This window comes from Streptomyces sp. NPDC052016 (assembly GCF_044548445.1).
Classification (GTDB): Bacteria; Actinomycetota; Actinomycetes; order Streptomycetales; family Streptomycetaceae; genus Streptomyces.
On record NZ_JBIUBX010000006.1, the window covers coordinates 55,406 to 112,354 of the forward strand.

Genomic DNA, 56,949 nt, shown 5'->3' on the forward strand with positions numbered 1-56,949 from the left:
GGGACCTGTTCCTGAAGTTCAGCCTGGACGTGCGCATCACCAACGACATCCGCCGGCTGTGGCGCCACGACCTGCTGAAACTCCGCCGGACCGACGCGGCCGTCACCCGGGCCTTCGCCGCGGCGGGCGGCCCGGCCGCCTGGCTGAGCGACCGCGGCTACCGCACCGCCGCCTTCGCCTTCGAGGAACTGGCCGTCCTCGTCCGCGACGGTCTGCGTGGCCACCTCCTGCCCGGCGCGACCCCGCTGCTCGCCGCGAGCCTCGTGGACGGCCTGCCCGGCAGTCCGCTGGCCTCGGTCACCGACCCGGCCGGCTGGTGGGAGGCGTACCTCGCCGCCGTCGTACCCCCCGCGCTGGCCGCCTTCGCCGACCACGGCGTCGTCCTCGAGGCCCACCTGCAGAACACGCTGGTCGCCGTCGACGCCGGCGGGACGCCCGTGCAGGGCCTCTTCCGGGACGCCGAGGGCGTCAAGCTCCTGGCGGACGTGGACCGCGCCGCGGGCTGGGAACGGCTCGTGTACTGCCTGGTCGTCAACCACCTCACCGAGGTCGCCGCAGCCCTGGCCGAAGGCCGTCCCGGCCTGGACCCCTGGCCCGCCGTCCGCCGCGAGCTGGCCCGCCACGACCTCCCCGAGGTCCGGGCCCTGCTGACCGCGCCCACCCTGCCCGGCAAGACGAACCTCCTGCTGCGCTGGACGGACGCGGACGGCGCCGACGCCCGCTACCGGCCGCTCCCCAACCCGCTGGCCGGTACGTGACCCGAACGCGTGGGCGCGGGCGCGGTCGCCCTCCGGAGGCGTTCGCTCAGCGTGGCCGCGAAATCCTCCGCCCGGGCCAGCTGCGTGCGCAGATCCGCCACCCGCTGCTGCGCGGTCTCCTCGAAGCCGCGCACCCGCAGGAGGAGTTCCTCCCGCTCCTGAGCGGCCACCTCGCCGGCGTCGAGGCGGTCGACGGCGGCCAGCAGCTCACGCATCTGGTCCAGGGTGAAGCCGAGGGGCTTCATCCGCCGGATGACCATCAGTCGGTCGACGTCGGCCTCCGTGTAGAGGCGGAAGCCGCCCTGGGAGCGGGCGGAGGGGACGACGAGGCCCGCCTCCTCGTAGTGCCGGATGGTGCGCAGGGACAGCTCGGTCCGTGCGGCGACCTCGCCGATCTGCATGTGCCTGGCGTCGTCCACGTCCCTGCTCCCGGCCCGTCTCGTTCCCGGCGGCCCCGCGTCCCGGCGGCCCGTCCATCCCTACCCTAACGTTAAGGTAGAGTTGCATGCGGTGAGGGTCGGCCTGCGCCGCCCTGCGCCAGTGCGGTGCGGGCGTCGGAACCCGCCCGCTGCCGTGTCGGGGCCGACGCCGCCCCCGGCGAAGAATCCCGAGCTCTTGCAGGAGAGACGCGTGCGCGAGTCCATGGTGCCCGGCGCCGCCGCCTGTCCGCCGTGACCCTTCGCCCCTGACCGGAGCCCCGGCGCAGCCGTGTGCGTGCCGCCCGGCTCCGGCCCCTCGACTTCCGGACCCGCCCCAGCGGGCCGACCGCGGAATGCCGGCTCGGCGTTTCCGCGCCGCTTTCCGCGCGCCCCTTCCCGTGCCAGGGGTGTGCCCCAGTACGACAGGTAGATGCCCTCTTGTCCTCTTCCGCACTGTCCCCCTCCGCTCGGCTGCGCGGCCTGCGCCCCGACTGGCTGACCGATCCCAAGGTGTGGCGCACCGAGGTCCTGGCCGGGCTGGTCGTCGCTCTCGCGCTGATCCCCGAGGCGATCTCCTTCTCGATCATCGCCGGGGTCGACCCGGCGATCGGCCTGTTCGCCTCCTTCACCATGGCCGTGACCATCGCGGTCGTCGGCGGCCGACGGGCGATGATCTCGGCGGCGACCGGCGCCGTCGCCCTGGTCATCGCCCCGCTCAACCGCGAGCACGGCCTGGGCCACCTGGTCGCCGCGGTGATCCTCGCCGGCGTCTTCCAGATCGCCCTCGGCGCACTGGGCGTGGCGAAGCTGATGCGGTTCATCCCCCGCTCGGTGATGGTCGGCTTCGTCAACTCCCTCGCCCTCCTCATCTTCATGGCGCAGGTCCCCGAGATGCGGGACGTGCCGTGGGCCGTCTACCCGCTGATCATCGCGGGGCTCGCCCTGATGGTGGGCTTCCCGAGGATCACGACCGTGGTCCCCGCGCCGCTGGTGTCCATCGTCGTCCTCACCGTCGTCACGGTCGCCGCCGGGATCGCCGTGCCCACGGTGGGGGACAAGGGCGCCCTGCCCTCCTCGCTGCCCGTGCCCGGCCTGCCCGACGTGCCGTTCACCTGGGACACGCTCACCACGATCGCGCCGTACGCGTTCGCCATGGCGCTGGTCGGGCTGATGGAGTCGCTGATGACCGCCAAGCTGGTCGACGACATCACCGACACCCGCTCCAGCAAGACGCGCGAGTCGATCGGCCAGGGCGTCGCCAACATCGTCACCGGCTTCTTCGGCGGCATGGGCGGCTGCGCCATGATCGGCCAGACGATGATCAACGTGAAGGTGTCGGGCGCGCGCACCCGACTGTCCACCTTCCTCGCGGGGGCGTTGCTGATGGTGCTGTGCATCGTCTTCGGCCCGGTCGTCTCCGACATCCCCATGGCCGCCCTGGTCGCGGTGATGGTCATGGTGTCGTTCGCCACGTTCGACTGGCACTCCATCGCCCCGAAGACCCTCAGGCGGATGCCGGCCGGGGAGATCACCGTCATGGTGATCACCGTCGCGTGCGTGGTCGCCACCCACAACCTCGCCATCGGCGTCGTCGTCGGTTCGATCACCGCCATGGTGGTCTTCGCGAAACGCGTCGCCCACCTCGCCGAGGTCACCGCCGTCACCGACCCGGACGGCACCGGCGTGGTGTACCGGGTCACCGGCGAGCTGTTCTTCGCCTCCTCCAACGACCTCGTCGGCCGGTTCCACTACGCCACCGACCCCGACAAGGTCGTCATCGACCTCTCGGCCGCCCACGTCTGGGACGCGTCCTCCGTGGCCGCCCTCGACGCCATCGAGACCAAGTACGCCCAGCGCGGCAAGACCGTGGAGATCACCGGCCTGAACGAGCATTCCGCGCACCTCCACGGCCGGCTCAGCGGCGAACTCGCCGGAAGCCACTGACGACGCCCTGCCCGCCCCGTCCCGGCTGCCCGACGGCCGCCGACGAGCGTGACGCGCGGGCGGGACGCCGGTCCGCGACCCCGCACCGGCCCGGTCCAGGGGGCGGCGCCGGCGACCGGGGCGAGGAGCGCGCGGACGGACGCACCGGGCCCGGGGCGCCGCCCCCACCCCCGTCGGGGGCGGCGCCCCGGGCCGGCCCGGACGCTCCTGAGACCGTCCGGGCGTCCCACGCCACCGGCCGGTCAGCCGGTGACCTCGATCCTCCCGTCGGCCTCGGCGGGAGCGGCGGCCGCGGGCCGGGCAGCGCAGGGCCCGCCGGGTGACCCCCTTCAGCAGGTCGGCGAGGTCGACCCCGGTGGTGGAGCTGGGGAGCTCGACCCGGACCACTTCGGCGCCAGGAGAGCGGGCGCCCGGGGACGACCCGGTGCGTCAGCGCTGTGCCGACAGGCGCTGCAGGACGGGGAGCCGGTCCTCGAGCGCTTCGGGTACAGCGACGACGACGCCTTCGCCGGCTCGACGGGGCGCACGGAGCCCGCCGTGGGTGACAGCACCTGGTCCACCCACACCTCGGCGCCGCGCCCGACAGCCGCCGGGCTCTTCGCGGCGAGCTTCACCGGTTGTCCCGCCAGGCGCACCAGTACCTCGCCGCAGCCGTCCGCGGGGATCGCGGTCACCACGGATCCCGGGGCGCCGACCAGGTCGTCGCCCCGGGGAGCCGCCCCGGAACGGTCGTGCGTCAGCGCACGACCGAGCCGGTAGGCGAGCCCGCCCGTGGCGACTCCGGCGGGCACGCGGACCGCGACGGCGCCGACCGCGCCCAGCCCGGTGGTGCCCATGACGATCGCGCCCGAGAAGCCGAGCATCGAGACGAACCCGGCGACGACCGGGAGGGACAGCAGCCCGTCGAGGACGCCGTCCAGCGCTTCCACGCCGTCGAGGAAACCCTCGATCACCCCGTCGAGGACGAGGGACGGCGTGAGGAGGACGACCCCCGCGATGCCGAGACCCAGGAACCAGGCCATCCGCGCTCACCGCCTCCCCGTGCCGTCACCCCGTCGGTGAACGCATGCTCACATGCGGGTCCCGGCGACGGCATTGCCACGTTCCGGCAGTTCTCCCGTGTGTTCGATGCCGGGCCCGTACGCGCGCGATTCCCCGGGGCGCCGTCGAGGCCGTGGTCGGCCGGTTCGACACCGGGCGTCCCGGCCCCGGCACCGGCGCCGCACCGGCCGGGCCTGTCACGAGGGACGCCTGCCTCCTCGCTGCGCGGCGCCGCCGGCCGCCGTGGGGGCACCGCGGGTGGGGACGGGCCCGGCGAGCCGGGTGAGGACCGGGCCGGCGACCGCCAGGATGAAGACGTAGGCGGTGACCAGGGGCACGAGGCCGCCGTGCAGGGTGCCGACCAGGCTGATGATGACGAGGGAGAACTCGCCGCGCGCGACGAGCGCGGTTCCGGCCCTGAGCCGGCCGCGGCGTCCGACCTTGTCCCGGGAGGCGGCGTAGTGGCCGGTGACCAGTTTCGTCACCGTCGTGACCACGGCCAGCGCGAGGGCGGCCGGCAGGAGCGGCACGAGGTCGTCCGGGTCGACGGTCAGGCCGATGGCGAGGAAGAACACCGCGGCGAACAGGTCCCGCAGGGGGCTGAGCACGGCTCGGGCCCGGTCGGCGGTCTCGCCGGTGAGGGTCAGCCCGACCAGGAAGGCGCCGACCGCCGCCGAGGCGTGGATGAGTTCGGCGAGCGCGGCGACGATCAGGGTCAGGCCGAGCACCCTCAGCATGAGCTGTTCGGCGTCGGGGTGGGCGAGCAGCCGGCCGAGGTGGTGGCCCCACCGGTAGGACGCGGTGAACGCGGCGAGGACCGCGCCGATGGCGATCAGCACACCGAGGACGGCCTGCCACCAGGGGCCGCCCGAGGCGAGGACGGCCAGCAGAGGCAGGTAGGCCGCCATGGCGAAGTCCTCCATGACCAGCACGGACAGGACGGCCGGGGTCTCGCGGTTGCCCAGACGGCGCAGGTCGGCCAGGAGCCGCGCGACGATGCCCGAGGAGGAGATGTACGTGGCGCCGGCCAGGGCCAGGATGCCGATGCCGTCCAGGCCGAGGAGCCAGGCGGCCACCGCGCCGGGCACGGCGTTCAGCACCAGGTCGATCACGGCGGAGGGCACGTGCCGGCGCAGGCTGCTGGTGAACTCGGTGAGGGAGAACTGCAGACCCAGGGTGAGCAGGAGCAGGACGACGCCGATGCCCGCTCCGATCTCCACGAACTCTCCGGCCGCGGGGACCGGCGCGATGCCTCCCTCGCCGATGGCCAGACCGGCGAGCAGGTAGAGCGGGACGGGGGACAGCGTGAAGCGCCTCGCCGCGGCACCGAGCACGCTGAGGGCGGCCAGGATGATCCCGAGCTCCAGCAGCAGGGTGACGGGCGTGCGCACGCTCAGCCCCGGACGATCTGTTCCACGCCGGCGATTCCCTCGTCCGTTCCGATAACGACCAGTACGTCACCGGCCCGGAGCACCTGGTCCGGCGTCGGTGACGCGATCACGTCCTCGCCGCGGACGATCGCCACGATGGAGGCGCCCGTCCGGCTGCGCGCCCGGGTCCGGCCGAGGGGCTTGTTCGCGAACGGGCTTCGGGGGCGCACCTCGACCTGCCCGGACACCAGCCCGGGCACCTCCTTGGTGAGGTCGGCGAACCGTTCGGCGATGCGCGGCGCGCCCAGGATCTCGGCGACCGTGTCGGCTTCCTGGCTGTCGAGCCGGACCACGGGCCGGGCCTCGTCGGGGTCGCCGCCCACGTAGACGACCAGTTCGAAATAGCCCGTCCGTGCGGCGACGATGCCGACCAGGTCGCCCTCATGGTTGGTGAACTCGTACCGCAGCCCGATCCCGGGCAGGAGAACCTCGGTGACGTCCATCCGCTCATCATCGCCGGGGCCCGCTGCCGGAAGGGTGTGTGAAGATCAGGCGTGTCGGCGGACGCCCGCCGCGGGCCAGGCACGCGACACGACCACACCGGCCGCATCCGCCGAGCCCGCTGAGCCCGCCGTGTCGCGCACGCCGGCACCAGGACACGGGGAACACGGCGCGTGAGCGGGGACACCGGCCGGGCCCGGAGGTCCGCCCGTCACCGCAGGCCGCGCACCCGCGACGACGTGGGATCGAAGAGGGGGGACATGACTGTCCAGCACACATCCGAGGCGTACCTGGACGGCTTCGAGCGGATCCTGGCGGACGCCGCCGCCACGGGCCGCCGGCTGACCCGCGACGAGATCGAGTCCCGGCGGGCCCTGGGCGCACGGGCCGCCGAGGCCGGGCACGGCTGGCGCCCCCTGATCCGCGCGCACCTCGCGGCCGGCCGCGCCTGCCGGCCCGGACAAGCGGACCCGGACAGCGTCCTGTCCGTCATCGAGCAGGCCGTGGACGCCTTCGCCGACGGTTACGAACGCGCCCAGCGACTCGTCGTCCGCAAGGAGGAGGCGGCCCGCCGCGAGTTCATCGACGACCTGCTCCAGGGGCGCGGCGACCCGGGCCGACTCGCCGCCCGCTCCGAACGCTTCGGGCTGCGCCTGTCCCGCGCCCACGCGGTCGCCGTCGCGGCGGGACCCGACAAGTACGACGAGACCGATCCCGTACCCCGGCAGGTGGCGGGCGCCCTGTTCGCACGCTTCGAGAACCGCCGCATCCTGTTCACCACCAAGGACGGTCGGATGGTGTGCATCGCCCCCGGCGACCAGGACGACGTCCTCACCCACTTCGCCAAGCACGCCTACGCCGCCACCGGCGGCAGCCAGGTCGCCATCGGCCGGCCCCGGCCCGGCACGATCGGCATCGGACACAGCTACGAGGAAGCCCTCAACGCCCTCGACGTGGCCCGGCGCATGGGCCTGGACGACCCGCTGCTGCGCGCCGCCGACCTGCTGGTCTTCCCCGTCCTGGCGCGCGACCGGCAGGCCCTGGTCGACCTGGTCCACAGCACCCTGGGGCCACTGGAACAGGCACGCGGCGGGGCACGGCCGCTGCTCGACACCCTCACCGCCTACTTCGACACCGGCTGCGTGGCCGCCGCGACCGCCCGGCGCCTGTCGCTGAGCGTGCGCGCGCTGACCTACCGGCTGGAGCGCGTCCACACCCTGACCGGCCACGACCCGGCCGATCCGGCCCAGCGCTACATCCTGCAGACCGCGGCCATCGGCGCCCGTCTGCTGGAGTGGCCCACCAGACCCCTGCACTCCACCGACGCCTCCCCGTAGAGCCGTCCCCCCGACCGACGAGGAGGGCCCGAGCCGCCGCGCTTATGCTCACTGCATGCCGGAAAACCGGGAGCAAGGGGCGCACCGTCGTGGACGGGCCGCCCAGGAGGCGGGGGGACCGACGCGCCGGTCGAGGTCCTCCCACTGCGTGCGTCGGGAGTTGAGCGTGGACTGCAGGACCGCGGCGTCGGACGGGCCGGGAACATGCTGACCGAGGTCACCGCGACCCGCTACGTCGCCCCCCTGCGATCCGGCGGCTCCGTCCCCGCGGTGGTCGAGGCCGACGACCTCGGGACGTACGTCGTGAAGTTCACCGCCTCCGCGCAGGGCCGCAAGGCGCTGGTCGCCGAGGTGATCGTGGGCGAACTGGCGCGTGCCCTGGGCCTGCGCTTCCCCGAGCTGGTCCTGGTGCACTTCGACCCCGCGATCGCCGAGCGGGAACCGCACCAGGAGGTGCGCGAGCTGCACCGGGCCAGCGCGGGCGTCAACCTCGGCATGGACTACCTGCCGGGCGCGAAGGACTTCACCCCCGAGGTCGCCTCGTCGTTCGCCGTGGACCCGTCGGAGGCGGGCCGCATCGTCTGGCTCGACGCCCTCACCGCGAACGTGGACCGTACGGTGCACAGCTCCAACCTGATGGTCTGGCCGACGTCCGGGACCGTGCCGCCGCGCCTGTGGCTGATCGACCACGGCGCCGCCCTCGTCTTCCACCACCGCTGGGACGGCTCCGACCCCGCGAAGGCCTACGACTTCCGCCACCACGCCCTCGGCCACTCCACGCCCGACGTGCGGGCGGCCGACGCGGAACTGGCGCCGAAGGTGACCGGGGAGCTGCTGCGGGAGATCGTCGCGGAGGTGCCGGACGCCTGGCTCGCGGACGATCCCGCCTTCGCCACGCCCGACGAGGCCCGGACGGCGTACGTGGACCACCTCCACGCGCGCGTGCGGGCCTCCGCGGCCTGGCTGCCGACCGACTTCCCCTCCCGGGAGGAACTCGCCGCCGAGGAGGCCCTCCGGGCGGCACGTACCCAGCAGGGCCGCCCGGACTGGCTCAAGCGGGTCCCCGACCTGCACGGCAAGCCGGCGGCGGAACAGGATTGGTCGGTGCACCTGGGATGACGGACACACAGCGGGTCGAGATCGAGTACTGCACCCAGTGCCGCTGGCTGCCCCGGGCGGCCTGGCTGGCCCAGGAACTGCTCACGACCTTCGAGGCCGAGCTGACGGAGCTGGCGCTGCGGCCGGGCAGGGGCGGGGTCTTCGTGGTGCGCGTGAACGACGAGGTGGTGTGGGACCGCCGCGAGCAGGGCTTCCCGGAGCCCACGGCCGTCAAGCAGGCCGTACGCGACCGAGTGGCCCCGGGGAAGTCCCTGGGCCACTCGGACAGGTGAGCGCCGCCGCCCCTCAGCCTTCGAGCTGCTGGTACGCGGGCAGCGTCAGGAAGTCGGCGTAGTCCTCGTCGAGCGCGACCTCAAGGAGCAGGTCGTGGGCCTGCTGCCAGTGCCCGGCGGCGAACGCCTCCTCGCCCAGCTCCGCGCGGATGCGGCGCAGTTCCTCGGCGGCGACCTCGCGGGCCAGCTCCGGGGTGGCCCGCACGGTCTTCCCGTCGCGTTCGAACTCGACGCCCGCGTTGATCCACTGCCAGATCTGCGAGCGGGAGATCTCGGCCGTGGCCGCGTCCTCCATCAGGTTGAAGATGGCGACCGCGCCGAGTCCGCGCAGCCAGGCCTCGATGTACCGGATGCCGACCTGGACGGCGTTGACCAGACCGTCGTACGTCGGCTTCGCGTCGAGGGAGTCGATCGCGATCAGGTCGGCCGCGCTGACGTCGACGTCCTCGCGCAGGCGGTCCTTCTGGTGGGGCTTGTCGCCGAGCACCTTGTCGAAGGACTCCATGGCGATCGGCACCAGGTCGGGGTGGGCGACCCAGGAGCCGTCGAACCCGTCGTTCGCCTCGCGGTCCTTGTCGGCGCGGACCTTCTCGAAGGCGACCTTGTTGACCTCGGCGTCGCGCCGGGACGGGATGAAGGCCGCCATGCCGCCGATGGCGTGCGCGCCCCTCTTGTGGCAGGTGCGCACGAGGAGTTCGGTGTACGCCCGCATGAACGGCGCGGTCATCGTGACCGCGTTGCGGTCGGGGAGGACGAACCGGGCGCCGCCGTCACGGAAGTTCTTGACGATGGAGAACAGGTAGTCCCAGCGGCCGGCGTTCAATCCGGAGGCGTGGTCGCGCAGTTCGTAGAGGATCTCCTCCATCTCGTACGCGGCCGTGATCGTCTCGATGAGCACGGTGGCGCGGACGGTGCCCTGCGGGATGCCGACGTGGTCCTGGGCGAACACGAAGACGTCGTTCCACAGGCGGGCCTCGAGGTGCGACTCGGTCTTCGGCAGGTAGAAGTACGGGCCCTTGCCGAGGTCGAGGAGGCGCTGGGCGTTGTGGAAGAAGTAGAGCCCGAAGTCGACGAAGGCGCCGGGGACCTGACGGCCGTCGCCGTCGACGAGGTGACGCTCGTTCAGGTGCCAGCCGCGGGGGCGCATGACGACGGTCGCCAGCTCCTCGTTCGGGCGCAGGGCGTACGACTTGCCGGTGCGCTCGTCCGTGAAGTCGATGTTCCGGGTGTACGCGTCGATCAGATTGAGCTGACCGAGGACCACGTTCTCCCAGGTGGGCGCTGAGGCGTCCTCGAAGTCGGCGAGCCAGACCCGGGCGCCCGAGTTGAGCGCGTTGATGGTCATCTTGCGGTCGGTGGGGCCGGTGATCTCCACCCGGCGGTCGTCGAGTGCCGCGGGGGAGGGGGCCACCTTCCAGGAGTCGTCCGCGCGGACGGCGGCGGTCTCCGGGAGGAAGTCGAGCGTGGAGGTGCGGGCGATCTCGGCGCGGCGCTCCGCGCGGCGGGCGAGGAGTTCGTCACGGCGCGGCGTGAACCGGCGGTGCAGCTCGGCCACGAAGGCGAGGGCCGCGTCGGTGAGGACCTCCTCCTGCCGGGGCAGGGGCTCGGCGTCGACGATGGCCAGCGGGGACGGCGCTGGTGCGGACATGAGCTGTCACTTCCTTCAGCGAGCGTGGCACCGGGTGCCAGGTAACCCGGGCGGGTGCGGCGAGCGCCCGGGGAGCGGCCGAGCGCCGTCCGGGTGCTGTCGAATGCTTCTGATCAGTGGATACTAGTTTCCTCATTGTGGAAGTTCAATGGTTTGTTGATGTCGAGATTCTCCGGGTCGAGGCAAGATGGCTCTGCGTGCCACCTCGTTCACTCCAGGTGCGCCAGGTCCTCGGCGGTGTCGATGTCGAACGGCTGCGCCACGTCCCCGCACTCGACGAGCGTGATCGCCTCGACGTGCGCCTTCAGATAGGCGCGTGCCCCCCGGTCGCCGGTCGCAGTCGCCGCGACGCCGGCCCAGTGCGCGGCGCCGAGGAGGACGGGGTGCCCGCGCAGCCCTCGGTAGGTGGCGGACGCCAGCGACGACTCGTCCCCGTACGCGCCGAGCACCCGTGCCATCGCCTCCGCCCCGATGCCCGGCTGGTCGACCAGCGAGACCAGCGCGGCCCTCGCCCCCGTCCCGGCGAGCGAGTCCAGCCCGGCCCGCAGCGAGGAACCCATGCCGCGCTCCCACTCCGGGTTGGTGACCAGCACGCACCCGTCGAGCCGCGCCCGTTCCCGTACGGTGTCGGCGGCGGCCCCCAGGACCACGTGCACGCGCGCGCAGCCGGCCGCGCGCAGCACCTGCACCGCGTACTCCACGAGCGGCCGCCCCCGATGCGTCAGCAGTGCCTTGGGGCGTCCGCCGAGGCGCCGCCCCCCTCCCGCCGCGAGGAGCACCCCGGCGACCTCGTCCACCTTGTGCGTCATATGTTCTGCATACCTGCTGCCTGTCCGACGCGGCGACGGCCGCGCGGTGTCGCGGGGCTGAATTTCGGTCCGTGCGGTGGCGCCCCCGCCGCCGGTGGCGTTTACTGACCCGCGCGTCCCCCGGCGCCCGACCAGCGCCACGGGGATGCCGGGTGGGGACACGATGCGCTTGCGCACCAGGACGTGCCAGGGGGGAGAGCTGTGTTGCGGAGCTTGGGGCAGAGGCCAGTGACCGGCAGCGACGAGGATCCGAGGGTGGCGGAACTGCGGACCGCGGTGTCCCGGCTGCGCCGCGAACTCGCCGCGCATCCGGCCGAGTTCCCTGACCGGGTCATCGCCGAGGAGGAACTCGCCGCCCTCGCCGCGATGGCCGCCCACGGAATCCCGGAGATCCCCCGGCTGCGCCGCTCCCTGCTGCTGATCGCGGGCGCGATCGGCTCGGTGAGCGCGCTGGCCAAGGGCCTGTCGGACGTACGGAACGCGGTGGAGCTGTTCGGGGAGGCGCCGCGGGGGTGAGCCGGGGCTGCCGCTCCGGGCCGTCGGCTGCCCTCGGGTCTGTCGTCCGGAGCAGGTCGCGGGGAAGCGACGTGCTGTTCGGCGCCGCGTCCGCCGCGTGATCCGAACGGCAGGCCCTCAGAGCGCCGGGCCCGGATTCGCCAGCGCCGTGGACAGTTCCGCCGCGACCTGCTGGAGCACCGGCACGATTCTCTCGGTCGCCGTCTCCGTGACGCGGCCGGCCGGGCCGGAGATCGAGATGGCGGCGGCCGTGGGGGAGTCGGGGACGGGGACCGCCAGGCAGCGGACGCCGATCTCCTGCTCGTTGTCGTCGACCGCGTAGCCCTGGCCGCGCACGTCCTTCAGAGCCGCCAGGAAGCCGTCCGGGGTGGTGATCGTCTTCTCGGTGGCGGCGGGCATGCCCGTGCGCTGCAGCAGGGCGCGCACCTCCTCGTCCGGGAAGCCGGCGAGCAGGGCCTTGCCGACGCCCGTGGAGTGCGGCAGCACCCGCCGGCCGACCTCGGTGAACATGCGCATCGAGTGCTTGGACGGCACCTGCGCCACGTACACGATCTCGTCGCCGTCCAGCAGGGCCATGTTCGCCGTCTCGCCGGTCTCCTCGACCAGGCGGGCCAGGTAGGGGCGGGCCCAGGTGCCCAGCAGCCGGGAGGCGGACTCGCCGAGGCGGATCAGGCGCGGGCCGAGCGCGTACCGGCGGTTGGGCTGCTGGCGGACGTACCCGCAGGCCACCAGGGTGCGCATCAGGCGGTGGATGGTGGGGAGTGGAAGCCCACTGCTCGCGGAGAGCTCGCTCAGGCCGACCTCGCCGCCCGCGTCCGCCATCCGCTCGAGCAGGTCGAAGGCGCGCTCGAGGGACTGGACCCCTCCGCCGGCGGACTTGGCGGAGTCGTTGGTGCTGGCGCTGGACGTCGGCACGGCGCGTTCCTTTCGGGACTGGCGGGAAGAGCTGAAGCCTACCCGGCGGTCGTTTGACTCCTCGCTTGTGCGTCACTACGTTCTGCTTCTCGGAAGTCTAATTCCGCTTTACGGAAACGTCCAGATCGGCGCCGGCGGGTGCACTGTGGAGACGTGAGCCCTTGACGGCGCGCGGCCGAGGGATGAAGACTCCTTCAACAGAACGTTGAATTCCGTTGCGTGGAAGTTGCGCGGGGGTACATCACGCCTCCCGTGAGCAGAACGGCGGCAGAGAGGGGTCCGGGTGTCCGACGCTGAACTGGTGCTGCGCTCGACGCGCGTCATCACACCGGAAGGGACGCGGGCCGCCTCGGTCGCCGTGGCCGCCGGCACGATCACGGCCGTCCTGCCGCACGACGCCCACGTACCGCCGGGCGCCCGCCTGGAGGACCTCGGCGACGACGTCCTGCTCCCGGGCCTGGTCGACACCCACGTGCACGTCAACGACCCCGGCCGCACCGAGTGGGAGGGCTTCTGGACCGCCACGCGCGCGGCGGCGGCCGGCGGCATCACCACCCTCGTCGACATGCCCCTCAACTCCCTCCCGCCGACCACCACGGTCGACCACCTCCGCACCAAGCGGGAGGTGGCCGCCGACAAGGCGCACATCGACGTCGGCTTCTGGGGCGGCGCCCTGCCCGACAACGTCAAGGACCTGCGCCCGCTGCACGACGCCGGCGTCTTCGGCTTCAAGGCCTTCCTCTCCCCGTCGGGCGTGGACGAGTTCCCGCACCTGGACCAGGACCGGCTGGCGCGGTCCCTCGCCGAGATCGCCGGGTTCGGCGGCCTGCTGATCGTGCACGCCGAGGACCCGCACCACCTCGACGCCGCCCCGCAGCAGGGCGGCCCCCGGTACGCCGACTTCCTCGCCAGCCGCCCCCGCGACGCCGAGGACACCGCCGTCGCGAACCTGATCGCCCAGGCGAAACGCCTGCACGCGCGCGTGCACGTGCTGCACCTGTCCTCCAGCGACGCGCTGCCGCTGATCGCCGCCGCGAAGGCGGAGGGGGTGCGCATCACGGTCGAGACCTGCCCGCACTACCTCACCCTCACCGCCGAGGAAGTCCCGGACGGCGCCAGCGAGTTCAAGTGCTGCCCGCCCATCCGCGAGGCCGCCAACCAGGACCTGCTCTGGCAGGCACTGGCGGACGGCACCATCGACTGCGTGGTCACCGACCACTCCCCGTCCACGGCCGACCTCAAGACCGGCGACTTCGCCACCGCCTGGGGCGGCATCTCCGGACTCCAGCTCAGCCTGCCGGCCGTGTGGACCGAGGCGCGCAGGCGCGGCCACGGACTGGAGGACGTGGTCCGCTGGATGTCCACGCGCACGGCGGCCCTCGTGGGCCTCGACCGCAAGGGCGCCATCGAGGCCGGCCGCGACGCCGACTTCGCCGTCCTCGCCCCCGACGACACCTTCACCGTCGACCCGGCGGCCCTCCAGCACCGCAACCGCGTCACCGCGTACGCCGGCAGGACGCTGTACGGCGTCGTGAAGTCCACCTGGCTGCGCGGCGAACGCATCGTCGCGGACGGCGAGTTCACCGACCCGAAGGGCCGGCTGCTCACGCGCCCCCACTGACCACCCGCGCCGCACCCGCAGCGGCCCGACTCCCGAAAGGAAGACCTGATCACCGTGACGGCGACAACCGGCTTCACCGGCGACGCGAACCCCTACGGCGGCGGCGACCCCTACGCGGACTACCGCACCGCCGACTTCCCCTTCACCCAGCACGCCAACCTCGCCGACCGGCAGCTCGGCGCCGGAGTGATCGCCGCCAACGACGAGTTCTTCGCCCAGCGGGAGAACCTGCTCGTGCCCGGGCGCGCGGAGTTCGACCCCGAGCACTTCGGCCACAAGGGCAAGATCATGGACGGCTGGGAGACGCGTCGGCGCCGCGGCGCCTCGGCCGACCACCCCTGGCCCACGGCCGACGACCACGACTGGGCGCTGGTCCGGCTCGGCGCGCCCGGCGTGATCCGCGGCATCGTCGTCGACACGGCCCACTTCCGTGGCAACTACCCGCAGGCGGTGTCCGTCGAGGGCACCTCGGTCCCGGGCTCCCCCTCCCCCGAGGAACTGCTGGGGGACGACGTGAAGTGGACGACGCTCGTCCCCCGCACACCGGTCGGCGGGCACGCGGCGAACGGCTTCCCGGTGGCGGTCGAGCAGCGCTTCACCCATCTGCGGGTCAACCAGCACCCCGACGGCGGCATAGCCCGCCTGCGCGTGTACGGCGAAGTCGTCCCCGACCCCGCCTGGCTCTCCGCCCTCGGCACCTTCGACGTCGTCGCCCTGGAGAACGGCGGCCAGGTCGAGGACGCCTCCGACCTCTTCTACTCGCCCGCCACCAACACCATCCAGCCCGGCCGCTCCCGCAAGATGGACGACGGCTGGGAGACGCGCCGCCGGCGCGACCAGGGTCACGACTGGATCCGCTACCGGCTGGCCGCCCAGGCCCACATCCGCGCCCTGGAGATCGACACGGCGTACCTGAAGGGCAACAGCGCCGGATGGGCGTCGGTGTCGGTGAGGGACACCGACGGCAGCGGCGCCGGCGAGTGGCGCGAGATCCTCCCGCGGACCCGCCTCCAACCCGACACCAACCACCGCTTCGTCCTGCCCGAGCCGGCGGTGGGGACGCACGCGCGCGTGGACATCTTCCCCGACGGCGGCATCTCCCGGCTGCGCCTGTTCGGCTCACTGACGGAACAGGGCGCGAGCCGCCTGGCGGCGCGACACCAGGAACTGGGCGGCTGACCCGCACCCTCCCTCGCCCCGCCGCTCCTTCCCGTCCCGCCGCAGGCGCTCCGCCCCTGCGCCGGGGGCGGGGCCGGCGCCCCCTGGACGTGGATCGTTCGTCCGTCCGCTCAGGGCCGCGAGGGCGCCGACCCGGAGCACCCTGGCACCGGACCGGCGCCCTCGCGCCGCGAAGCGGTGTGCGACTCGGCGAACTGCCGCGGGTTCGGCCCCGTGCACGGAGCCGTCCAGGACGGCTCCGACACGGTCGGCCCAGGGCAGCGATCAAAGAGTCTCGCTGCCTGCCCGTTGCGGTCGCATATCGCCGACGACCCGGTGCCGCCCCGGGTCGGGGACGGAGAGGGCGGCGGGGGCGAGGGACGTCTCACGGCGTCACGCCGCGTGGCCCCCGTCCACCGCGACCTCGGCACCCGTGACGTACGCGGCGCCCGCCAGATGCGCGACCGTCGCCGCGACCTCCTCGGCCGCCCCGAACCGCCCCACCGCGGTCATCGCCGCCTGGCCGGCCGCGTACGGCCCGTCCGCCGGGTTCATGTCCGTGTCGATCGGGCCGGGATGGACGATGTTGGCCGTGATCCCGCGCGGCCCGAGTTCCCGGGCCAGCGCCTTGGTCAGTCCCACCAGCGCCGACTTGCTCATCGCGTAGAGCGTCCCGCCCGGCCCCGGCACCCGCTGCGCCATGCAGGAGCCGATGGTGATGATCCGGCCCCCGTCCCGCAGGTGACCGGCCGCGGCCTGCGAGGCGAGGAACACCCCGCGCACGTTCACCGCGAGGACCCGGTCCACCTCGGCGAGCGACAGCTCCCGCAGAGGCCCGAGCACCCCGACGCCCGCGTTGTTCACCAGCACGTCCAGCCCGCCCATCGCCTCCGCCGCGAGCCTCACCGCCTCCGCCGCCTCGCCGGCGTCCGCGCAGTCCGCGCGCAGGGCCACCGCGCGGCGCCCGAGGGCCTCCACGCTCCGTACGACGCCCTCAGCCGCCTCCTTGCCGTTCACGTACGTCAGCGCGACGTCCGCGCCCTCCCGCGCCAGCCGTAGCGCCGTCGCCGCGCCGATGCCGCGGCTACCGCCGGTCACGAGGGCCACCTTGCCGTCGAGGGTCCCGTTCACCGTCGTGGTTCCGTTCGAAATCGTCATGGGCCCATCCCACCGCCGGCCGGACGCGAGCGCTGGCGGCGAACGGACATCCACGTCACGGGCGGGGTGCTCTGGCCGAACCCGCACCGGCCGGACTGCCCCGACCGAACCGCCAGGCCGAAACACGCCGGACGCGCCGATGAGTTGCGGGGCCGGGCGGGGTCTGCCCTGATGACAGTGGATCCCACCCCGAGCAGCAGCAAGGAGGGCACCCGCCATGGGCAAGCTCGTCCTCACCAGCTTCGTCACCCTCGACGGCGTCTACCAGGCACCCGGCGGTCCCCACGAGGACACCAGGGACGGCTTCAAGCAGGGCGGCTGGAGCGTCCCGTACGGCGACGACGACTTCGGCCGGTTCGTCAACGAGGTCTTCGAGCGCGTCGGCGCCTTCCTCCTCGGCCGCCGCACCTACGACATCTTCGCCGCGTACTGGCCGAAGGTGACCGACCCGGCCGATCCCGTCGCCTCCAAGCTGAACGGGCTGCCGAAATACGTGGCCACCTCGACGGCCCTCGCCGACCCCGTCTGGGCCGGCACCACCGCGATCCACGGCGACCTCGCCAAGGAGGTCACCGCCCTCAAGGAGCGGACCGACGGCGAGCTCCAGGTCCACGGCAGCGGCGCCCTGGCCCACACCCTCCTCGCGCTGGACCTCGTCGACACCCTTCACCTGTTGACGTTCCCGGTCGTGCTCGGCGCCGGCCGCCGCCTGTTCGCCGAGGGCACCCTGCCCACCGCGTTCCGGCACACCGGCGGACGCATCACCGCCGCGGGCGTCTCCATCCAGACGTACGCACTGGACGGCCGCCCCCGCTACGGTTCGTACGAACTTCCGGACAACGGCCAGGTGCGGTGACCCGCAGCGTTGTTCGTGGGGCCGATGGGTGGCCGGACTGCGAGTGCGGTGTGGCAGCGGTGGTGGTCGCAGGGGTGCGGGAGGACAAGAGCGCCACCGTCCACCTCGCGGTACTTCGCCTTGGGCCGTCCTCATCCGGTCCGCGAGGTGATCCCGCACGGATCAGCGGCGCGTGAGGCGGGTGAGGGTGATGCCGTTGGGGAAGGCCGTGCGCTCGGAGACGTCGAAGACGGTGGGGTCGAAGGCGCCGTTGACGGCCGGGACCCCGGCGCCGGCGACCACCGGACAGCTCTTGAAGAGCAGTTCGTCGATCTCGGGCAGGAGGGCGCCCGCGAGCCTCCCGCCGCCGCAGAGCCAGACGTCCAGGTCTGTGCCGTCCTCCCGCTTGAGGTCGCGGACGAGGGCGAGTGGGTCGCCCGGTACAACGGTGACAGCCGGATCGACATCGGTCTCGAGCGTGCTGGAGACCACGTACTGGCGCAGATGCGCGTACGGACTGCCGATCCCCTGCTCGAGGGCGGGCCGATAGGTGCCGTGACCCATGACGACGGTGTCGAAGCGCCGAGCAGGTGCGTCGGCGACGCCGGCGGCGGTGCGGTAGGCGGTCGGAACGGTCTCCGGGTACAGCGTGTTCATCCAGGAGGAGTAGGCGGCGGCCTGCTGCGCGTCCCCCTGGGGGAAGAAGTCGAACTCGCCGCCGGGGCCGGCGATGCGGCCGTCGAGGGCGACGCCGACGTAGGACCACGAGTACACGGTCACGACGCCGGGCTCCTCCACGCGCGGCGCGCGCCGTATCGTCACCGGTCAGCAGTACGAGGAGGACTACTACACCGCCGACCACTACGCGAGCTTCGACCTGATCGACCACGACTGCTGAGCCGCCCGGCTCCGGTCACCTGACCCGAGGTCCGGCGAGCGCTCAGCCGGGCTTGCGGCTCTCCGCGGCGGCGAACAGGGCGAACGAGAGCACCAGGAGCGCGATGCTCGCGTAGACCTCGTAGCCGTCGAGGAAGTCGAGCCGTTGCACGAGCCCCCAGTCCCAGTCGGTGAACTCGTGCACCAGGCCGGCGACGCCCTGCACCAGGGCGAGGAAACCGAGTACCTCCAGCAGTTGCTTCATGCCCAGGACCCTCGCCCCGCGGTCCCCCCACACGCATCGGCCGCGGGGCGAGACCTCTCCGGCGGAAGGCTCGCCCGCGTCCGACCGCCCCGCACCGGAAGTCGCCGCCCGGTCGGTCCGCGGCAGGACAGGCCCCGACCTTCGGCAGGGCCACCGTCGACTTCCGTAGGCCTTTGGCAGATCGGGCAGACCTTATGGCGAACTCGGCACGCCTGATGGCGACTTCGGCAGGCCTGCAAGTGACTTCGGTAGGCCTTCCCGCGACTTCGGTAGGCGGTCCTGCCGCTTTGGTCGCCGATCCCGTCGGGACAGAGGTGGCGCGGGTCCCCGCTGCGTAGATTTGTCGGCCATGAGGGGCGACGAGCAGACGATGGCGACGGTGCCGGCCTTCCCTGGGCGCCGGTGGCTGCTGCCGTCCGCCGTGGCCGTCGAGCTGGACCCGGACGCCGGGCAGGCCGGGCGCCGTCGTCCGCGGCGCACCGTACGCGACTGGATCGTCGACTTCTCCTGCTTCCTGCTGGCCGTCGCCATCGGCCTGGCGGTGGCGGACACGCTCTCCGACGACCAGGAGCTCCCGCACGCCGTAGTCGTGGCCGACCAGCTTCTGGGCGCGCTGTCGTGTGCCGCGGTCTGGCTGCGCCGCCGCATGCCCCTCGCCCTGGCCGCCGCGACCGTCCCCCTCGGCTTTCTCTCCACCACCTCGGCCGGCGCGGGCACGGTCGCCCTGTTCACCCTCGCCGTGCACCGGCCCTTCCGGTACGTCGCGTGGGTCGGAGGCATCCAGCTCGTGCTGATCCCGGTGCTGATGTGGGTGCGCCCGGATCCCGACCTGGAGTACGGGCCGGCGCTGGTGTGGACCGTGCTGCTCACCGTCACGATCATCGTCTGGGGCCTGTTCGTCCGGTCGAAGCGGCAGCTCATGCTCAGCCTGCGGGACCGGGCCCGGCGCGCGGAGACGGAGGCGCGGCTGCGTGCCGAGCAGGCGCAGCGGCTGGCCCGCGAGGCCATCGCCCGGGAGATGCACGACGTGCTCGCCCACCGGCTGACCCTGCTCAGCGTGCACGCGGGCGGGCTGGAGTTCCGGCCGGACGCGCCCCGCGAGGAGATCGCACGGGCGGCCGGAGTCATCCGGGAGAGCGCCCACGAGGCCCTCCAGGACCTGCGGGAGATCATCGGCGTCCTGCGGGCCGGGCAGCCCGACGAGCCGGGCCGGCCCCAGCCGACCCTGGCCGCCCTGGACGCGCTGGTCGCCGAGTCCCGCGAGGCCGGCATGAAGGTCATGCTCGACCAGCGGGTCACGGACCCGGCCGCGGTCCCCGCCTCCGTCGGCCGCACGGCGTACCGCATCGCCCAGGAGTGCCTCACCAACGTCCGCAAGCACGCGCCGGGCGCGGAGGCCGCGGTCACCGTCGCCGGCGGCCCCGGCGAGGGCCTCGCCGTGACCGTCCGCAACCCGGCGCCGGAGGGCGACGTACCACTGGTCCCGGGCTCCGGTCAGGGCCTGATCGGCCTCACCGAACGCGCGACGCTGACCGGCGGCCGCCTGCTGTACGGGCCACGGGAGGACGGCGGGTTCGAGGTCCGTGCGTGGCTGCCGTGGCCCGCCTAGGACGAGCCGTCCGGACGACAACCGGGGTGGCGACATGCGCGGGGAACCCGCCGCTGACCCGTCGCGCGGGGACCGGAATCCGCCGTGCCGCGAATCCGCCGCGATGGGCACCCGCCGTGCCGCGAACCCGCCGCGACCGGCTACGGCTATCCGCCGCGACGCCCGGGCGGTTCGACGGCGCGAAGCGGTCGCGGCTCGGACACGCGGGGGCCGGTGCGGCCCGGAAGCCGGTGGCGCAGACCGTGTCCTCGCCGAGGCAGCCGGGGAGTTACGGGCGCCGTGTGGGCAACTCACCGGCTCCGCACGTGATTTCGTAAGCCCCATGACTGCGATCAGACTGCTCCTCGTCGACGACGACCCGCTGGTGCGCGCCGGGCTGTCCTTCATGATGGGCGGCGCCGACGACATCGAGATCGTCGGTGAGGCCGCCGACGGCGGCGAGGTCGAGGCGGTCGTCGACCGCACCCGCCCGGACGTGGTCCTGATGGACATCCGGATGCCGTCGGTGGACGGTCTGACCGCCACCGAGCGGCTGCGCGCCCGCGAGGACGCCCCGCAGGTCGTGGTCCTCACCACCTTCCACGCCGACGAGCAGGTGCTGCGGGCGCTGCGCGCGGGCGCCGCGGGCTTCGTCCTCAAGGACACTCCGCCCGCCGAGATCCTCGACGCGGTGCGCCGGGTCGCGGCCGGCGACCCCGTCCTGTCGCCCACCGTCACCCGCCAGTTGATGGCCCACGCGGCGGGCTCCGCCGCCGACACCCGGCGTACGCGCGCGCGTGCCCGGATCGCCGCCCTGGGGGAGCGCGAACGCGAGGTCGCCGTCGCCGTGGGCCGCGGCCTGTCCAACGCGGAGATCGCCGCCGGACTGTTCATGAGCGTCGCCACCGTCAAGACCCACGTCTCCCGCGTCCTGGCCAAACTGGACCTCAACAACCGGGTGCAGATCGCGCTGCTGGCGTACGACGCGGGACTTCTCGACGAGGACGCGGGGGACGGGCACTAGCGGGGCCACGCGCGCGTTGACTGTGTGACGGGAGGGGGAGCGAGATGACCGAAGTGATCGACCTGGGGGCGTTCGGCGACGAGTTCCGGCGTGACCCGCACGTGGTGTACGCGCGCCTGCGGGAGCGTGGCCCGGTGCACCTGGTGCGCCCGCCCGGCTCCGACGAGACCTACGCGACCTGGCTGGTCGTGGGGTACGAGGAGGCGCGCGCCGCGCTCGCCGACCCCCGGCTGGTCAAGGACGGTGAGCGGATCGGCGCGGTGTTCCTGGACGAGCAGGTGATCGGCAAGCACATGCTGATCAGCGATCCGCCGCAGCACACGCGGCTGCGCTCGCTCGTCTCGCGCGCGTTCACCATGCGCCGCGTGGAGGCGTTGCGCCCGCGCGTGCAGCAGATCACCGACGACCTGCTCGACGCGATGCTGCCGCGCGGCCGCGCCGACCTCGTGGAGTCCTTCGCCTACCCGCTGCCCATCACGGTCATCTGCGAGCTGCTCGGTGTCCCGGAGATCGACCGCGCGGTCTTCCGCGAGATGTCGACGGAGGTGGTCGCCCCCACCGGCGCGGACCACGGCCACGACGCGTTCGTGCGGCTGGGCGCCTACCTCGCCGAGCTGATCGAGGACAAGCGGTGCGCCGGGCCGGGCGGTGATCTGCTCAGCGACCTGATCCGCACCACCGCCGAGGACGGCGACCGGCTCTCCGCCGAGGAACTGCGCGGCATGGCGTTCCTCCTGCTCATCGCCGGCCACGAGACCACGGTCAACCTCGTCACCAACGCCGTCCACGCTCTGCTCACCCACCCGGACCAGCTCGCGGCGGTGCGCGCCGACCCGGCCCTCCTCGACGGCGTGGTGGAGGAGACCCTGCGCTGGGAGGGCCCGGTGGAGAACGCCACCTACCGCTTCGCCGTCGAGCCCCTGGAGATCGCGGGTGTGACGATCGAGAAGGGCGATCCGGTGCTGATCGGCCTCGCGTCCGCCGACCGCGACGCGCTGCGCTACCCGGACCCCGACCACTACGACGTCCGCCGCGACCCGCGCGGTCACCTCGCCTTCGGCCACGGCATCCACTTCTGCCTGGGCGCGCCCCTGGCACGCCTGGAGGCCCGCACGGCCCTTCGCTCCCTCCTGGACCGCGCTCCCGGTCTGACCCCGGACGGCCCGCCGGGCGAGTGGCTGCCAGGCATGCTGATGCGCGGGATGCGCAGTCTGCCGGTGCGCTGGTGAGACGGCCGGGGGCGGCTCACACCGAGCGGTGGACCTCGTACCCGCCCGGTGCCGACGACGCTCCCTGTGCGGCCGGCTCCGCCCCCGGGATCTCCGCCAGCGCCACCGCCCGCCGCTCCCGCCGGGACACCTCGCAGGCCTCCGCGATCCGCAGCGCCTGGAGGACCTCGCGCCCGTCGCAGGGGTTGGGCCGCACTCCCCGGATGACCTCCACGAACGCGTTCAGCTCCGCCTCGTACGCGGGGCCGAAGCGCTCCAGGAAGCCGGTCCACGGCTTGTCCGCGGCCGGCGGCCCCGACGGCTCGGTCGAGGCGATCGGGGTGCGGTCGTCCAGGCCGACGACGATCTGGTCGAGCTCCCCGGCGAGCTCCATCCGGACGTCGTAGCCCGCGCCGTTCAGCCGGGTCGCCGTGGCGGTGGCGAGGGCGCCGTCGTCGAGGGTGAGGACCGCGGCCGCCGTGTCCACGTCCCCGGCCGCGCGGAACATCGCGGGCCCGGCGTCCGATCCGGCGGCGTACACGTCGACCACCTCCCGCCCGGTCACCCAGCGCAGCACGTCGAAGTCGTGGATCAGCGCGTCCCGGAAGAGGCCCCCGGACACCGGGAGCCACGCGGCCGGTGGCGGCGACTGGTCGGACGTGACCGCCCGCACGGTGTGCAGCCGGCCGAGCCGCCCGGAACGCACCGCCTCCCGCGCTCCCGTGTAACCGGCGTCGAAGCGGCGCTGGAAACCCATCTGAAGGACCGTTCCCGCAGCCTCGACCTCGGCGATCGCCGCCAAGGTGCCCGCCAGGTCCAGCGCGATGGGCTTCTCGCAGAAGACCGGAAGTCCGGAGCGCGCAGCCCGGCCGATCAGTTCGGCGTGGGCCGAGGTCGCCGTCGTGATCACCACGGCGTCCACGCCCCAACGGAAGATCTCGTCCACCCCGGGAGCGGCCGTCTCGCCCAGCCGGAGCGCCAGTTCCTGGGCTCGCACGGGCTCCGTGTCCGTCAGGATGAGGGATCCCACCTCGCGGTGACGGCTGAGCGTGTTCGCATGAATGGTGCCGATGCGGCCCGTCCCGATGACCCCGATGCGCATGTCATCACGGTGGCGTCGGAGTCCGCACGCTGTCAATGCGTATGTCCGGACAATCGAACTACACAACTTCCCGTCAACACGCCACGGAGCTACGCTCGGCCCGTGCCGAAACCAGAAGTGGACCCGACCGTGCAGCTGGAACTCCGTGTGGACCGGAACTCCCCGGTGCCGTTGTACTTCCAGCTGTCCCAGCAGCTCGAGGCCGCCATCGAGCACGGATCACTCACGCCCGGCAGCCTGCTGGGCAACGAGATCGAGCTCGCCGCCCGGCTCGGCCTGTCCCGTCCGACCGTCCGCCAGGCGATCCAGTCCCTCGTCGACAAGGGGCTGCTGGTGCGGCGCCGCGGCGTCGGCACCCAGGTCGTGCACAGCCAGGTCAAGCGTCCGCTGGAGCTCAGCAGCCTCTACGACGACCTGGAGGCGGCCGGCCAGCGCCCCGCCACCACGGTCCTGGTCAACACCGTCGTCCCCGCGACCGCGGAGGTCGCGGCGGCCCTCGGGGTCGCCGAGGGCAGCGAGGTGCAGCGCGTGGAGCGGCTGCGCCTCGCGCACGGCGAGCCGATGGCGTACCTGTGCAACCACCTGCCCTCCGGCCTGCTCGACCTGGACACGGCACAGCTGGAGGCCACGGGCCTGTACCGCCTGATGCGGGCGGCCGGGATCACCCTGCACAGCGCCCGCCAGTCCATCGGCGCCCGCGCCGCCACCGCCGCCGAGGCCGAGCGGCTCGCGGAGGACGAGGGCGCCCCGCTGCTCACCATGCAACGCACGACCTTCGACGACACGGGCCGCGCCGTCGAGTTCGGCGACCACATCTACCGCCCGACGCGCTACTCGTTCGAGTTCCAGCTGCTCGTACGGCCCTGAAGCGCCCTGAAGCGGTCTAAAAGGGTCTAAGCATACGGAAGCAGCCGGAAGCGGCCGAAACAGCCCGGAGCGGTCCGAGGCGACCCGGCGGTGGTCGGGCACCCGCCGTCGCCGCGCGCCGCGCCGTCGCCGCGCTGTCGCGCTGCCGTCGCCACCGCGTCGCGCCGTCGCGCCACTGCGCCGCCGAGCCCGAGCGCCCGGCAGCGGACATGATGCACGCACGCCCGGCAGCGGACATGGCGACGCCCAGCAGCGTTCCTGACGCGCCCCAGCAGCGAAGCGGGTGCGGCCCGGCAGCGAAGCGGGTGCGGCCCGGCAGCGAAGGGGGTGCGGCCCGGCAGCGAAGGGGGTGCGGCCCGGCACCGAAGCGCGTGCGGTCCGGTGGGCGGATGTGAGGGGTCCGGGCAGCGGGCTGAGGCGGCCCTCGCGGCGCCGGTGAGGGTGAAAGTGAAGCGGTGAAAGGGGCGCTCCTGGCGATCCCGAGATCCATCTCTCAAGAGACCGCCTCGGCCTATGGCCCGCATGCGACTCGCGCGCGGCTCGCGGGCTCGCACGGTCACGGCACATTGACTGGATGTTCGGACAAGATGACCGCCTCGCGGTCCCCGGCCGTGGGTCTCGTGATCCACGTGTTCGATACTGGGGCGTTTGCGTCCGGTGAGCGGTCACCGGACGTGTGGGTACGACAGAACACGGCAAGAAGGGCACGGCCTCGTGGCACCGTTTCGGACCTGGGCAGGGATCGCGTTGGCGGGGGTGCTCTGCATGTCCCTCGCCGGGTGCAGCAGCACCGGAGGCAGACGCGCGGAGGACGCCCACGAGGCCGCGGCGGCGCAGGGCGGGGCGGCGGTGAACACCCCCCGCTGGACCTTCGCGATGATCACGCACTCGGGGGACGGCGACACCTTCTGGGACATCGTCCAGAGCGGCGCCGAGCAGGCCGCCCTCAAGGACAACATCGACTTCCTGTACTCCCACGACGACGAGGCCCAGCAGCAGGCCCAGCTCGTGGACGCGGCGGTGGACAAGAAGGTCGACGGCATCATCGTCACCCTCGCCAAGCCCGACGCCCTGAAGGCCGCGGTCGCCCGTGCCGTCAAGGCCGGCATCCCCGTGATCACGGTGAACTCCGGCTCGGCCGAGTCCGAGGCGTTCGGTGCGCTCACCCACATCGGCCAGGACGAGACGATCGCGGGCGAGGCCGTCGGGGAGGAGTTGAACCGGCGCGGCCGGAAGAAGGCCGTCTGTGTCCTGCACGAGCAGGGCAACGTCGGCCACGAGCAGCGCTGCGAGGGTGTCGCGGCCACCTTCGCCGGCAAGGTCGACAACCTCTACGTCAACGGCACCAACATGCCCGACGTGCAGTCCGCGATCGAGGCCAAGCTGCAGGCCGACCCGTCGGTCGACTCCGTCGTCACCCTCGGCGCCCCGTACGCCGACACCGCCGTGAAGGCGAGGAGGAGCGCCGGCAGCAAGGCCGAGATCGACACCTTCGACCTCAACGCCAAGGTCGCCGCGGGCCTGGCGGACGGAACCCTGGGCTTCGCCGTCGACCAGCAGCCTTACCTCCAGGGCTACCAGGCCGTCGACCTGCTGTGGCTGTACCGGTACAACGGCGACGTCCTCGGCGGCGGCAAGCCCGTGCTCACCGGCCCGCAGATCATCACCAAGGAGCAGGCGGCCGAGCTCGCCCGGTACACGGAGCGGGGCACCCGATGAGCGCGCTCACCGACGAAAGGTTTCTGCAGACGTCTGCGCCGCGCAGACTGCTGGTCCGGCCGGAGCTGGGCTCGGTCGTCGGCGCGGTCGCGGTCTTCCTCTTCTTCGCCGTCGCCGCCGACAGCTTCCTGCGCGCGAGCAGCCTCAGCACGGTCCTGTACGCGGCCTCGACGATCGGCATCATGGCCGTCCCGGTGGCGCTGCTGATGATCGGCGGCGAGTTCGACCTCTCGGCCGGAGTCCTGGTCACGTCCTCGGCGCTGATCTCGTCGATGTTCAGCTACCAGATGACGGCGAACGTCTGGGTGGGCGTCGCGGTGTCCCTGATGGTGACCCTGGCCATCGGCGCCTTCAACGGCTTCGTGCTGAGCCGCACCGGCCTGCCCAGCTTCATCGTCACGCTGGGCACCTTCCTCATGCTGACCGGCATGAACCTCGGCTTCACGAAGCTGATCGACGGCACGGTCTCGACGAAGACCATCGCCGACATGGAGGGCTTCCCCGCCGCCCGCGACGTCTTCGCCTCGACGCTGACGATCGGCGGCGTGGACGTGAAGGTCACCATCCTGTGGTGGTTCGCCCTGGTCGCGGTGGCCTCCTGGATCCTCCTGCGGACCCGGGCCGGCAACTGGATCTTCGCGGTGGGCGGCAACAAGGACGCGGCCCGCGCGCTCGGCGTGCCCGTGCACAGGGTCAGGACCGGGCTGTACATGGGGGTCGCCTTCGGCGCCTGGGTCTCCGGCCAGCACCTGCTGTTCAGCTACGACGTCGTCCAGTCCGGCGAGGGCGTGGGCAACGAGCTCATCTACATCATCGCGGCCGTCATCGGCGGCTGCCTGATCACCGGCGGCCACGGCAGCGCGATCGGCTCGGCGGTCGGCGCGCTGATCTTCGGCATGACGAGCAAGGGCATCGTCTTCGCCGAGTGGAACCCCGACTGGTTCAAGTTCTTCCTGGGAGCGATGCTGCTCCTCGCGACCCTGCTCAACGTCTGGGTCCGCAAGCGCGCGGAGGCCACGAAGTGACCGGGACGATCCCGACGACGGCGGCGCCGGACCGTACGGCCCTGGTGGAACTGTCCGACGTCGGCAAGCACTACGGCACCGTCCGCGCGCTCGAAGGCGTGTCCCTCGAGGTCCACCCCGGAGAGATCACCTGCGTCCTCGGCGACAACGGCGCCGGCAAGTCGACCCTGATCAAGATCATCGCGGGGCTGCACCGGCATGACGCCGGTGCTCTGCGCCTCGACGGCGTGGAGACGACGCTGTCCTCCCCGCGCGAGGCCCTCGACCGCGGCATCGCCACGGTCCACCAGGACCTGGCCGTCGTGCCGCTGATGCCGGTCTGGCGCAACTTCTTCCTCGGCTCCGAGCCCCGCAAGGGCGTCCGCCCCTTCCGGCGCATGGACGTCGACTTCATGCGCCGCACCACCCACGCCGAGCTCCTGCGTATGGGCATCGACCTGCGGAACGTGGACCAGCCCATCGGCACCCTGTCCGGCGGCGAACGCCAGTGCGTGGCGATCGCCCGCGCCGTGTACTTCGGCGCGAAGGTCCTGGTGCTCGACGAGCCGACGGCGGCCCTGGGCGTGAAGCAGTCGGGCGTGGTCCTGAAATATGTGGCGGCGGCACGGGACCAGGGGCTGGGTGTTGTTTTGATCACCCACAACCCGCATCACGCGTACCTGGTGGGGGACCGGTTCGTGCTGCTGAAGCGCGGCACGATGGTGGGCAGCCACACCCGGGAGGAGATCACCCTGGAGGAGCTCACTCGCCAGATGGCGGGCGGAAACGAACTGGACGACCTGCGTCACGAGCTGCGGCGGACCTAGGGCGCCCGCCGTGCCGACGCGCGGCCGCGCAGGCGCGGCCGGCCACGGCGGCGGTGCTCACCACGCGCCCGCGGACGGCGGGGCACGCGCGCCTCGCCGTCGCTCCCCGCTCGGCACCCCCCATGTGCGTGAGGCACAATCGGCGACGATGAGCACCTACGGCAACTTCACCGCCCCCATCGGCTCCCGCCGCGCCCCCGCACTCAGAACCGTGGGCACACGGGAGCGCCGCTCGCACCTGACCGCACCCCGCGTGCCGACGGTCGGCATCGACATCGGCGGCACCAAGGTGATGGCGGGCGTGGTCGACGCCGACGGGAACATCCTGGAGAAGGTCCGGGCGGAGACCCCGGACAAGTCCAAGTCTCCCCAGGTCGTCGAGGACACGATCGTCGAGCTGGTCCTGGACCTGTCCGACCGGCACGACGTGCACGCCGTCGGCATCGGCGCGGCCGGCTGGGTCGACGCCGACCGCAACCGCGTCCTGTTCGCCCCGCACCTGTCGTGGCGCAACGAGCCGCTGCGGGACCGCCTCTCCGGCCGCCTGTCGGTCCCCGTCCTCGTCGACAACGACGCCAACACCGCCGCCTGGGCGGAGTGGCGCTTCGGCGCGGGCCGTGGCGAGGACCACCTCGTCATGATCACCCTCGGCACCGGCATCGGCGGCGCGATCCTCGAGGACGGCCAGGTCAAGCGGGGCAAGTACGGAGTGGCCGGCGAGTTCGGGCACATGCAGGTCGTGCCCGGCGGCCACCGCTGCCCGTGCGGCAACCGAGGCTGCTGGGAGCAGTACAGCTCCGGCAACGCGCTGGTCAGGGAGGCCAAGGAGCTGGCCGCCGCCGACTCGCCGGTGGCGTACGGGATCATCGAGCACGTCAAGGGGCAGATCGGTGACATCTCCGGCCCGATGATCACCGAGCTGGCGCGCGACGGCGACGCGATGTGCATCGAGCTGCTCCAGGACATCGGCCAGTGGCTCGGCGTCGGCATCGCCAACCTGGCCGCGGCCCTCGACCCGTCCTGCTTCGTCATCGGCGGCGGCGTCTCGGCCGCCGACGACCTGCTCATCGGCCCCGCGCGGGACGCGTTCAAGCGCCACCTCACCGGCCGCGGCTACCGCCCCGAGGCCCGGATCGTGCGCGCCCAGCTCGGCCCCGAGGCCGGCATGGTCGGTGCCGCTGACCTGGCCCGCCTGGTGGCGCGCCGCTTCCGGCGCGCCAAGCGTCGCCGTGTGGAGCGGTACGAGCGCTTCGAGCGGTTCGCGGAGGCCGCCCGCCGGGCCAAGGACACCGCATGACTCACTCACTTCCCCCCGGAGCCACGCTGCCGGACGATCCTCCCCGCCCGCCGGAGAGCCAGGGTCACGTGATCCGGCGCCGGGCGCTCACCCTGCTGATCATCGTGCTGCTCATCGGCGTTCCGGCCGGATACCTGGTGATCTCCGCCAACCAGAGCCGGGACAGCGGCAAGAACAAGGAGGCGAAGTACTCGGCGACCGGCCTCACCGAGGCCTGGCCGTCGAAGGTCCAGCAGCGCCTCTACCAGGTGCCGATCCCGCACCCGTCGAACCAGGTCGCCTACTACGAGACGAACAACTGGAAGACCAGCCGCCTCTACGTGCAGTTCCAGACCACGCACGCCGGCCTGGACGCCTTCCTCGCGGAACTCGGCCTCGACCGCGACGCCCTGGTGAAGGACGACATCGCGATCAGCGAGCGCGACCAGGACATCACCGGCTGGAAGTTCTCCGGCCCCGACTCCCGCCCCGGCGACTACTTCGGCTTCGTCCGCGCGCAGAAGAACCCGAAGCCGACGCTGGACGTGGTCGTGAACACGGGCAACGCGGTCTACCCGATGGTGTACGTCGTCTCCCGCACGGTTCCCTGACGGCAGACATGGTGTGGCCGCGGGGACCGCGGCGGGCCGGCGGGGACCGTACTGCGGCCCGGCGGGGACCGCACGGTGTTTTTCGGTGACCGGACGGTGCTCTGCGGCGACGGGACGGTGGGCCCGATGGCGACGGCGGGTCCGCGGTGGCCGCACGGTGCGCCTCCGCGGCGGCCGAACGACGGGCCCGGTGACGCATGGCGGGATCGCGGTGATGCGCGGCGGCCCCTGTGACGCACGGCGGGATCGCGGTGATGCACGGCGGGCGCGCGGCGACCCAACGACGGGCCTGCGGCGACGGCGGGACGCGCCGCGGTGACTGCACAGGCGCCTGCACAGGCGCCTACGGTGCCGGACGGTGTCCCTACGGCGGCCGCACTGTGCGCCTGCGGTGACCGCATGGCGGGCCCGCGGTGACCGTGGGCGCGTGCGCGGTGACCGCATGATGCGCCTCCGCCGCGACGCACGGCGGCCCCCCGCCCCGGGGGCCGGGACCGGCCGCCGGGGCCGATTGTCAGACCCCGCCCGTAGAGTCGAAGACGACTGATCCGACACGCGGGCGGGAGGTGGACACTGCGTATGAGCGACACGACTTCGCTCGCCGAGCACACGGCGGAGCCGCTCGGGGTGCGTCTCCCCGCCGTCTTCCTGCCCGCTCCCGTCCCGCGCGAGGGCCGGATCGCCTTCTGGGACCCGGACGACGGCCCCCTGCCCAGCCCCGCGCACGCCGACCGGACGGAACTGACCGTCGTGCGACGTCATGGCGCCTCCGTCCGCCGCCGCCCGGCCCCCGCGCTGTCGCTGCCGCTCGACCGGGCGCTCCCGCTCCTGGTGCGCGCCCGCCGTGACCCCGCCGCCCACCCGGCCACCGCCTGCTGGGGCGCCGCCGCGCTGCACGCGCTGCGGCTGGCCGCCCGCGGCCGGCTGCTGCCCGGACTGACCCCCACCGGTCATGACGCCTGGCGCGCGGGCCCGCTCGACCCGGAGGACATCGCGCACCTGCGTGCGATCGCCGCGGCCCTGCCCCACGAGGGGCACGCCGTCCCGCTGCCCGGCGCCGGCCCGCTGCGCCTGCCCCAGCCGGAAGCACTGATGCGCGCCTTCCTGGACGCCGTCGCGGACACCCTGCCCCGCACCCCCGCCGCGCCGTACGCGACCGGCAGGCCCTTCGCGGACCGCCGGCCGCAGCGGCTGCCCGGCGCCCACGACTGGGCGGCGGAGGTCGCCGCCGGCATGGACGCGGGCGTGCGGATCTCCCTACGGCTCGACCTGTCGGCGTACGACCTGTTCGACGGCGGCGAGGGGGCGCGCCGCGCCGGCGCCGCGATCGTCCAGGTGCACAGCCTCGCCGACCCGACCCTCGTGACCGACGCGGCGTCCCTGTGGGCGGGCGAGGCGGACGGCGCCTTCGGCCCCCGCGCGCGGGTGGACGCGGCCCTCGCCGTCCGGCGCGCCGCACGGGTCTGGCCGCCGCTGGCCCGGCTCGCCGACCAGGACGCGCCCGACGTCCTCGCCCTGTCCGAGGACGAGTTGAGCGACCTGCTGGGCGTGGCGGCGACCCGCCTCGCCGCGGCCGGGGTCGCCGTGCACTGGCCGAGGGACCTCGCCCAGGACCTCAGCGCCGCCGCGGTCGTCCGGCCCGCGCCCGGCTCCGCGACCGACGGCACCGGATTCTTCGAGAGTGAGGAACTGCTCCAGTTCCGCTGGCAGTTGGCGCTCGGCGGCGACCCGCTCAGCGAGGCCGAGATGGACGCGCTCGCCGAAGCGCACCGCCCGGTCGTGCGCCTGCGCGACCAGTGGGTCCTGGTCGACCCCGCCCTCGTCCGCAAGGCCCGCAAGCGCGAACTGGGCCTGCTCGACCCGGTGGACGCCCTGTCCGTCGCCCTCACCGGCACCGCCGAGGTCGACGGCGAGACCGTCGAGGCGGTTCCCGTCGGCGCCCTGGCCGCCCTGCGCGACCGCCTCACCACCGGCGTACGGCCCGCCGACCCGCCCGCCGGCCTGAACGCCAGCCTGCGCGACTACCAGCTGCGCGGCCTGGCCTGGCTCGACCTCATGACCTCCCTCGGCCTCGGCGGCTGCCTCGCCGACGACATGGGCCTCGGCAAGACGATCACCGTCATCGCCCTGCACCTGACGCGGGCCCGCACCGAACCCACCCTGGTGGTCTGCCCGGCCTCCCTCCTGGGCAACTGGCAGCGCGAGATCACCCGCTTCGCCCCCGGCGTCCCCGTCCGCCGCTTCCACGGCCCCGACCGCACCCTGGAGAACCTCACAGGAGGCTTCGTCCTCACCACGTACGGCACCATGCGCTCGGCGGCCCCGACGCTCGCCCGGCAGCCCTGGGGCATGGTCGTCGCGGACGAGGCCCAGCACGTGAAGAACCCGTACTCCGCGACGGCGAAGGCCCTGCGCACGATCCCGTCCCCCGCACGGGTGGCCCTCACCGGCACCCCCGTCGAGAACAACCTCTCCGAGCTGTGGGCCCTGCTCGACTGGACGACCCCCGGCCTCCTCGGCCCCCTGAAGTCCTTCCGCGCCCGGCACGCGCGCGCGGTGGAGACCGGCGAGGACGAGGAGGCGGTGGAGCGCCTCGCCCGCCTGGTCCGCCCGTTCCTGCTGCGCCGCAAGAAGTCCGACCCCGGCATCGTCCCCGAGCTGCCGCCCAAGACGGAGACCGATCACCCGGTCCCGCTCACCCGCGAACAGGCCGCGCTGTACGAGGCGGTGGTGCGCGAGTCGATGCTCGCCATCGAGACGGCGGACGGCATCGCACGCCGGGGCCTGGTGCTCAAACTCCTGGGCGCCCTCAAGCAGATCTGCGACCACCCGGCGCTGTACCTCAAGGAGGAGACCACAGCCACAGGAGACGCCCTCGCCACCCGCTCCGGCAAACTCGCCCTCCTCGACGAGCTGTTGGACACCCTCCTCGCCGAGGACGGCTCGGCGCTCGTCTTCACCCAGTACGTCGGCATGGCCCGCCTGATCACCGCCCACCTGGCCGGCCGCGCGGTCCCCGTGGACCTCCTCCACGGCGGCACCCCGGTGCCCGAGCGGGAACGCATGGTGGACCGCTTCCAGAGCGGCGCGACGCCCGTCCTGGTGCTCTCGCTCAAGGCGGCCGGCACCGGCCTGAACCTCACCAGGGCGGGCCATGTCGTCCACTTCGACCGCTGGTGGAACCCGGCCGTGGAGGAACAGGCCACCGACCGCGCCTACCGCATCGGCCAGACCCAGCCCGTCCAGGTCCACCGCCTCATCACCGAGGGCACGGTCGAGGACCGCATCGCCGAGATGCTGGAGTCCAAGCGCGCCCTCGCCGACGCGATCCTCGGCTCCGGCGAGTCCGCCCTCACGGAACTGACCGACCGTGAGCTGTCCGACCTGGTCAGGCTGCGGAGGGAGGCGTGATGGGGGAGTGGGAGAAGGACCAGCCCGGCACCCGGCCCGCCGACGAGGCCCGGCGTGCGTTGCGCGCTGCGCGCGGGCGTGCGCGGGAACAGTCCGAGGAGCGGCCGCAGGAGCACGCCCAAGAGGATCCCCGGGCACGCCCCGACCAGCAGAAGGACCAGCAGAAGGAGCACCAGAAGGACCATCAGCCGAAGGAGCAGTCGCCGGAGCAGACGGAGGAGCAGCGGGAACGGACGCCGGAACGGCCGTCGGAGGCACCGCCCGGCACCCGCACACCCCGTCCCGGCGACGCGGCCCGTGCGGCTCTGCGGCGTAGGACGCACGCCCCGCGAACCGACGATCGGCGGACGGACGTGTCGCAGACGGACGCCCGACAGACGGACGCCCTGCGGATGGATGCCTTGCACATGGATGCCCGGCACGCGGACGCCAGGCCGGTGGACGCCCCGCAGACGGATGCTCCGCAGACGGATGCTCCGCAGACGGATGCTCCGCCGACGGATGCTCCGCAGACGGATGCTCCGCCGACGGATGCTCCGCAGACGGATGCTCCGCAGACGGATGCTCCGCCGACGGACGCCCCTCAGCCGACTCCTCCGCCGACCGACGAGCCCCGTGAGCCGCAGCCGACGACCGGCTCGCAGCCCACAACCGATTCCCGGCCCGCGACCGCTTCGCGCCCCGCCGATCTCGCCCGCGAGGCCCTGCGGGCCGCCCGCGCGGAGGCGCGGCGGGATGCGGCCGACGCGGGCGCGGGGGAGCCGGGAGCCCGGACCGCCCGCCGAGCCGTCCGTATGGGCGCGCGCCCCGCGCCCGCCCCCGCCGGGCGCTCCGGCCGTGCACCCGACCGTGTCGCCGACGACCGCGCACGCCACGTACGGAACTTCCTCGCGGGGGCCTTCAAGATGCCGGCGATGGAGACCACCGCGGCCGACGAGAGCGACCTGGACGACCGGTCCCGCACCGCGTCGGACGGTTCACCGTCGTCGGCAGCCGGCGCCGTACCGGCATCGGCTTCCACCCCGAAGCCTTCGGCCCCCACCCCCAAGCCCCCCTCGGCACCCGAAGCCGCGCCCGAACCACCCTCCGCCCCGGCGCTCACCCCCACCCCCACTCCCGCCGCCACCCCCCGCTCCACGGCGGCCCCCTCGCTCCCTCCCTCCCGACCCCGTTCGAGCGGGACCACCGCCACCGGCGACCACCGCCGCACCTTCCCCGCCTTCCCGCCCCGCACGACCTCGGAGGACGGCGGCTTCGCCGAGACGTGGTGGGGCAACGCCTGGATCACCGCCCTGGAGGAAGGCGCCCTGGACGCCAAGCGCCTGGCGCGCGGCCGGGGGTACGCCGAGCAGGGGAACGTCGACGTCATCACCGTGACCCCCGGCCTCGTCCTCGCGTACGTGCAGGGCAGCCGCCCCCGCCCGTACCGCGTACAGGTACGGCTGCGCACCCTCGGCGACGACGACTGGGAGCGCTTCCTGGACGCGGCCGTCGAGCGCCCCGGGCACATCGCCGCACTCCTCGACAAGGAGATGCCCGAGTCCCTCGCCGAGTGCGGGGTGCCGTTGCTCCCCGGCCCCGGCGACCTGGAGCCGCACTGCAGCTGCCCCGACCGGGGCCACCCCTGCAAGCACGCCGCAGCCCTCTGCTACCAGACCGCGCGCCTGCTCGACGCCGATCCGTTCGTCCTGCTCCTGCTGCGCGGGCGGGGCGAACGCGAGTTGCTCGACGCGCTGTCCCGCCGTAACGCGACCCGTGCGGCCCGGGCCGCCCAGGAGCGGGAACCCGAACCCCTCCCCGGCGTCCGGGCCACGGAGGCCCTCGACCCGGCACGTCGGCTTCCGCCGCTCCCCGCCCCCCTGCCCGCGCCCCCGCACCCCGAGCAGCCGCCGGCCTACCCCGCCGTCCCGGACGGCCCCGACTCCTTCGCACTGGACCAGCTCGCCACCGACGCGGCCGCCCGCGCCCACGCCCTGCTGACCACCGGCCGCGACGCGTTCGGCGAGCTGACCCTCTGGCAGGACGCCGTGCGCATCGCCGCGTCCCGCCCGGGCTCCGGCCTCACCGCCGCCACCCGCGCCCTCTACTCCTCCCTCGCCTCCGCCGCCGGCCGTACCCCGGCCGACCTGGCGCGCGCGGTGGCGGCCTGGCGCCAGGGCGGCCCGGACGGGCTGGCCGTGCTGGAGGAGTCCTGGGACCCGCCGGCCGGGCGCTTCGACCGGGCCCGGCCCCTCCTCCTGGCCGCCGACCTCCCCGCCTTCCGCCCCTGGCGCAACCACCTCACGCACCCCCGAGGCCATGTCCAACTCCGCTTCGGCCGCGACGGCTTGTGGTACGCGTACGAGTCGGAACCGGGCCACGACGACTGGTGGCCGCGCGGCACGCCCGACCCCGATCCGGTCGGCGCCCTCACCGGCCTGGGCGGCTCCGGCGACGACCTCTGACCCGCCTTGCCACCCCGGTCGGCAGCACACGGGCACGTCACCGAACCGGACGCGTGACCGCCCCCACTGCTGTCCACCAGGCAATGCCCCTTCGGGTTTCATGCCTGGAATGTGAGGATTCGGGCCTCTGGAGTCGATCAGTCCGTATGTGGTGCTCCTCTCGCCGAGCGTGACGGCGGCCACATCAGCCACGTCGCGATGCTGTCGTCCCCGACCTGCACGGATCGGATGGTCCTGCCGCGTACAACGAGACCCTGGTCGTCACGGACGTCTACCGGGCGACGCCGGGCGCCGATGCCGGGGTCTGCCGCCACGGGCAGTACGACGGACACGTACTGGCTCGCGAAGGTGGACGACGGCGCGACCCTGCCGTGCCTGAAGGGGTACGACCGACCCCGCCGCGGTCGGAACGGGTGTGCGGTGGGCCGGACACACGAGCGGAACAATCACAAGGACGTGCGTCAAGCCGGACGTGGAGGATCTGCGCAAAGCCGCCACAACGTGGGACGGCTTGCACGGGGTTCCCACCCGGGCACGTGCGAATGGGTGAGATGTGAGAACGTGCAGGGCGTGAGTGAGACACCGACGAACACCCTGCAATACCGCTTTGACGGGCGAGAAGACGCACCAGTCCTGATCTTGGGTCCCTCACTGGGTACGACCTGGCACATGTGGGACCGTCAGGTCCCCGAGCTCGCCCAGCAGTGGCGGGTCTTCCGCTTCGACCTGCCCGGCCACGGCGGCGCCCCGGCCCATCCGGCGGGCTCCGTCGCCGACCTCGCCGGACGGCTGCTCGCCACTCTGGACGCGCTCGGCGTGCAGCGCTTCGGCTACGCGGGCTGCGCGCTCGGCGGCGCGGTCGGCGTCGAGCTGGCTCTGCGTCACCCCGAACGCGTCGCCTCCCTCGCGCTGATCGCGGCGTCGCCGCGCTTCGGCACGGCGGACGAGTTCCGCCAGAGAGGCGTGATCGTCCGCACCAACGGCCTGGACCCCATCGCCCGCACCTCACCCGACCGCTGGTTCACCAGCGGCTTCGCCGCCGCCCAGCCCGCGATCACCGACTGGGCGGTGCAGATGGTGCGCACCACCGATCCCGGCTGCTACATCGCCGCCTGCGAGGCGCTCGCCTCGTTCGACGTGCGCGCCGAACTCGGCCGGGTCGGCGTGCCGACGCTGGTCCTCGTCGGCTCGGACGACCAGGTCACCGGCCCCGCCGAGGCGCGCACGCTCGTCGCGGGCATCCCGGACGCCCGGCTCGCCGTCGTTCCCGGCGCCTCCCACCTGGTCCCGGTGGAGCAGCCCGCCGCCGTCACCGACCTGCTGGTCCGGCACTTCTCCACCGCCTGGCAGCCCGCGTACGACCACGGCACCGGCCAGACCGCCATGCCGGGCGTCTCCCTCAAGCCGGTCCTGGCCCCGCCCCCGCAGGTCACGCCCATCGCCGAGATCGCGCCAGCCGCCCCGGCCGCGCCCGTGGAGCTCACCGGGCGCCCCGATCCGTACGACGCGGGGCTGAAGGTGCGCCGCGAGGTGCTCGGCGACGCCCATGTGGACCGGGCGCTGTCCCAGGCCGACGACTTCTCGGGCGACTTCCAGGAGTTCGTCACCCGCTACGCCTGGGGCGAGATCTGGGACCGCCCGGGCCTCGACCGGCGCGCACGCTCCTGCGTCACGCTCACCGCGCTGGTCGCCGGCGGTCACCTGGAGGAGCTCGCCTTCCACACGCGCGCCGCCCTGCGCAACGGCCTCACCCCGGACGAGATCAAGGAGGTACTGCTGCACGCGGCGGTGTACTGCGGCGTACCGGCGGCGAACAGCGCCTTCCGGGTGGCGCAGCAGGTCATCCACGAGGAGACGACGCCCACCGAATGAGGCCCGCGTCCGGCGAGGGCAGGATGGACCCATGACGCCCACGACGCCCATGAAGCTCACGAAGAAGTCGCACGCCTGCGTCCGCCTGGAGAAGGACGGACGCACGCTCGTCCTCGACCCGGGCGCGTTCACCGAGGAGGACGCCGCGCTCGGCGCGGACGCCCTCCTCGTCACGCACGAGCACCCCGACCACTTCGACGAGGCCCGGCTGCGGGCGGCCATGGAGGCCAACCCGGCCGCCGAGATCTGGACGCTGCGGTCCGTCGCCGAGGAGATCGCGGCCGCTTTTCCGGGCCGCGTCCACACCGTCGGCCACGGCGACACCTTCACCGCCGCCGGCTTCGACGTCCAGGTCCACGGCGAGCTGCACGCCGTGATCCACCCGGACCTGCCGCGCATCACCAACGTCGGTTATCTGATCGACGGCGGACGCGTCTTCCACCCCGGCGACGCCCTCACCGTCCCCGGCCACCCGGTGGAGACGCTCCTCGCCCCGGTGCAGGCCCCCTGGAGCAAGATCTCCGAGGTCATCGAGTACGTCCGCGAGGTCGGACCGCACCGCGTCTACGACATCCACGACGCCCTCCTCACCGACCTCGCCCGCCCCATCTACGACGCCCACCTGGGCAACCTGGGCGGCGCGGAGCACGGCCGGCTGGCGTCGGGGGCGTCCGCGGAGGTCTGAGGACCGCGTTGTCACAGGCTCCGGGTAGGTTGTGAGACATGCGCATCGCCACCTGGAACGTGAACTCGATCACCGCCCGCCTGCCGAGGCTCCTGGCCTGGCTGGAGAGCAGCGGCACCGACGTGCTCTGCCTCCAGGAGGCCAAGGTCGCCGAGGACCAGTTCCCGTTCGACCAGCTGCGCGAGCTGGGCTACGAGGCGGCGGTCCACGCGACCGGCCGGTGGAACGGCGTGGCGGTGCTCTCCCGCGTCGGCATCGAGGACGTGGTCAAGGGCCTGCCCGGCGACCCCGGCTACGACGGCGCCCCGGAGCCCCGCGCGATCTCCGCGACCTGCGGCCCGGTCCGCGTCTGGTCGGTGTACGTGCCGAACGGCCGCGAGGTGGACCACCCGCACTACGCCTACAAGCTCCAGTGGTTCGAGGCCCTCAGGGCGGCCGTCGCCGGTGACGCGTCGGGCAGCCGCCCCTTCGCCGTGATGGGCGACTACAACGTGGCGCCGACCGACGACGACGTCTTCGACGTGGCCGCCTTCGAGGGCGCCACCCACGTCACCCCCGCCGAGCGGGCGGCCCTCGCCTCCCTGCGCGAGGCCGGCCTGTCGGATGTGGTCCCCCGCCCGCTGAAGTACGAGCACCCCTTCACCTACTGGGACTACCGCCAGCTCTGCTTCCCCAAGAACCGAGGCATGCGCATCGACCTGGTCTACGGCAACGCGCCGTTCGCCAAGGCCGTGAAGGACTCCTACGTCGACCGCGAGGAGCGCAAGGGCAAGGGCGCCTCGGACCACGCCCCGGTCGTCGTCGACCTGGAGGTGTAGCCCCCGGGGTTCCCGGAGCCCCGGCAGCCCCCGGGGCCCGTCCGTCACGGCGTGGCGACGCCCGTGCGCGTGACCGGGACGGCGAGGGCGCCGTGCCCGCCCGGTGATGCGCACCGGCCGCCCGCTGGCGCGGACGCCGTCCGGCGTGCCCGCGGCCCCGCCTCGCCGGGTCGGCGGGGCACCCGGGACGGTCCGGGCGCGGCCCCGGTGCGCGACCCGCGGCCGCCGGGTCCCGAGCCGGCAGCGAGGCGCCCTCGAGCGTGGTCGAAGAGTGGACAGGTACCGGCACGGGGGTCCGGGACACTTCGGCGCGCGGGCCGACTCCGGCGCGCATCCGGCCGGCCACGGGCGCACGGCGGCGCCGTAGCGACCGCCGCGCGCGGCACGCGCCACGCCTGCCGCGGAGGAGAACGCGGCCGGAGGCGGCCGTCCGCGCGCCCTGTGGTGCGCACGCCGGTGCGAATGTCACGCTGGGCGTATGAACATCCCTTTCCTGGGCAGCAGGCGCAAGAAGGACGCTGAGGCGGCGCTGGAGGCGGATCCCGAGGGAGTCGCCGCACTCCTCTCCGAATGCGAGCTGCTGCGCTCCCTGGCGGCCCAGGAAGGCGTCCCGCTCGACGACACCGAGCACTCCCTGGAGGCCCTCGACCAGCTCCTGCCCCGTTGGCGCGACGACGAGGAGATCCTGCCCTGGCTCGGCAACGACGCCGGTCTCTACCTCGGAACGGTCATCGTGCGCACCGTCCCCGGCGCCGTCTGGCAGGTCTGGCCGGGCGACCGGCCCGTCGTCCGGCTGGCGTCGGGCCGGGAGTTCGACGTGGTGACGGCCGGTCAGGAGTGGGCGGCCAACGGGGTTCCCGAGCTGTCCCAGCTGTACGGCGAGGTCGCGGAAGCCTGAGTCACCGCCACCGGCCGCCCGCGTAAGCCGTCCTCGGGCATCCCGCGCGCGGGCGGGAAGACCGCACCCCATGACCCCGGAACGGACGTCGACTACGATGTGCCGTTCATCCGGGCCGTAGAGGCGGCAGTTCGCAGAGCTCCACCCGCCCGGCCGCGGTCGCAGATCACTGCTCGCGCAGCGGAACCGACACGTACGACGGGTCGTTCGGCGGTGAGGAGAAGGTCAGCCGTGCGCCGGACGGGTTGTGCTCGAAGTAGAGCGGGTCGACCGTGTCCACGACCAGGGCGAGCCGGTGCCCCGCCGGGACGTCGTAGGCCGTGGAGAACAGCTCCAGATCGAGGCCGAACGGCTTGCCGGGCGTGCGCCCGTGGAAGCTGTACGGCGCGTTGCTGACCAGCTTGCCGAGGCCGAGCGGCCCCACGTCGTACAGGTACGCGACGAGGGTGCCGCTCTCCGCGGTCGGGGTGACCGTCGTGTGCAACACGGCCGTGCCGCGCACCCGTTGGGCCGTGGCGTACCTCCCGGACTGCCAGACGGCGGCCCAGCGGCGGGGGAGCAGGGGGATCGAGGCCACCGGGGGCAGCCGGGCCACCTGGTCGAGGACGCTCGACAGGAAGACGATGCCGCCGTCCGCGCCCGAGTCGACGTTGGTGTGGATCGTCGCCGTGCCCGCCAGGTCGATCTTGCGGGTGGTCGCGGCCACCGACTTCCAGTCCGGGTAGCCCTCGTGGCCTCCGGCGGTACGGGACTTCAGCCGTACCGGCTGCTCGCGGTCGACGCCGTTGTCGACGCCCCTGAGAAAGCGGTCGAACCAGCGCCGGGTGTCGGTCCACAGGTCGTTGGGCAGCCCGAGCATGCCGGTGAGCTCGGGTGTCGCGTGGTCGCCGGGGCGCAGCTCCAGCCGCTTGGGCCCGGTCAGCTTCTCGTAGAACTCGGCGCTCTGGTTGGGCGGGAAGACCGTGTCGCCCCAGGCGCCGGCGAGCAGGACGGCGGTGCCGTTCTTGTTGATCCGGTCCACGTACGTGCCGGCGGAGCGCCGTCTCCCCCAGGCGGTCATCTCCTGTTCCCGGGACAGGTCGCCCGAGAGGAAGTCGGAGAACACCCGCCGGGTCTCCGCGCTCTCCCGGCCGGCGACCTTGCCCACGGTGTGCAGCAGGGTCGCTGCCTGGGTGTGCTGGGTGCGGCCGGAGTAGATGGAGCCGATCAGGTCGGCCCAGCCGCTGAGGGAGGCGACCGCCCGGACGCGCGGGTCGTGCGCGGCGGCCAGCAGGCTGATGCCGGCGCCGTAGGAGACGCCCGCCATGCCGATGCGGCGCGGGTCGGCCGGGGTGTGGGCGAGTGCCCAGTCGATCACCTCACGGGCGTCGGCCACGTCGGCCGGGCCCGCGACCTCGATCTCGCCGCCGGACTGCCAGAAGCCCCGCACGTTGTAACCGACCACGATGTAGCCGGAGTCGGCGAGCGCCCGGGCCTGCGCGAGGTACTGGACCTGCGGGAAGCCCCAGGACGTGGGCAGCACGATCAAGGGGTGGCGCCGGTCGCCGTCGGCAGCGGCCGGCATGACGACGTTCGCCTTGAGGACGGTCCCGCCGTCCCCGTGGATGTCGACGAAGCGGACGCTCGTGCCGTCCGCCGCCCGCGCGGTGGGGGCCAGACCGACGGCGCCACCGGCGATCAGGGAAGCGGAGACGGCGCCCACGGCGGCCGTGCGCAGGGCCTGGCGGTGGTGTGCCACGGTCACTCCTCATGGATCTCCGAGCAAAGTGACCCGACGGTAACCGCCGGGCTCCCCGGCGGGTAACCGGCAGTAAGTTACGTGCCAGTAACGATTGTTGTGGTGTGAAGGAACTCAGGAGGCGCGGTGGGAGGTCCGTGGAGCGGTCGCCTGCGCCGGCAGCGGCGCCTGGGCGGCCCGCGTCACGTCCGCCACCAGCTCCACCACGTCCGGGCCGTACGCGTGCGAGTTGACGACCTTCAGCAGCAGGACGAAGGAACCGGTTCCGTGCTTGCGCCGCAACCGCTCGTGATGGCGGGCGAGATAGCGGGTCGCGGCCTGGTTGGTGATGGCGGTCTGGCCGCAGAAGAGGAAGACGGGCCGGTTGTGCGGGCTCGCGTCGACGGTGAGCCGAGCGAGCAGGACGTACTCCGCGACGCCGACCTCCAGGCGGTAGCGCTCGCTGCCGATCTGGAACGCCCCGCGGTCGGGCGTCGGTTCGGCGTCGACGTTCATCCGCACGCCGGGCAGCAGCGAGGCCAGGTGCGCCGTCATGCGGCGATTGGAGGCCGGTCCGCCGACACAGAACTCGGTGCGCTCACCGAATCCCTGGCGGGCCCCGTCGTGCGCGACGACCTGCACCTGGGCGCCACAGTCCTTGATCAGAGCGGCCAGTTCGAGCAGCGCGAACACGTCGTAGCGCATCACCGTCAGCTCCGGACCGCCCGCGCCGCGGTTCACCACGAGCAGCGCCTCCGAGTTGTCGGGCAGCCCGAAGAACGCCTGCTTGCGCCGGAGTCTCCGCTTCCACAGATAAGTGCGGGCAACCCAGCCGAGCGCGGCACTGACACCGGCCGCGACCACGCCCAGGACGATGTTGCGCACGTCGTCGTTCATGGGCGCGCATGCTAGCGGGCGCATACGATGGGAACGTACCCCTGTTCGAGATGTGGCAGTCGTGCGACATCGCGCCGAGGCGGTCTGTCGAGGCCCCCGCAATGTGGTTACGCTGCGCGGACGGTCCCCGACTGGAGGTACGGATGCGTCGCCCTGTCGCGCGGAAACTGTCGGTCCTGGCGGTCTCGGCCGCCGTCGTCTCGGTGGGGGCCGCGGCGCCACCCGCCGCGAAGGCGACACCCGTCGAGAAGGTCCCGGTCGCCGTCGGCCACGGCGGAGCCGTCGCCAGCGTCGACGCGGACGCCTCCGCCGCCGGCATCGAGGTGCTGAGGAAGGGCGGCAACGCCGTGGACGCGGCCGTCGCCACCGCCGCCGCGCTCGGCGTCACCGAGCCCTACTCCGCCGGCATCGGCGGAGGTGGCTACTTCGTCTACTACGACGCCAAGTCCCGCACGGTGAAGACGATCGACGGCCGTGAGACCGCCCCGCTGACCGCCGACGAGGACCTCTTCCTGGAGAACGGCAAGCCCCTCGCCTTCGCCGACGCCGTCAGCAGCGGCCTGGGCGTGGGCACCCCGGGCACGCCCGCCACCTGGGCGACGGCGCTCGACAAGTGGGGCAGCAGAAAGCTCGGCACACTCCTGAAGCCCGCCGAGCGCCTCGCCCGCGACGGCTTCACCGTCGACGCCACCTTCCGCAGCCAGACCGCCGCCAACGAGACCCGCTTCCGCTACTTCCCGGACACGGCCGAGCTGTTCCTGCCCGGCGGGCAACTCCCGGTCGTCGGCTCGACGTTCAAGAACCCCGACCTCGCCCGCACCTACGCGGAGCTGGGGAGGAAGGGCGTGCGCGCCCTGTACCGAGGGGACATCGCCGACGACATCGTCGACACGGTCAACGACCCGCCCGTCGACCCGGCTTCGGGCTGGAACGCCCGCCCGGGCAAGCTGGCCGAGAAGGACCTCGCGGCCTACAGCACCAAGCTCCAGGCGCCCACGAAGACGACGTACCGGGGTCTCGGCGTCTACTCCATCGCCCCCTCCTCCTCCGGCGGCACCACCGTCGGCGAGGCGCTCAACATCCTGGAGCGGAGCGACCTCTCCAGGGCGAGCGAGGCCCAGTACCTGCACCGCTTCATCGAGGCCAGCCGCATCGCGTTCGCCGACCGCGGGCGCTGGGTCGGCGACCCCGCCTTCGAGGACGTACCGACGAAGGAACTGCTGTCGCAGCGGTACGCCGACTCACGGGCGTGCCTGATCAAGGACGACGCGGTGCTCACCAGCCCGCTGGCGCCCGGCGACCCGCGCGAACCGGCGGACTGCGGCACCGGCGGCACGGCGGCGCCGACGACGTACGAGGGCGAGAACACCACGCATCTGACGGTGGCCGACAAGTGGGGGAACGTCGTCGCCTACACGCTCACCATCGAGCAGACCGGCGGCAGCGGCATCACCGTCCCCGGACGCGGCTTCATCCTCAACAACGAGCTGACGGACTTCTCGTTCGCCCCGGCCAACCCGGCCGTCCACGACCCGAACCTGCCCGGCCCGGGCAAGCGGCCGCGGTCGTCCATCTCGCCCACGATCGTCCTCGACCGGCACGACAAGCCGGTCGTTGCCCTCGGCTCGCCCGGCGGCGCGACCATCATCACCACGGTGCTGCAGACGCTCACCGGGTTCCTCGACCGCGGGCTGCCGCTCGTCGACGCGATCGCCGCGCCCCGCGCCAGCCAGCGCAACGCCGCCCAGACCGAAATCGAACCCGGCCTCTACGGCAGTGCGACGGCCCGGCAACTGGAGGACATCGGGCACTCCTTCCGGCAGAACCCCGAGATCGGCGCGGTGACCGGCGTGCAGCGGCTGCCGAACGGCGAGTGGCTGGCCGCCGCCGAGACGGTCCGGCGCGGCGGCGGATCGGCACAGGTGGTGTTCCCCACCTCATAGCTCCGCGGTGGGGACGGGCGGCGGCGTGCGGAACGCGAGCCGCCCGTCCTCCACGTCCACCGTCACCCGGTCGCCCTCCCCGACCCGGCCGTCGAGCAGGAGCCTGGACAGCTGGTTGTCGACCTCGCGCTGGATGGTACGGCGCAGCGGTCGGGCACCGTACTCGGGCTGGTAGCCGCGCTCGGCGAGCCAGTCCACGGCCGCGCCGGTGAACTCCACCCCGATGCCCTGCGCGCGCATCAGCCGGCGGGTCTTCTCCAGCAACAGGTCGGTGATCTGCCGCAGTTGCGCGCCGGTGAGCTGACGGAAGACGACGATCTCGTCGATGCGGTTGAGGAACTCCGGCCGGAAGTGCTCCCGCAGCGGCCGCAGAATCTGCTCCCGCCGCGCCTCCTCGTCGGCCTCCGCGCCGCCCGCACCGAAGCCGACGCCGGCCCCGCGCCGGGTGATCGCCTCCGAGCCCAGGTTGCTGGTCATCACGATGACGGTGTTGGTGAAGTCGACCGTCCGGCCCTGCGCGTCGGTCAGCCGCCCGTCGTCGAGCACCTGGAGCAGGATGTTGAAGACGTCCGGGTGCGCCTTCTCCACCTCGTCGAGCAGGAGCAGCGAGTACGGGTGCCGGCGCACGACCTCGGTGAGCTGACCGGCCTCCTCGTGGCCGACGTAGCCGGGCGGGGCGCCGACCAGCCGGCTGACGGTGTGCCGCTCCTGGTACTCGCTCATGTCGAGGCGCACCATCCGCTCCTCGCTGCCGAACAGCGCCTCCGACAGCGCGCGGGCCAGCTCCGTCTTGCCGACGCCGGTCGGGCCGAGGAACAGGAAGCTGCCGATCGGACGGTCCGGGCTCGCCAGGCCCGCGCGGGAGCGCAGCACGGCGTCCGCGACCACCCGCACGGCCTCGTTCTGGCCGACGACCCGCTCGTGCAGGTGCTCCTCCAGGCCGAGCAGCCGGTCCTTCTCCTCCTGGGTGAGGCTCGCGACGGGGATGCCGGTCTGCCGGGACACCACCTCCGCGATGGCCTCGGCGGTGACCTCCAGGTTCTGCCCCTCGTCGGCCTCGTCGCCGCCGCTGGCGTCCGCGATCCGCTGCTTCAGTTCCACGATGCGGTCCCGGAGCTGGGTGGCCTGCTCGTACTGCTCGTCCGCGACCGCCTGGTCCTTGTCGCGGGCGAGCTGCTCGACCTCCCGCTCCATGGCGCGCACGTCGGTGCCCTTCGTGCGGGCGCCGAGACGCACCCGGGCGCCGGCCTGGTCGATCAGGTCGATGGCCTTGTCCGGCAGCCGGCGGTCGGTGAGGTACCGGTCGGACAGCTCCACGGCCGCCACCAGCGCCTCGTCGGTGTAACGGACCTGGTGGTGGGCCTCGTAGCGGTCCTGCAGCCCGCGCAGGATCTCGATGGTGTCCGACACGGACGGCTCGGGCACGAGGATCGGCTGGAAACGGCGGGCCAGCGCCGCGTCCTTCTCCACGCGCCGGAACTCCTCCAGCGTCGTCGCGCCCACGATGTGCAGTTCGCCGCGGGCCAGCGGCGGCTTGAGGATGTTGCCCGCGTCCATCGACCCGCCCTCGCCGCCTCCGCCCGCGCCGACGACGGTGTGCAGCTCGTCGATGAAGACGATCAGCTTGTCGGAGTGCGTGCGGATCTCGTCGACGATGTTGTTCAGGCGCTCCTCGAAGTCCCCCCGGTAGCGGGTGCCGGCGACCACGCCGGTCAGGTCCAGGGCGACGACCCGCCGCCCGGACAGCACGTCCGGCACGTCGCCGTCCGCGATGCGTTGGGCGAGCCCCTCCACGACGGCGGTCTTGCCGACGCCCGCGTCGCCGATCAGCACCGGGTTGTTCTTGCCCCGCCGGGAGAGCACCTCGATGGTCTGCTCGATCTCGTCCTCGCGGCCGATCACCGGGTCGATACGGCCCTGGCGGGCCAGCTCGGTGAGATCGCGGCTGTACTTGTCCAGCGTGGGCGTGGCGGCGGGCCAGGGCCGCTCCGGACGGGCCTGCTTGGTCTCCGGGGCCTCGGGCGGACCGCCGGAAGGCGCGAACCGGGCCGCGTTGAGGATGTGCCCGGCCGCGGAGTCCGGGTTCGCCGCCAGGGCGCTCAGCACGTGCTCCGGGCCGATGTAGCCCGCGCCGCGCGAGCGGGCCAGGTCGTGGGCGTCCAGCAGGGCGCGCTTGGCGGCCGGCGTCAGGGACAGCGAGGTGGGCGGCGGGGTCTCGCCCGGCGGATGCTGGACCGGGCCCGCGCGCTCGTCGATCTCCGTCGCGAGGGAGTCGGGATCCGCGCCCGCCCGGCTGAGCAGACTGCGCGTCGGCTCCGCCGAGAGGGCCGCCCGCAGCAGGTGCTCGGTGTCCAGGTCGCGGCTGCCGTGCTCGGCCGCGTACTGGGCCGCGCCCCGGACCAGCTCCCTGGCCGGCTGGCTGAGGAGCTGGCCGATGTTGATCTGGCGGGGGCCGGGGCGGGGCCCGCCGAAGAAGCGGGCCAGGAATTCACCGAAGGGGTCGTTGTAGCCCTCCGGGCTGGTGAAGCCGCTGGTCATCGTGTTCCGTTCCTTGGCTGGCCGTCATGCCGGGGCCGGGTAACCAGGTCTGAGCTCACTCATGCCACGATGACACGATCCGTCCCGATGGGCATGTGCTGGAACGCCTACGGGTGGGTGGGCCCCGGCCGGCTCGCGGGGCGCCCGCCCGGCCGCAGCATCTGGCTCGCGGCCGGCTCACGGTAGAGCGGGCTGCCGGCCGGCAGCTCCTCGTGGCGTCCGCGGGCGGCTGTGCCTGGTGCGGCACGACGACGTGGTCGGCGTGCCGCACGGTGGACAGCCGGTGGGCGATGACCAGCGGGGCGCACTCCTGCACGTCCTCCATCACGGTCGTCGGCGCCGACTCGTTGATCGCGTCGAGCTGGGACGCTCGTCCAGCACGAGGAGCGAGGGGCGGGCGCGCAGGGCCCGGGCCGGCGCGACACGGCGGCGTTCGCCGCCCGAGAGGGTGCTGCCGCGCTCACCCACGACGGTGTCCACGCCGCCGGAGAGCCGGTCGACGACCTCATCGAGCGGGGTCAGCTCGACGACACGCCGGACCTCCGCCTCGGTGGCGCCGGGGACGGCGTAGGTGATGTTCTCGCGCAGGGTGCCGTGGACCACGTGGGTGCTCTGGTCCACGACGGCGAGGCGCCGGCGGCAGCGTCACGGCCGAGTCGGCCGCGGGGCGGCCGTCGAACAGCACGGCGCCCCCGTCCGGTTCGTAGAACCCCGCCACCAGCGCGAGGTCCGCCGGTGAGCCGGTAGAGCGTGACCACCGCCGCCCGGGTCGACGTGTCGCCGCCCGGGGGAGGCCGGGGTGCCGTCGGCGGTGGCCGCCGGCCGGCCGTCGCGGGCGCGTCGGGCCCGGCCTCCGGGACCGTGCCGCCGGTCATCGGTCTCCGGACGGTGGGGGAACCGCCACCAGCCGGGCGAAGTAGCCGTCCGGCACCCCCTCGCCGACGGGGTGGCCCTCCGCCTCGATCCAGGCGTGCGCGGTGAACGGCGGGACGACGCGGACCCCGGCGCACCAGGTCGGCCACCCCCCGCCGAGCCGGCACAGCAGGGCGGCTCCCAGGGAACGCGGCAGGCACCCCCTGGGCCCGGTGCAGCGCAGACTGACGGCGCACATGGCGTCCCGTGCGCCCCGCGCCTGCTCGGCGGTGGCGGGCGTCGCCCCCCGGCTCAGGAGCCGCAGGACGGCGCGGATGCGGCGGGGCGGAAGCAGGGCGAGGGCCACGGCGGGCAGGAGGACCAGCCGGGCGGCCAGCCGCCGGCGCAAGGGCACACCGGTGGGCCTCTCCAGCGCACTGGGTGTCGTCATGAGGCCAGCCCCGCCTCACGCAGGTGCCCGACCAGCGCCTCGACGTCGCGGAGGGCCTGCGCCGTGTCGATGTCGAACTCGCGGATCAGGGCGGCGGCCGCGTCCGTCTCCTCGCCGCCGTCGAGCAGCGTCCGGACCACCAGCGTGGCCGTCGGGTTCAACTCCCAGTAGGTGCCGGCCCGTTCGTCCAGCAGGACGGTGCCGTAGTCGGTCTCGGCCGTGGAGACGTGGGGGTCGAAGCGCAGGGGCATGGCGTTCGCCTTTCTGACGCGACGGTGAGGTGAGGGGGCGTGTTCAGGAGATCCGGGTACGGCCGCGGGACAGCCCGCGCAGCCATACCTCGGCGGCGATCGTGGAGTAGAGGATCGCTGCGGACAGGCCCGGGGAGGCGGGCCGGAGGGCGAGGCGGCGCAGCTCGGCGCCGTCCACCAGTCCCAGCCGCTCCAGCCGGGAGTCCTCCCACAGCGCCAGCAGATCGGCGCGGTGTTCGCGCAGTCCGTCGGACGCGTCCATGGACGCCGTCGCCTTGGTGGCGCGCCGCAGGCACGCCTCGGGCACGACGCCGCTCATCGCGGCGGTCAACACCGGCTTGTACCGCCAGGGCGTGACCCGCTCGTCCGGCCGTACGGAGAGACAGGCCTCGATGACACGGTCGTCGAGGAAGGGCGAGGCCATGGGCAGGCCCGCGCGGGCCGCCATCCGGTCCCACTGCCGGATGACGCGTGTGGTCGAGCGGATCTGCACCAGGTCCGCGTGCATGCCCCGGTCGGGGTGCAGCGGCTCGGCCGTCGCCGCGGCGTCGAGCAGCGCGCGGCGCGCCGACCGCTCGGCGTCCGCGGTCACCCAGCCGAACAGGCGTGGCGCCATGCCCCACCCGAGTCCGGTGGCCACGGACGGCGGGGCGGGGTCGCGCAGCCGGTCCGCGGCGTCGGCGAGCCACGTCCGGTACGGCCGGGAGTCCGCGAGGGCGTGGATCGTCCCCCCGAGCGGCCACTGCCACAGCGCCCGGAACCCACGCAGCTGCCGCAGCCCGAACAGTGGGCGGGTGCGCACGAGCCGGTGGTAGTAGGCCTCGGAGCACCAGGCCACGTGGTCGCCGCCGATGCCGGTCAGGTGCAGCCGGCTGCCGCGCGCGGCCAGTGCCGGCAGGTGGTGCAGGACCCGTGAGCGGTCCATGACGCCGATGGTGGGTTCGTCGAGCAGGTCGTCGATGCCGAGCAGGTCGTCGTAGACCAGTGGTGAGGCGTCGGCGTCCCAGACCACGTGCTCGACCTGGGGGAGGTGCCCGGCCGCCCGCTCGGCCCAGTACAGGTCGGTGTCCGCCGGATCGCGTCCTGGCCAGGTACCGGCCACCACGCGGGCGGGGGAGCGGGCGGCGAGGAAGCAGACGGAAGTGGAGTCCAGTCCGCCGGACAGGTCGCAGCTGACCACGCCGCCCTGCCGGGTGCGTGCGTCGACGGCCTCCTCGAGCGCCGCCCGGATCAGGGGCGCCCCCTCGGCGAGCGGCCGGACCGGCTCCGGCGGCGTCCACCAGCGGGTGTGCCGGGCGGTGCGCCCGTCCGCGGCGACGACCACTGCGTCCTGCGGGGGCACGGCGGTGACCGCCGGCCACAGGGAGGTCTCGGACAGCGGATAGGGGGCGGGCCACAGCAGTCGGACGGCCAGCTCCCCCGCGTCGGGTTCGAGGCCGAGGGCACAGGCGAGGGTGTCGGCACGGCTCGCGGCCACCCGCACGCCGTCGATCTCCGCGTGGAAGACGAGTCGCAGGCCGGAGGCGGTGCCCTGCACCCGGACCCGGCCGTCGAGCGCGGCGACCAGATGGAAGCTGCCGGGGAGGGACCGGGCCATTGCGTCCAGCTCCGCGAGATCCCGCAACCGCGCGGCCCACCGCCGCAGTTCGTCCGCGTCCACCGGGCAGCAGCCGATGAGGGCGAGGGCGGCGTCGCCGGCCCGTGCCGTCACGACCTCGTCGTCGTGCCAGCGGCCGACCAGCCAGGGCCGGCCCGAGGCGTGGGGGAGGGTCCGGGAGCCCGGCCGGGCGAAGGAGCAGGCCACGGCGGCCGCGTCCGCGCGGTCGGTGAAGACCGCGAAGTGCGCGTCGCCGGGGCCCGTCCCCGCACTCTCGTGCAGTTCAGTCATGACGTCGGGTCAGGACGGTCGCCGTCAGTTCTTGCTCAGGATCAACCGGTCGTTGCCGGCGAATCCCAGGAGCCCCGTCTCCTTGCGGAACGTTCCGAGCCGGACGAGCGTCGGCGCTTCGTAGGCCTTCTTCATGACCACTCCTTGTCTGCTGGTCTCCCCGCGATCCTCCGGCCGGCGCCCCTCGATCTCGACGGCGGGGACCGGCCCGGCCCGCGGCTCGTCGGGAGCCCCGGGCGAGGAGGGGGGAGCTGCACCTAGCTAGCTGCAGGGTGCGAGGGCCCGACAAGAAGACGCCCGAAAGTGGGATTGTGTGCAGAAGGCAGATGCCGCCGGCAGGTTGCCGGTCTGCTGGCGCCCGCCGACGAGGGCCCGGCTGTCACGGGCCGCTCGCGCATGCGTGCGAGGAAACGTTCCGAGCTGTACGTCCCCCATGGCCTCCGAGACCCGTGCACACGTCCGCCCGCGCGACCGCGGGGGGAGCCGCCGGGGCGCGTTCCCCACCTGCTGCCGCGCACCACTCCGGCGCGGGGCCGGCCGTGACCTTCCCGCCCGACCCGCGATGCCTGGCGCGCGCGTCCGCACACACCTCCGCGCTCGGCCGCGCACTCCTCCGCGCGCGTCCGCTGTCCCGCTCCGGGTTTCGCTCGGGCGGGAGAGGCCGCCGTGTGCGGGAGGTCCCCGTCGTCGTCGCGGGGCGCGCCCTCCTGCGGACGGCGGGGGGACGACAGTGCCTGGGGCCGTCCGGCGGATCGCGCCGGGGACGCGGGGTCTCCTACGCCCTCCCCGGCTCCGGGCTTCGCTCGGGCGGGAGATGCTCCCCGGTACGGGAGGCTCCCCATCGCGTCGACGCTCCCTCCCCGGTACGGGAGACCTCTCGCGTCGACGCCCTCTCCGCCGCGCAGCCGCGCTCACCGGCCCCGGTCACCGGGGCCGGTCACCGGCCCCCGTCACCGGCGCCGGTCACCGGCCCCGGCCAACCACCGCCGCTTTCCCTCGACCTGATCCGTCGGACGGGCCCTGGGGAGCGGTGCCCCGGGCGGCTTCGCGTGCCGTGAGCACGCGTGGGCCCGTCTTCGTGATCGCCACCGTGTGTTCCGCGTGGGCCGCCCGCGAACCGTCGTTCGTCTTGAGGGTCCAGCCGTCGGGGGCCGCGTGGTAGCCGTCCGTGCCGCCGGCGATGAGCATGGGCTCGATCGCCAGGACCATGCCGTGGCGCAGGGGGAGGCCCCGGCCGGGGCGGCCCTCGTTGGGCACCCCGGGGTCCTCGTGCATGTGGCGGCCCACGCCGTGGCCGCCGAAGCCGTCCGGGATCCCGTAGCCGGCCGACCGGCAGACCGTGCCGATCGCGTGGGCGATGTCGCCGATGCGGTTGCCCACGACGGCTGCCTCGATTCCGGCCGCCAGGGCACGCTCGGCGGTCTCGATCAGGCGGAGGTCCGCCGGGCGAGGCCGGCCCACCGTGAAGCTGATCGCGGAGTCGCCGGCCCAGCCGTTCAGTTGCGCGCCGAAGTCGATCGAGACCAGGTCGCCGTCGCGCAGCCGGTAGCGGGTGGGGATGCCGTGCACGATCGCGTCGTTCACGGACGCGCAGATCACGGCCGGGAAGGGCGTCGGCGCGAAGGACGGGCGGTAGCCGAGGAACGGGGAGGTCGCGCCCGCCTCGCGCAGCACATGGTGTGCCAGCTCGTCCAGTTCCAGCAGGGAGACGCCCACGTCGGCGGCCTCCCGCACGGCCGTCAGGGCGCGTGCGACCACCTGGCCCGTCTCGTACATGGCGTCGATCGATGTGTCCGTCTTCAGTTCCACCATGCCAATTACTATACCGGTATTAGAATGACGCCATGGTGCGCACCCCGTTGACCCCCGAAGAACGCGAGCGCGGCGAGCGGCTCGGCATGCTGCTCCGCGAGGCGCGAGGCGGCCGGAGCATGACCGAGATCGCGGCGAGCGCCGGGATCTCCGCCGAGACCCTCCGCAAGATCGAGACGGGGCGTGCCCCGACCCCGGCCTTCTTCACCGTCGCCGCCCTCGCCCGTGCCCTCGGGCTGTCCATGGACGACCTGGCGGCGCGGTGTGTCCTCGTGGAGGTGGTGGACCCCGCCGCATAGCCGCCCGCATAGCCGCCGCGGTCGTGCGATGAGCCCGTCGAGCCCCCCTTGAAAACTCCTCGTAGCCGCGCTGTAACACGGCTGGTGTTCTCTTACGGACCGGAGTGTTCCGGTCGGGCGGGAGTTGGGCGATGACTCTGGATCAACTCCCGGCCCACGTCCGGGAGTTCGCGAACTACCTGGATGGTCTCCTGGCGCGCCTGGACCAGGGCTCCGGCTGGTGCGCGGTGTTCTGGCAGCGCGACCCGGACGGCATGCGGGCCTGCCTCGACGGACGCGAGATGCCGCCCTGGGACGTCGTGGAGGCGCTGCTCCAGGACCTCGCCGCGGAGCACGGCACACCGGCCGCCGCCCGGGAAGCGGAACGGGCCCGGCCCCTGCACCTCGCCGCCCTCGTCGCCCACGACGACCGGCCCGGCGGCCGCGACGCCCTCGGGGACCGCCTCGATGTCATGCTCCGCGAACAGCGCTACGCCGTCGAGCGCCAGGCCGAACTGGGCCGCCGGCTGGCCGCGGCGGCCACCCGCGAGGAGGCCGACGCCCTCCGCCTCGACCTCGCCTGGGCCCACGACGACCATGAGCGGGCCACGGCCCGCTGCGCGGAACTCCGCTACCGCATGGCCGAGGCCGACCGGCGTGCGGGGGCCGGCCGGAGGGAGTCCCCCGCGATCCGCCGGGCCACCGGCGCGGCCGAGGCGAGCCCCACGGCCTCCGTGTACGACGACACCCCGGCGGCCCCGGCTCGGGCCGCCCAGGAGGACACCCCGGCTCCGGCCGCGTACGGCGCCACTGCGGAGTTCACGGCTTCGTCCGGGTACGGCGCCACTGCGGCGGCCGCGGCTTCGTCCGCCCACGGTGACGCCCCCGCGGCCCCCGCCCGCACCCCCTACGGCGACACCCCGGAGGTCGCCCCCTACGGCGACACCCCGGAGGCCGCCCCCTACGGCGACCTCCGCCGCTTCGCCGGCATCGACTCCGCGCCCGTGTCGCACCAGGGACGCCACCCCGGAGCCGCCCCCGTCGAACCCGCCCCCGCCGCACCCCCGCCCGCCGGACCCGCCCCGGCCCCGAGCGTCCCCACCCCGGCCCCGAGCGTCCCCGCCCCCAAGCAGCGCAAGCGCCGGCGGGGCAGCGCGCGCTTCGCCGGCATGGTCGAGGAGGAGGCCGCCGCACCTGTCGTCGTACCGCCGGCCGCCGGACCCGTGCAGCCCGCGCCCACCTCGCGCCGCACCCTCCGCGGTGCCCGCTTCGCGGGGGCCGCCGAGACCGTTCAGGAGCGGCCGGAGCCCCCGCGGCCCCAGCCGCCGGACCCGGTGGCGCGGCGGGAGACCGCCGACGCGGTGGCGCGGCTGGTGCGGCTGCGCGGGGAAGGGCGCAGCGGCGAGGCGCACGCGCTGCTCGCGGAACTCGCCTCCTGGCCCGCCGCCCGGGTCCCGCTGCTCGCCGCCGAACTGCAGCGCGCGGGGCTCACCGCCGACTGGTCGACCCTGCTGTGGGAGGCCGCCTCGCTGTCCGCCGACCGGCTCGTCGCCGCGGCGGACGCGCTGGCCGAGGCCGGGCGCACGGCCGACGGCGAGCAGATCCTGCGGCAGGGCGTGGCCCGGCCCGCCGAGGAGATCGGGGAGGCCGTCCGCGCGCTGGCCGCCCAGGGCCGCCGCCGGGAGACACGGGCGCTGCTCGACGCCTACGTCCGGGTCCGCACCCCCGAGGAGGCGGCCCGCAGCGCCGCCCCCGACCCGCAGACCCTCGTCCCGCTGCTGCTGGAGGCCGCCCGGGGCGTCTCGGACGAACGCCACTGGGACCTGGTGCACGCCCTGCGCGTCGCGGGACTCACCACCTGACCCGTACCGCGCACCGGGTACGCCGTCCGCGCCCCGACTCACCCACCGGAGTGTGAAACGCGATCGACCCCGCGGGTTGACGACGATGGTCTTGGCAAGCCTGTCCCCGAGGCTTACGTTCGTCCCTCTACGGCCATCGTCTACAGGCGTAGAGGCTCTGACGTTTCCCGTCGAAGGAGCAGCTCATGGCCAACGTCGTACGTGCCGCTCTGGTCCAGGCCACCTGGACCGGCGACACCGAGTCCATGGTGGCGAAACACGAGGAGCACGCCCGCGAGGCGGCCCGGCAGGGCGCGAAGATCATCGGGTTCCAGGAAGTCTTCAACTCCCCCTACTTCTGCCAGGTCCAGGAGCCGGAGCACTACCGCTGGGCCGAGCCGGTCCCCGACGGGCCGACCGTGCGCCGTATGCGGGAGCTCGCGCGCGAGACGGGCATGGTGGTCGTCGTCCCCGTCTTCGAGATCGAGCAGTCCGGCTTCTACTACAACACCGCGGCCGTGATCGACGCCGACGGCACCTACCTCGGCAAGTACCGCAAACACCACATCCCGCAGGTCAAGGGCTTCTGGGAGAAGTACTACTTCAAGCCCGGCAACCTCGGCTGGCCCGTCTTCGACACGGCTGTCGGCAAGGTCGGCGTCTACATCTGCTACGACCGCCACTTCCCGGAGGGCTGGCGGCAGCTCGGTCTCAACGGAGCCCAGTTGGTGTACAACCCGTCCGCCACCCACCGGGGGCTCTCCGCCCACCTCTGGCGGCTGGAGCAGCCGGCGGCCGCGGTCGCCAACGAGTACTTCGTCGCCGCGATCAACCGGGTGGGGGTCGAGCAGTACGGGGACAACGACTTCTACGGGACGTCGTACTTCGTCGACCCGCGCGGCCAGTTCGTCGGCGCGGTGGCCAGCGACAAGGACGAGGAACTCCTCGTCCGCGATCTCGACTTCGACCTCGTCGAGCAGGTGCGGCAGACCTGGGCCTTCTACCGCGACCGACGGCCCGACGCCTACGAAGGGCTGGTGCAGCCATGAGCAACGACCTGTACGCACGCCACCGCAAGGTCCTCCCGGACTGGCTCGCCCTCTACTACGACAACCCGCTGGAGATCACCCACGGAGAGGGCCGCCACGTCTGGGACGCCCAGGGCAACAGGTACCTCGACTTCTTCGGCGGCATCCTGACGACCATGACCGCGCACGCGCTGCCCGAGGTGACGAAGGCGGTGAGCGAGCAGGCCGAGCGGATCATCCACTCCTCCACCCTCTACCTCAACCGGCCGATGGTCGAACTCGCCGAACGCATCGCCCGGCTCAGCGACATCCCCGACGCCCGCGTCTTCTTCACCACCTCCGGCACCGAGGCCAACGACACGGCGCTGCTGCTGGCGACGACGTACCGGCGCAGCAACACCGTCCTGGCGATGCGCAACAGCTACCACGGCCGCTCCTTCAGCGCCGTCGGCATCACCGGCAACCGCGGCTGGTCCCCGACCTCCCTGTCCCCGCTGCAGACCCTGTACGTGCACGGAGGCGTGCGCACCCGAGGCCCGTACGCCTCCCTGAGCGACGCCGAGTTCATCGCGGCCTGCGTCGAGGACCTCGAGGACCTCCTCGGCCACACCCGGCCGCCCGCCGCGCTGATCGCCGAGCCGATCCAGGGCGTCGGCGGCTTCACCTCGCCGCCCGACGGACTGTACGCGGCATTCCGTGAGGTGCTGAACGCACACGGGATCCTGTGGATCGCCGACGAGGTGCAGACCGGCTGGGGCCGCACCGGCGAGCACTTCTGGGGCTGGCAGGCGCACGGCGGGAGCGGCCCGCCCGACATCGTCACCTTCGCCAAGGGCGTCGGCAACGGCATGTCCATCGGCGGTGTCATCGCCCGCGCCGAGATCATGAACTGCCTCGACGCCAACAGCATCTCGACGTTCGGCGGCACCCAGATCACCATGGCGGCCGGCCTGGCCAACCTCGCCTACCTGCTGGAACACGACCTCCCGGGCAACGCCCGCCGGGTCGGCGGACTGCTCATCGAGCGGCTGCGGGCCGTCACCGCACAGGACCCGGGCGTACGGGAGGTGCGCGGGCGCGGACTGATGATCGGCGTCGAGCTCACCCGGCCCGGCACCGACCGGGCCGACCCCGGCCGGGTGGCCGCCGTCCTGGAGGCGGCCCGCGCGGACGGCCTGCTGATCGGCAAGGGCGGCGGACACGACACCAGCGCGCTGCGCATCGCGCCACCGCTGTCCCTGACCGTCGCGGAGGCCGAGGAGGGCGCCGCGATCCTCGAAGGCGCGCTGAGGAGCACGGAGTAACGACCGGAGGCCGAGCAGGGCGGGCGGGCCGGAGCGGCTCGCACCGTCCCGGAGGCGGACCGAGCCACGGAAAACAAGGGAACAACGCCATGACCACCACCTCGGAGTACTGGGGACCCGTGGAGCCCCTCGAACCGGCCCTGTCCGTCCGTCAGGTCCTCTCGCTGGAGCGCGTGCTGGCCGGGGAGCCCGAGGTGGTGGCCGGCGCGGCCCAGCTCGACCGGCCCGTGCGC

General features: G+C 73.5%; 48 protein-coding genes and 4 pseudogenes (2 of these 52 only partly in view). 32 read left to right on the top strand and 20 right to left on the bottom strand.

What is annotated here, in order from left to right:
- Positions 1-758, top strand: the final stretch of a protein-coding gene (locus ACIHAR_RS09715) for an IucA/IucC family protein (protein WP_400018341.1). It extends 778 nt beyond the left edge of the window; only the last 758 of its 1,536 coding nucleotides appear in the window; the start codon falls outside the window, past its left edge; its stop codon occupies positions 756-758.
- Here ACIHAR_RS09715 and ACIHAR_RS09720 read toward each other — a convergent pair.
- Positions 722-1,159, bottom strand: a complete 438-nt coding sequence (locus tag ACIHAR_RS09720) for a MerR family transcriptional regulator (RefSeq protein WP_365459557.1) — start codon at positions 1,157-1,159, stop codon at positions 722-724. The genes ACIHAR_RS09715 and ACIHAR_RS09720 overlap by 37 nt on opposite strands.
- A gap of 471 nt (positions 1,160-1,630) precedes the next feature.
- Here ACIHAR_RS09720 and ACIHAR_RS09725 point away from each other — a divergent pair, with 471 nt between their 5' ends.
- The gene (locus ACIHAR_RS09725) at positions 1,631-3,121 is read left to right on the top strand and encodes a SulP family inorganic anion transporter (protein ID WP_400018594.1); all 1,491 of its coding nucleotides are present in this window, start codon (positions 1,631-1,633) and stop codon (positions 3,119-3,121) included.
- Positions 3,122-3,633: 512 nt separating this feature from the next.
- On the opposite strand, the pseudogene ACIHAR_RS09730 reads toward ACIHAR_RS09725, so the two are convergent.
- The 3 genes and pseudogenes from ACIHAR_RS09730 to ACIHAR_RS09740 form a co-directional block, all read right to left on the bottom strand.
- Positions 3,634-4,143, bottom strand: a pseudogene (locus ACIHAR_RS09730) (hypothetical protein); the annotation flags it as partial.
- A gap of 216 nt (positions 4,144-4,359) precedes the next feature.
- On the bottom strand, positions 4,360-5,553 hold the full coding sequence (locus ACIHAR_RS09735) for a cation:proton antiporter (RefSeq protein WP_400018343.1): 1,194 nt from the start codon (positions 5,551-5,553) through the stop codon (positions 4,360-4,362).
- A gap of 2 nt (positions 5,554-5,555) precedes the next feature.
- On the bottom strand, positions 5,556-6,035 hold the full coding sequence (locus ACIHAR_RS09740; RefSeq protein WP_400018345.1) for a cation:proton antiporter regulatory subunit: 480 nt from the start codon (positions 6,033-6,035) through the stop codon (positions 5,556-5,558).
- A gap of 258 nt (positions 6,036-6,293) precedes the next feature.
- Between ACIHAR_RS09740 and ACIHAR_RS09745 the strand changes: the two genes are divergently transcribed.
- From ACIHAR_RS09745 to ACIHAR_RS09755, 3 genes are all read left to right on the top strand, one after another.
- Positions 6,294-7,370: a helix-turn-helix domain-containing protein gene (locus tag ACIHAR_RS09745; protein WP_365459150.1), complete on the top strand. Its 1,077-nt coding sequence runs from the start codon at positions 6,294-6,296 to the stop codon at positions 7,368-7,370.
- 204 nt (positions 7,371-7,574) lie between these two features.
- Positions 7,575-8,489: a HipA family kinase gene (locus ACIHAR_RS09750; RefSeq protein ID WP_400018347.1), complete on the top strand. Its 915-nt coding sequence runs from the start codon at positions 7,575-7,577 to the stop codon at positions 8,487-8,489.
- Positions 8,486-8,761 carry a SelT/SelW/SelH family protein gene (locus tag ACIHAR_RS09755; RefSeq protein ID WP_365459156.1) on the top strand — a complete coding sequence of 92 codons (276 nt, stop codon included), beginning with the start codon at positions 8,486-8,488 and terminating at the stop codon, positions 8,759-8,761. The genes ACIHAR_RS09750 and ACIHAR_RS09755 overlap by 4 nt, the downstream gene beginning before the upstream one ends.
- 13 nt (positions 8,762-8,774) lie before the next feature.
- Here the strand turns inward: ACIHAR_RS09755 and aceB are convergent, their stop codons facing one another.
- Positions 8,775-10,409 (bottom strand): malate synthase A, encoded by a 1,635-nt coding sequence (gene aceB, locus ACIHAR_RS09760; RefSeq protein ID WP_365459159.1) that lies wholly within the window; start codon positions 10,407-10,409, stop codon positions 8,775-8,777.
- A gap of 209 nt (positions 10,410-10,618) precedes the next feature.
- Positions 10,619-11,218, bottom strand: a complete 600-nt coding sequence (locus ACIHAR_RS09765; protein WP_365459162.1) for a nucleotidyltransferase family protein — start codon at positions 11,216-11,218, stop codon at positions 10,619-10,621.
- A 228-nt stretch (positions 11,219-11,446) separates the two neighbouring features.
- Between ACIHAR_RS09765 and ACIHAR_RS09770 the strand changes: the two genes are divergently transcribed.
- Positions 11,447-11,734: a DUF5955 family protein gene (locus ACIHAR_RS09770; RefSeq protein ID WP_365459165.1), complete on the top strand. Its 288-nt coding sequence runs from the start codon at positions 11,447-11,449 to the stop codon at positions 11,732-11,734.
- A 117-nt stretch (positions 11,735-11,851) separates the two neighbouring features.
- On the opposite strand, the gene ACIHAR_RS09775 is transcribed toward ACIHAR_RS09770, so the two are convergent.
- A complete protein-coding gene (locus ACIHAR_RS09775; protein WP_365459168.1) occupies positions 11,852-12,649 on the bottom strand; it encodes an IclR family transcriptional regulator in 798 nt (265 codons plus the stop codon).
- A gap of 283 nt (positions 12,650-12,932) precedes the next feature.
- Here ACIHAR_RS09775 and allB point away from each other — a divergent pair, with 283 nt between their 5' ends.
- Both allB and alc read left to right on the top strand, forming a co-directional pair.
- Complete coding sequence (gene allB / locus ACIHAR_RS09780) at positions 12,933-14,270, top strand: allantoinase AllB (protein ID WP_400018351.1); 1,338 nt, start codon at positions 12,933-12,935, stop codon at positions 14,268-14,270.
- 54 nt (positions 14,271-14,324) lie between these two features.
- Positions 14,325-15,449, top strand: a complete 1,125-nt coding sequence (alc, locus tag ACIHAR_RS09785) for an allantoicase (RefSeq protein ID WP_400018354.1) — start codon at positions 14,325-14,327, stop codon at positions 15,447-15,449.
- A gap of 372 nt (positions 15,450-15,821) precedes the next feature.
- On the opposite strand, the gene ACIHAR_RS09790 is transcribed toward alc, so the two are convergent.
- The gene (locus ACIHAR_RS09790; RefSeq protein WP_365459177.1) at positions 15,822-16,586 is read right to left on the bottom strand and encodes an SDR family oxidoreductase; all 765 of its coding nucleotides are present in this window, start codon (positions 16,584-16,586) and stop codon (positions 15,822-15,824) included.
- Positions 16,587-16,803: 217 nt separating this feature from the next.
- Here ACIHAR_RS09790 and ACIHAR_RS09795 point away from each other — a divergent pair, with 217 nt between their 5' ends.
- A complete protein-coding gene (locus tag ACIHAR_RS09795; protein ID WP_365459180.1) occupies positions 16,804-17,442 on the top strand; it encodes a dihydrofolate reductase family protein in 639 nt (212 codons plus the stop codon).
- A gap of 162 nt (positions 17,443-17,604) precedes the next feature.
- Here the strand turns inward: ACIHAR_RS09795 and ACIHAR_RS09800 are convergent, their stop codons facing one another.
- Positions 17,605-18,201, bottom strand: coding sequence for a dihydrofolate reductase family protein (locus ACIHAR_RS09800; RefSeq protein ID WP_400018357.1), 597 nt, complete (start codon positions 18,199-18,201; stop codon positions 17,605-17,607).
- Here ACIHAR_RS09800 and ACIHAR_RS09805 point away from each other — a divergent pair.
- Positions 18,185-18,319 (top strand): annotated as a pseudogene (locus ACIHAR_RS09805) (ribonuclease domain-containing protein); the annotation flags it as partial. The gene ACIHAR_RS09800 and the pseudogene ACIHAR_RS09805 overlap by 17 nt on opposite strands.
- A 42-nt stretch (positions 18,320-18,361) precedes the next feature.
- Here ACIHAR_RS09805 and ACIHAR_RS09810 read toward each other — a convergent pair.
- Positions 18,362-18,562 (bottom strand): hypothetical protein, encoded by a 201-nt coding sequence (locus tag ACIHAR_RS09810; RefSeq protein WP_365459186.1) that lies wholly within the window; start codon positions 18,560-18,562, stop codon positions 18,362-18,364.
- 349 nt (positions 18,563-18,911) lie between these two features.
- Between ACIHAR_RS09810 and ACIHAR_RS09815 the strand changes: the two genes are divergently transcribed.
- From ACIHAR_RS09815 to ACIHAR_RS09825, 3 genes are all read left to right on the top strand, one after another.
- On the top strand, positions 18,912-20,171 hold the full coding sequence (locus ACIHAR_RS09815; protein ID WP_400018358.1) for a sensor histidine kinase: 1,260 nt from the start codon (positions 18,912-18,914) through the stop codon (positions 20,169-20,171).
- Positions 20,172-20,493: 322 nt separating this feature from the next.
- The gene (locus ACIHAR_RS09820) at positions 20,494-21,174 is read left to right on the top strand and encodes a response regulator transcription factor (protein ID WP_365459192.1); all 681 of its coding nucleotides are present in this window, start codon (positions 20,494-20,496) and stop codon (positions 21,172-21,174) included.
- Positions 21,175-21,218: 44 nt separating this feature from the next.
- Positions 21,219-22,403, top strand: coding sequence for a cytochrome P450 (locus ACIHAR_RS09825; RefSeq protein ID WP_365459195.1), 1,185 nt, complete (start codon positions 21,219-21,221; stop codon positions 22,401-22,403).
- A gap of 16 nt (positions 22,404-22,419) precedes the next feature.
- Here ACIHAR_RS09825 and ACIHAR_RS09830 read toward each other — a convergent pair whose 3' ends face one another.
- Positions 22,420-23,484 (bottom strand): Gfo/Idh/MocA family oxidoreductase, encoded by a 1,065-nt coding sequence (locus ACIHAR_RS09830; RefSeq protein ID WP_400018359.1) that lies wholly within the window; start codon positions 23,482-23,484, stop codon positions 22,420-22,422.
- 129 nt (positions 23,485-23,613) lie between these two features.
- Between ACIHAR_RS09830 and ACIHAR_RS09835 the strand changes: the two genes are divergently transcribed.
- The 13 genes and pseudogenes from ACIHAR_RS09835 (at position 23,614) to ACIHAR_RS09895 (ending at position 39,916) form a co-directional block, all read left to right on the top strand.
- Positions 23,614-24,351, top strand: a complete 738-nt coding sequence (locus ACIHAR_RS09835; RefSeq protein ID WP_400018597.1) for a GntR family transcriptional regulator — start codon at positions 23,614-23,616, stop codon at positions 24,349-24,351.
- Positions 24,352-25,065: 714 nt separating this feature from the next.
- Positions 25,066-26,070, top strand: coding sequence for a sugar ABC transporter substrate-binding protein (locus ACIHAR_RS09840; protein WP_400018361.1), 1,005 nt, complete (start codon positions 25,066-25,068; stop codon positions 26,068-26,070).
- A complete protein-coding gene (locus ACIHAR_RS09845) occupies positions 26,067-27,095 on the top strand; it encodes an ABC transporter permease (RefSeq protein ID WP_400018363.1) in 1,029 nt (342 codons plus the stop codon). The genes ACIHAR_RS09840 and ACIHAR_RS09845 overlap by 4 nt, the downstream gene beginning before the upstream one ends.
- On the top strand, positions 27,092-27,901 hold the full coding sequence (locus ACIHAR_RS09850) for an ATP-binding cassette domain-containing protein (protein ID WP_400018365.1): 810 nt from the start codon (positions 27,092-27,094) through the stop codon (positions 27,899-27,901). Before ACIHAR_RS09845 ends, ACIHAR_RS09850 begins: the two co-directional genes overlap by 4 nt.
- A 148-nt stretch (positions 27,902-28,049) precedes the next feature.
- The gene (locus ACIHAR_RS09855) at positions 28,050-29,198 is read left to right on the top strand and encodes an ROK family glucokinase (protein WP_365459210.1); all 1,149 of its coding nucleotides are present in this window, start codon (positions 28,050-28,052) and stop codon (positions 29,196-29,198) included.
- Entirely contained in the window at positions 29,195-29,788 is a 594-nt protein-coding gene (locus ACIHAR_RS09860; RefSeq protein ID WP_365459213.1) for a sugar kinase, read from the top strand. The genes ACIHAR_RS09855 and ACIHAR_RS09860 overlap by 4 nt, the downstream gene beginning before the upstream one ends.
- Positions 29,789-30,367: 579 nt before the next feature.
- Complete coding sequence (locus tag ACIHAR_RS09865) at positions 30,368-33,199, top strand: DEAD/DEAH box helicase (RefSeq protein WP_365459216.1); 2,832 nt, start codon at positions 30,368-30,370, stop codon at positions 33,197-33,199.
- 505 nt (positions 33,200-33,704) lie between these two features.
- A pseudogene (locus ACIHAR_RS09870) lies at positions 33,705-33,818 on the top strand (hypothetical protein); the annotation flags it as partial.
- 295 nt (positions 33,819-34,113) lie between these two features.
- Positions 34,114-35,643: an SWIM zinc finger family protein gene (locus ACIHAR_RS09875; protein ID WP_400018600.1), complete on the top strand. Its 1,530-nt coding sequence runs from the start codon at positions 34,114-34,116 to the stop codon at positions 35,641-35,643.
- A 570-nt stretch (positions 35,644-36,213) separates the two neighbouring features.
- On the top strand, positions 36,214-37,515 hold the full coding sequence (gene pcaC, locus ACIHAR_RS09880; RefSeq protein WP_400018369.1) for a 4-carboxymuconolactone decarboxylase: 1,302 nt from the start codon (positions 36,214-36,216) through the stop codon (positions 37,513-37,515).
- A gap of 49 nt (positions 37,516-37,564) precedes the next feature.
- Positions 37,565-38,200, top strand: coding sequence for an MBL fold metallo-hydrolase (locus ACIHAR_RS09885; RefSeq protein WP_400018602.1), 636 nt, complete (start codon positions 37,565-37,567; stop codon positions 38,198-38,200).
- A 38-nt stretch (positions 38,201-38,238) separates the two neighbouring features.
- On the top strand, positions 38,239-39,018 hold the full coding sequence (locus tag ACIHAR_RS09890) for an exodeoxyribonuclease III (protein WP_365459225.1): 780 nt from the start codon (positions 38,239-38,241) through the stop codon (positions 39,016-39,018).
- 478 nt (positions 39,019-39,496) lie between these two features.
- Positions 39,497-39,916, top strand: coding sequence for a DUF6278 family protein (locus tag ACIHAR_RS09895; protein ID WP_365459228.1), 420 nt, complete (start codon positions 39,497-39,499; stop codon positions 39,914-39,916).
- Between the two features lie 166 nt (positions 39,917-40,082).
- On the opposite strand, the gene ACIHAR_RS09900 is transcribed toward ACIHAR_RS09895, so the two are convergent.
- Both ACIHAR_RS09900 and ACIHAR_RS09905 read right to left on the bottom strand, forming a co-directional pair.
- Entirely contained in the window at positions 40,083-41,654 is a 1,572-nt protein-coding gene (locus tag ACIHAR_RS09900) for an alpha/beta fold hydrolase (RefSeq protein ID WP_400018372.1), read from the bottom strand.
- A 114-nt stretch (positions 41,655-41,768) separates the two neighbouring features.
- A complete protein-coding gene (locus ACIHAR_RS09905; protein WP_400018374.1) occupies positions 41,769-42,530 on the bottom strand; it encodes a hypothetical protein in 762 nt (253 codons plus the stop codon).
- Between the two features lie 143 nt (positions 42,531-42,673).
- Here ACIHAR_RS09905 and ggt point away from each other — a divergent pair, with 143 nt between their 5' ends.
- Positions 42,674-44,473, top strand: a complete 1,800-nt coding sequence (ggt, locus tag ACIHAR_RS09910; RefSeq protein WP_400018376.1) for a gamma-glutamyltransferase — start codon at positions 42,674-42,676, stop codon at positions 44,471-44,473.
- On the opposite strand, the gene ACIHAR_RS09915 is transcribed toward ggt, so the two are convergent.
- The 7 genes and pseudogenes from ACIHAR_RS09915 to map all read right to left on the bottom strand — a co-directional run.
- The gene (locus ACIHAR_RS09915; protein ID WP_400018378.1) at positions 44,468-47,011 is read right to left on the bottom strand and encodes an ATP-dependent Clp protease ATP-binding subunit; all 2,544 of its coding nucleotides are present in this window, start codon (positions 47,009-47,011) and stop codon (positions 44,468-44,470) included. The genes ggt and ACIHAR_RS09915 overlap by 6 nt on opposite strands.
- 324 nt (positions 47,012-47,335) lie before the next feature.
- Positions 47,336-47,632 carry an ATP-binding cassette domain-containing protein gene (locus tag ACIHAR_RS09920; protein WP_400018380.1) on the bottom strand — a complete coding sequence of 99 codons (297 nt, stop codon included), beginning with the start codon at positions 47,630-47,632 and terminating at the stop codon, positions 47,336-47,338.
- A gap of 250 nt (positions 47,633-47,882) precedes the next feature.
- Positions 47,883-48,314 (bottom strand): lasso peptide biosynthesis B2 protein, encoded by a 432-nt coding sequence (locus ACIHAR_RS09925; RefSeq protein WP_365459246.1) that lies wholly within the window; start codon positions 48,312-48,314, stop codon positions 47,883-47,885.
- A complete protein-coding gene (locus tag ACIHAR_RS09930; RefSeq protein ID WP_365459249.1) occupies positions 48,311-48,565 on the bottom strand; it encodes a lasso peptide biosynthesis PqqD family chaperone in 255 nt (84 codons plus the stop codon). Before ACIHAR_RS09930 ends, ACIHAR_RS09925 begins: the two co-directional genes overlap by 4 nt.
- Before the next feature lie 43 nt (positions 48,566-48,608).
- Positions 48,609-50,453 carry a lasso peptide isopeptide bond-forming cyclase gene (locus ACIHAR_RS09935; protein WP_400018383.1) on the bottom strand — a complete coding sequence of 615 codons (1,845 nt, stop codon included), beginning with the start codon at positions 50,451-50,453 and terminating at the stop codon, positions 48,609-48,611.
- Between the two features lie 24 nt (positions 50,454-50,477).
- Complete coding sequence (locus ACIHAR_RS09940) at positions 50,478-50,588, bottom strand: keywimysin-related RiPP (RefSeq protein ID WP_107467028.1); 111 nt, start codon at positions 50,586-50,588, stop codon at positions 50,478-50,480.
- 912 nt (positions 50,589-51,500) lie between these two features.
- Positions 51,501-52,265: pseudogene (map, locus tag ACIHAR_RS09945) on the bottom strand (type I methionyl aminopeptidase); the annotation flags it as partial.
- Between the two features lie 32 nt (positions 52,266-52,297).
- Between map and ACIHAR_RS09950 the strand changes: the two are divergent.
- From ACIHAR_RS09950 to ACIHAR_RS09970, 5 genes are all read left to right on the top strand, one after another.
- On the top strand, positions 52,298-52,564 hold the full coding sequence (locus ACIHAR_RS09950) for a helix-turn-helix transcriptional regulator (RefSeq protein ID WP_365459252.1): 267 nt from the start codon (positions 52,298-52,300) through the stop codon (positions 52,562-52,564).
- A gap of 131 nt (positions 52,565-52,695) precedes the next feature.
- A complete protein-coding gene (locus ACIHAR_RS09955; RefSeq protein ID WP_400018386.1) occupies positions 52,696-54,405 on the top strand; it encodes a hypothetical protein in 1,710 nt (569 codons plus the stop codon).
- Between the two features lie 185 nt (positions 54,406-54,590).
- Positions 54,591-55,433 carry a nitrilase-related carbon-nitrogen hydrolase gene (locus ACIHAR_RS09960; protein WP_365459258.1) on the top strand — a complete coding sequence of 281 codons (843 nt, stop codon included), beginning with the start codon at positions 54,591-54,593 and terminating at the stop codon, positions 55,431-55,433.
- Complete coding sequence (locus ACIHAR_RS09965) at positions 55,430-56,716, top strand: aspartate aminotransferase family protein (protein WP_365459261.1); 1,287 nt, start codon at positions 55,430-55,432, stop codon at positions 56,714-56,716. Before ACIHAR_RS09960 ends, ACIHAR_RS09965 begins: the two co-directional genes overlap by 4 nt.
- Positions 56,717-56,805: 89 nt before the next feature.
- On the top strand, positions 56,806-56,949 hold the start of the coding sequence (locus ACIHAR_RS09970; protein WP_400018389.1) for a PucR family transcriptional regulator. Its footprint extends 1,440 nt past the window's final position; 144 of the gene's 1,584 nt are visible here — the first part of the coding sequence; its start codon is at positions 56,806-56,808; its stop codon lies off the right edge, out of view.

What these genes read in the sequence shown, in the direction of transcription:
- ACIHAR_RS09720 (WP_365459557.1), bottom strand. Translation starts at nt 1,159, where the DNA reads ATGCAGATCGGCGAGGTCGCCGCACGGACCGAGCTGTCCCTGCGCACC.
- ACIHAR_RS09750 (WP_400018347.1), top strand. Translation starts at nt 7,575, where the DNA reads ATGCTGACCGAGGTCACCGCGACCCGCTACGTCGCCCCCCTGCGATCC.
- ACIHAR_RS09955 (WP_400018386.1), top strand. Translation starts at nt 52,696, where the DNA reads ATGACTCTGGATCAACTCCCGGCCCACGTCCGGGAGTTCGCGAACTAC.
- ACIHAR_RS09745 (WP_365459150.1), top strand. Translation starts at nt 6,294, where the DNA reads ATGACTGTCCAGCACACATCCGAGGCGTACCTGGACGGCTTCGAGCGG.
- ACIHAR_RS09790 (WP_365459177.1), bottom strand. Translation starts at nt 16,586, where the DNA reads ATGACGATTTCGAACGGAACCACGACGGTGAACGGGACCCTCGACGGC.
- ACIHAR_RS09940 (WP_107467028.1), bottom strand. Translation starts at nt 50,588, where the DNA reads ATGAAGAAGGCCTACGAAGCGCCGACGCTCGTCCGGCTCGGAACGTTC.
- ACIHAR_RS09820 (WP_365459192.1), top strand. Translation starts at nt 20,494, where the DNA reads ATGACTGCGATCAGACTGCTCCTCGTCGACGACGACCCGCTGGTGCGC.
- ACIHAR_RS09810 (WP_365459186.1), bottom strand. Translation starts at nt 18,562, where the DNA reads ATGAAGCAACTGCTGGAGGTACTCGGTTTCCTCGCCCTGGTGCAGGGC.
- ACIHAR_RS09815 (WP_400018358.1), top strand. Translation starts at nt 18,912, where the DNA reads ATGAGGGGCGACGAGCAGACGATGGCGACGGTGCCGGCCTTCCCTGGG.
- ACIHAR_RS09905 (WP_400018374.1), bottom strand. Translation starts at nt 42,530, where the DNA reads ATGAACGACGACGTGCGCAACATCGTCCTGGGCGTGGTCGCGGCCGGT.
- ACIHAR_RS09925 (WP_365459246.1), bottom strand. Translation starts at nt 48,314, where the DNA reads ATGACGACACCCAGTGCGCTGGAGAGGCCCACCGGTGTGCCCTTGCGC.
- ACIHAR_RS09845 (WP_400018363.1), top strand. Translation starts at nt 26,067, where the DNA reads ATGAGCGCGCTCACCGACGAAAGGTTTCTGCAGACGTCTGCGCCGCGC.
- ACIHAR_RS09930 (WP_365459249.1), bottom strand. Translation starts at nt 48,565, where the DNA reads ATGCCCCTGCGCTTCGACCCCCACGTCTCCACGGCCGAGACCGACTAC.
- ACIHAR_RS09865 (WP_365459216.1), top strand. Translation starts at nt 30,368, where the DNA reads ATGAGCGACACGACTTCGCTCGCCGAGCACACGGCGGAGCCGCTCGGG.
- ACIHAR_RS09915 (WP_400018378.1), bottom strand. Translation starts at nt 47,011, where the DNA reads ATGACCAGCGGCTTCACCAGCCCGGAGGGCTACAACGACCCCTTCGGT.
- ACIHAR_RS09960 (WP_365459258.1), top strand. Translation starts at nt 54,591, where the DNA reads ATGGCCAACGTCGTACGTGCCGCTCTGGTCCAGGCCACCTGGACCGGC.
- ACIHAR_RS09855 (WP_365459210.1), top strand. Translation starts at nt 28,050, where the DNA reads ATGAGCACCTACGGCAACTTCACCGCCCCCATCGGCTCCCGCCGCGCC.
- ACIHAR_RS09885 (WP_400018602.1), top strand. Translation starts at nt 37,565, where the DNA reads ATGAAGCTCACGAAGAAGTCGCACGCCTGCGTCCGCCTGGAGAAGGAC.
- ggt (WP_400018376.1), top strand. Translation starts at nt 42,674, where the DNA reads ATGCGTCGCCCTGTCGCGCGGAAACTGTCGGTCCTGGCGGTCTCGGCC.
- ACIHAR_RS09755 (WP_365459156.1), top strand. Translation starts at nt 8,486, where the DNA reads ATGACGGACACACAGCGGGTCGAGATCGAGTACTGCACCCAGTGCCGC.
- ACIHAR_RS09890 (WP_365459225.1), top strand. Translation starts at nt 38,239, where the DNA reads ATGCGCATCGCCACCTGGAACGTGAACTCGATCACCGCCCGCCTGCCG.
- ACIHAR_RS09895 (WP_365459228.1), top strand. Translation starts at nt 39,497, where the DNA reads ATGAACATCCCTTTCCTGGGCAGCAGGCGCAAGAAGGACGCTGAGGCG.
- ACIHAR_RS09765 (WP_365459162.1), bottom strand. Translation starts at nt 11,218, where the DNA reads ATGACGCACAAGGTGGACGAGGTCGCCGGGGTGCTCCTCGCGGCGGGA.
- ACIHAR_RS09860 (WP_365459213.1), top strand. Translation starts at nt 29,195, where the DNA reads ATGACTCACTCACTTCCCCCCGGAGCCACGCTGCCGGACGATCCTCCC.
- ACIHAR_RS09795 (WP_365459180.1), top strand. Translation starts at nt 16,804, where the DNA reads ATGGGCAAGCTCGTCCTCACCAGCTTCGTCACCCTCGACGGCGTCTAC.
- ACIHAR_RS09740 (WP_400018345.1), bottom strand. Translation starts at nt 6,035, where the DNA reads ATGGACGTCACCGAGGTTCTCCTGCCCGGGATCGGGCTGCGGTACGAG.
- aceB (WP_365459159.1), bottom strand. Translation starts at nt 10,409, where the DNA reads ATGTCCGCACCAGCGCCGTCCCCGCTGGCCATCGTCGACGCCGAGCCC.
- ACIHAR_RS09875 (WP_400018600.1), top strand. Translation starts at nt 34,114, where the DNA reads ATGGAGACCACCGCGGCCGACGAGAGCGACCTGGACGACCGGTCCCGC.
- ACIHAR_RS09935 (WP_400018383.1), bottom strand. Translation starts at nt 50,453, where the DNA reads ATGACTGAACTGCACGAGAGTGCGGGGACGGGCCCCGGCGACGCGCAC.
- ACIHAR_RS09825 (WP_365459195.1), top strand. Translation starts at nt 21,219, where the DNA reads ATGACCGAAGTGATCGACCTGGGGGCGTTCGGCGACGAGTTCCGGCGT.
- ACIHAR_RS09830 (WP_400018359.1), bottom strand. Translation starts at nt 23,484, where the DNA reads ATGCGCATCGGGGTCATCGGGACGGGCCGCATCGGCACCATTCATGCG.
- ACIHAR_RS09950 (WP_365459252.1), top strand. Translation starts at nt 52,298, where the DNA reads ATGGTGCGCACCCCGTTGACCCCCGAAGAACGCGAGCGCGGCGAGCGG.
- ACIHAR_RS09965 (WP_365459261.1), top strand. Translation starts at nt 55,430, where the DNA reads ATGAGCAACGACCTGTACGCACGCCACCGCAAGGTCCTCCCGGACTGG.